Below are 46,659 nucleotides of genomic sequence, written 5' to 3'. Positions count from 1 at the left end.
AAAAAGATCTCACTATAAAAGTGAGGTCTATTTTTTTAGAGTTCAGGGAGCAGTTTGCCATCTTGGCAGCTGCTCCTTTTGTCGTTCCGTTTACGGGCAGTAATGTTTAATAAAAAGAAATCCTTTTGCATTGTTTTAAAAAGTTGTCTATAAGATTTAAGTAACTCATTTGGTTGTAAATAATTTCAAAAAAGTGATAAAATACAAACGATATATCCAGATTTTAAAAAATCTATGAGATTGAAAAGGTAATCTTTTGTTTATGAATCAAGTACTAAAAGAATGTCAACTGTAATGTTATCGTCGAACACTACTAAGGGGATATATGAATGCTTCTGTCAAAAGGACAAAAAATAGATGTTACAAAGGGTAAAAACCTATCGAATATAAGCTTGCAATTCGGGTGGCTTTCAGATTCCAGATTGAGCATAGACGCCTCCTGTTTTATATTATCGAATAATAACCGATGCGAAAAGGATGAAGACTTTATTTTTTATGCGAATCCGAACGCGTTAGGTGGTGCAATAACTCATATTCAAGTAGGCGGGGTAGACAAAGAGGCAATAAAAATATGTCTATCAAAACTTCCAGATAGTGCTACAAAAATTGCGTTCTCTCTAACTATTCACGAAGGTGAGAAGTACGGATATAGCATGAAGGATGTCTCAAATATGTATGTAAAACTAATAGATGCCGAGCGTAACGAAGAACTATTTTGTTATGAATATGGATCAGATTTGTTGAAAGAAACAGCAATAGTCGTTGGGGAGTTATATAGGTATAATGGAGAATGGAAATTTAACGCGATAGGTAGCGGATTTTTTGGTGGATTAGAAGCGTTATGCACAAATTTCGGCCTTGTAGTCGAGAAGGAAGATTCGCAGGAAATTATTAAAATTGAGGAGAAACCAGTCTTTTCCTCAATTGATCTACGGAAGAAGATCGTTCAGATAACATTAGAAAAGAAAAAAATGAGTCATGTTGCAGCTAGAGTTGGCTTAGTGCTAGACATTTCGGGATCTATGCAACCATTATACAAGAACGGAACAGTTCAGGAGGTCGTCGAACGGATATTGGCAGTTGCATGTAAGTTTGATGATAATGCGACTTTGGATATTTGGATTTATGATAACGAATTCAGTCGACTGAATGCAGCAACTGAGAGAGATTTTGATCAATATGTGGTAAGAAATATTTTAAATAATAATAATATACATAAGTTTGGTCGTAATAACGAGCCACCTGTAATGGAAGACGTAATTCGTAAATATACGATTGAAAAGGATTCATCTATTCCGGCTTTCATTATCTTTATCAATGATGGAGGAGTTCTAAAGTCGATTAAAAAAGTAATAGTTGAAGCCTCTCTCAAGCCGTTGTTTTGGCAGTTTGTTGGAATCGGAGATTCTGACTTCGAGGTCCTCAAGAAACTAGATACGATGGAAGGCCGAATCGTAGACAATGCTAATTTTATTCATATCAAGGATATTGCTTCCGTTTCCGATGAGATTCTATATAATCAGCTACTAAATGAATTTCCATTATGGCTTAAAGCAGCGACGGATAAAGGAATTATTCGTAAATAAACGCTTGGCATTGTTTTTGGGAAAGTGTTCCTGCTATAGCTAAAAAACAAGAAAAGGCTGCCGATAGTAATCGAATCGGCAGCCTTTTCAATTTTGGTCGAACAATTGCATCAAGTTTATAAAAATAGCACACTATTACCTAAACTTCTTTATACCGATCCTGCTAAAAATAATCGAGGTCCGCCAAATTAGATGCAAAACGGAAAAAATGGTGGGTAATCGAGGGTTTGAAGATTGATATGTAGCTTTTGAATATTTATGTTATGATGCTCCTAAAAGAAGCAGATTTAATTGAATGAACTAGGAAACAAGAAATGAATCTTTGATTGGAAGGGCTGAACCAGCATTAAGAAGAAGTATCTTGTGTTATTAGGCATCATCGTATTCATTGGCATTTCATACTATAGCTTAACTCAACCATTTGATAGTAATGTTTCGCAAACGGACAGTGTTGCATTGACCATTGTTCTTCCAGCTGAGCGCTACCCTGAAACAGCAGCACACATCAAATCAGCAGAAGAGCATGGTAAGACGAATATCTGTACGATTGATCGAAAAGGCGCTGAAGAGAATCGTAAAAAGTCATTGAAAGGAATTCCCACAAAGAAAGGATTTGACCGCGATGAATTCCCTATGGCTATGTGTGCGGAAGGTGGAACAGGTGCGGATATCATGTATGTCACCCCCGAAGACAATAGGGGAGCAGGCTCATGGATCTCAAATCAATTAGAAAAATATCCAGATGGTACAAGGGTTAAAATATTTGCGAAGTAAAATGAAATGGAATTTTTGGAATGTACCCATCGTCCGGGATTTTCATATTGATGGGTTTCTCCTAAATTTTATTTATGAAATAACCGAATAAGCGTCGAGATTTCTACAATGGATTCTTTTTGCCCATTTTTAATCCACATCACCCAAATTTCAAAAACGCCTGCACTCATAAAGTCTATCCAGTAGTTTCGTTTAGCTCCCGTCCAGTCCGGAAAGGGAATAATCTCATCATAAAGCTGAGCAACGTGAGATTTGAAAATTTGATAAAACAGCCCGATATAATCGCCTTCGATCGCCATGTGAAAATCCTTGGAAAGGTCAAGAAAAAAGCTCGTTAGATCGGCTATTTTCTGTTCATGGCTTTTTTGAATGGCGATTTTATTAAATATATCCGCGAATTTAGGTTCGTAGTATTCCTTCAATACTTGTTCAAGGTTTTCAAAATTTCTATAGAATCCCATTCGACTGACGCCGGCTTTTTTGACGACTTCTGAAACGGTTAGTTTTGACAGTCGATTGGTCTTTAAAAGCTCGAGCAACGCAAAAGCAATCCATTCTTTAGTGTCTTTCTTTATGTTTTGGGCGTGTTCCGTCGCTGCCATTACACTTCCTCCATTTTGTCACAGATGTTTGTCTTCCACTTGTTTTAGAGAATATTCAGCTTTAAAATAGTGTACAACTGTTACAAGTGTAACGTCAATGAGAGGAGCATTCACGATGGCGGAGCGTAACAAGCCCTTAGTTCTTGTGACCGGCGGTTCAGGATTTATCGCGGTTCATATTATGTTGAAATTACTCGAGCAAGGTTATAGTGTTCGGGCATCGCTTCGTACCATGAGTAGACAAGATGAAGTAAGAGATATGCTAAGGTCAGGTGGAGTTACCTGTTTTGAAGGCCTGTCGTTTATTCAAGCGGATTTATCTAATGATCATAATTGGGGCGATGCTGTTAAAGGAGCGGAATATGTCATTCATGTTGCTTCCCCGACGCCCAATAAAGTGTATAAAGACGAGAATGAAATGATTCAACCCGCACGCGATGGCGTTTTGCGCGTGCTAAGAGCCGCGCGTGATGCGGGAGTCAAACGAGTTGTTTTAACCTCCGCTTTCGGAGCGATTGGCGTGGGCCACAAGAATCATAAAGGACCTTTCACCGAAAAAGATTGGTCGAATACGGACGTGAACATTCATCCCTATCAAAAATCCAAAACCATTGCCGAAAAGGCGGCCTGGGAATTTATTCGCCAAGAAGGAAACGGTTTAGAACTGGCAACGGTAAATCCAGTTGGCGTGATGGGACCGATCTTAGGCAATGATTATTCTCATTCAAACAGTAGCATTCGTCAGATGCTGGAAAGAAATCAAAAGTATGTCCCTAAAATTTATTCCGATTATGTAGATGTTCGTGATGTTGCCGATTTGCATCTTTTGGCCATGTTGCGTCCCGAAGCAAATGGAGAGCGTTTCATCGCCTCTAGCGCAGAGACGTTGTCGATGTTGGATATTGCGAATATTTTAAGAAAACATTTTGGCGAAGACGCTAAAAACGCGCCAAAAGGTGAACTTCCAAATATTATGGTTCGTGCGATCTCGATCTTCAAACCAAACTTAAGAATGATAGCAACACTCCTGGGACAAGATATGTCAACTAGCAATCAAAAGGCCAAACGTTTACTTGGATGGACACCGCGTTCGGCGGAAGAAGCCATAGCTGCAACAGGAAAGAGCATGATAAAGATCATTAAAGAGCACAAGAAGTCGTAAAAAATATAATGAATAAAACTTCTCGAAATTTATGAAGTAGTGATCATTTAAGAGGCGTTTATGAGTCACCAAAAGGCACCCGATCGGGCCACAATCGGGTGCCTTTTTACTATTCGCCGATATGAGGGTTAAGCAGAACTTTATCACATGTGACGTAGAAAAATTAGGTGTAAGAAATGGCCATCTGTCAAAGCTTATAGCTTCTGTCTAATGCCAGTAGCAGCCGCGAGCTTGATGGTTTCCAGCAGCCTATGCAAGCGGGCCGCGTCGTGGAAGCTGGGCGAAAGAAAAGTACCGCCAAGAATATCCGCGGCAAAACGCTCTTGCGCCTTCGAAACAAGAAACTTCATTGATTCTTCCTCTTCAGGAAATGCCGTGAAGTGCTTGTCGTCATGCGCTGCCGGGATGCCAGAAGCATACAATGTTTGGTACACCTGCAGGTTGCCAAACTGTACATGGCCGACAGAATGCTGCTGCTTCAATTGAAGCATACCTTTCTCTCCGTAAATATCCAATTGAAAACCGGGATAAGTTCCGCCCTGAATATGGACTGACGCGGAGGCACCGCTGCTTAACATCCCCTCAACCATGATTTGGTCGGCTGCGTCTTTGGCAACCTTTTCACCTGATTCCAACACCACCGCCTCATTGTAATTGCAGATCATAATAGCCGACAGCTCCTTAAAGTCCCCAAGCAGGCGGCAAAGCACGTCCAGCGAGTGTCCGCCATTGATGGCTAGAAGCGTTGCGCCGTTTTCCTCCTTTAACAGATAGGAACTGTCACGGCTCGTAACACTCCCCCTGGTGGTCGATAAGCGCATATTGCAGGACAAAACCCGGCCAAGCTCACCGTATTCGATCCGCTGCTTGATGTCTTGGATGACTGTGGATTGTCTGGCCTGAAGACCGACGGCATGATGAATGCCGGCTTGATCGGCAAGCACCGCCAATTCTTCGGCTTGAGTCGCAGTTACTGTCAGCGGCCATTCGCAGTAAATGTGTTTGCCTGCTCCAATAGCTGCTTTGACAGCCTCATAATGAAAAGGAACCTTGATGCTGACGACAACCAGGTCCACCTCTGGGCTTTCGCATAATTCGTTTAGGTTTGTAAAAGCTTGAACCCCACCCAAAGCAGCGGCACTTTCCAAAGCACTTTCCATTTTGGATGTGGCAACCGCCGTTATGCGGTGCTTGTTGCTCATCTGAAGTGCAGGAACGTGCGTTTGGCTTGCCCAGTGATTATTAAGCGACGCTCCGATAATTCCAGTCTTAATAATGGAACCGTTCATCTTGTATGCCTCCTGTTCGGATCTACTTAAAAGCGGCGAAGCAAACCGTCCGCATATCCATAATATAGTGTAGAAACCCCGTCATGAATAATGTATATTTGAGATAGAGATATCATTTTTTTTGATAGAGGGATGACTATGGATATTGAAAATATGATAGCATTTGTTACCGTTGCCGAGCTGAAAAGTGTTTCTGCAGCAGCTTCGAACATGAATCATTTGCAGTCCAACATGACGGCAAAAATAAAAAAGATCGAAAACCATTACCAGAAGCAACTGTTTTTTCGAAGCACTCGCGGAATGGAATTGACACCTGAGGGAGAAAAGCTGTATCGGCAGTATAAAAAACTGCTGCTGCTGTGGGAAGAGACCGAGCAGGAAATGAATCACCGGGAGTTAAAGCTGCGTTTAGGTATCATGCAATCCGTGATCAGCGAAAATATCACAAAAGCATTTTCCGATTTATACGAAAAATACCCCAACATGTCGGTTACGCTCATAACCGGTTCCACTGAAAAGATGGAGGAAGAGTTGATCGAAGGCAATATTGACCTGGCCTATACCTTTGGCAAATCGGACTTGCAGCAGCTCCATTACTGGCCAATCGGCAGTGAAGAACTGGTTCTGGTCGGCAAAAGAGTCAAGACTACAGCAAGTCTGGCCCAATGTTTGCAAAGCGAAAGAATGCTTATCCTGTCCAAAAATTGCTTGTACGCCTCAATTCTGCAGCGCATTTACTCGGCTCACGGCATTCATCTGGCTTCTAAATCAGAGGTCGGTGTATTGGAAACGCTGCTCCGACTTGCTAGCCTAGGCATGGGCATCGCTCTTATTTCCAAAACCAATGTCAGAGAGTTTGGAGTTACAGATTTCATGGAGCTTCCGCAGGAATATCGGTACATTGATAAGTTTTTAGTTACTCGAACAAATTACGAGTTGTCGCCTTTAGAACGGCAGTTTTTTAAAATTAGCCAGAACTTATAAGAGCCGTTACTCAGCCCGCACTTCACCGATCCATCGACAAGGAGACTGGTCGTAGAACCGATCTTTGAAACGGATTTTCAGGAAGCCTCGTTTGGTTTCAGGCCAATGCGAAGCGCAAAGCAGGCGCTTACCGTATCCGAAAGGCGTGCAACCGCAAAGGCAATTGGTTGGTTGACGTCGACATCCAAGCTTACTTCGATACCATCAATCAAGAGAAGCTGATGAAGTAAATGATTGTAGGGACTCTCTTGTCGCTAAGGGGGCTGTTTTCTTGTCGTTGTACTTCCTATCTCCTTATTTATAATTATTATCAAAAAGTATTGACTTTCATCTATATTTATTTATAATAATTATTATATGATATCTATTATCAGTGGACAAGCAGTGGAACGGATAGAAAGGGTGCAGCGCAATGTACGATGTCATTATTATTGGAGCAGGACCGGCAGGAGCTTCAGCTGCCATCTATACAGCTAGAGGAAACTTGAAGACGCTGGTGATTGATAAGGCGCCGAACACGGGAGCATTGGCCATCACGCACAAAATTGCCAATTACCCAGGGGTCATTGGGGCCTTGTCTGGCAAGGAACTGCTGGATACGATGCGGGAGCAGGCAAAAGGCTTCGGCGCTGAATTTATTCAAACGACAATTACGGCTGTAGATGTGGAAGATGAGACGAAAGTCGTGTTTACGGCGGACGGTATGTATGAAGGCAAATCGATTATCATTGCGACGGGGTCGAAAGGACGCAACCGTATGCTTCCTGGTGAGGAGAATCTGCTTGGGCGTGGCGTGAGTACTTGTGCAACGTGTGACGGAGCTTTTTTTGAGGGGAAAACGGTCGCAGTCATCGGTGATTCGGAAGAAGCGCTGGAAGAAGCTCAGGCACTGAGCAAATTTGCGGAAAAAATCCACTTCGTGGTGCCGCGCCCTGAATTGCAAGGCGTTCATCATACACCGGAAATACCGGGTACGGACATCCTCTACAAAGCCAAACCGCTTGAAGTGCTTGGCACCAATAAGGTAGAAGGGCTTCGCATTCGCACAGGTGTTGGTACGGAGGAAGTGCTTGAAGTGGACGGCGTTTTCGTCTTCTTATCCGGCAGCAAACCGGGGACAGACTTCCTGCAGGGCCAAGTGCCGCTGGATGAAGAGGGTTTTATGATTCTCGACAGCTCGATGCAATCATCGGTTCCAGGCGTTTTTGGCGCAGGCGAAGTTAGACGCACACCTGTTAAGCAAGCAGTCGTTGCAGCTGCGGATGGAGCGATTGCGGCCATGGCCGTTGATAAATTTATTAATAAACGGGCTCAATTGATCCCGCAATATAAATAATCTTACAACCTATTAGGAGATGAAATCATATGTCTAATGTCATTGTTTATTCCAGCACGAATTGCCCTTATTGCCAGCAGTTAAAAAAATACTTAACCGATCAGCAAGTGGCCTATGAAGAAAGAAATATTGATCTCAATGACCAATATGGCCAAGAGCTTCATGATATGGGCATGATGTCACTGCCGGTAACGGTGATTGGCGAACACAAAATTCTAGGTCTCAATGTGACCAAGCTCAAAAAGGCTTTGGCTGAAGTAACTGTTTAATCCACAATCCACATAAAATAGATAGATAAAGAGGAGAGAGAACCATGACACAATTAACCGCACAACCATCCCCATCTTTTGCTAAAATAGGACTGCCAGCACCAAGCTTTTCACTCTTGTCCACGAAAAACATGGAAACTTTAGAAGAAAAAATTTCTCTTGAGGACTACAGAGGCAAGTGGTTAGTATTCTTCTTCTGGCCTTTCGATTTCACTTACGTATGTCCAACGGAAATTACGGCTTTCAGCGACAACTATGAAGAGTTCCTTGACTTGGACTGTGAAATCGTAGGTGCATCCGTGGATAGCGTGTACACGCATAGAGCCTGGACACAAACGCCGCGCGATCAAAGCGGTATCGGTCCCGTGAAATTCCCGCTCGTCAGCGATTTCTCCAAAGAAACAGCACGCGCTTATGGCGTTCTGGACGATGAAACAGGTGCGGCTCACCGCGGGTTGTTCATTATCGACCCTGAAGGCGTGCTTCGCTACCAAGTCGTGACAGACATGAACGTTGGACGTTCGGTAGACGAGACGCTGCGTGTGCTTCAAGCGCTTCAAGCCGGAGGACTTTGCCCGGCGAACTGGAAACCCGGCGACAAAACGCTATAATTGTTAAGTTTAGCATGCCCCAATCCGTATATCATTCACGGATTGGGGCTTTTGTGTGCATTCGGGGCTGCATTTGCAGTATAATTAGGAAGGCAAATGAGGCAACGACAGAAAGGTTAGATCGATGATGCAGTCCATTTCGGACAAACTATTTATGGGTTCTTTGATTTTACTGATGATTTCCGTTGTGGTCAGCGGTATCGGGTTTCAATTCGTGAACTGGCGCACGCAAGTGACAGATGAGTTGGATGAGGAGACGAATTCCAGTTCCGCCCGCAAGAAGGCGGTCATGGAGCGTCAAGATAAGAGCTTAAAACGTGTGATTCGTTCCTATTTATTTTGGATCGCGATTGCAGGCATGCTCGTATCCGTCCTACTCTCTCGATTGTAGGCTCTTTTAATACAGAAAAAGGCATATAGCGGCTCTTGGAGCCATGCTATAGGCCTTTTTCTTTTTCTCATTTAACCGGAATCTCGCGCGATGAAACGGGACGAGAGGATGATTTTCTCTGCTTGCCTGCCCGGGTGTTTAAGCCGGTACAGGAGAGTTTCCACTGCCCGAATGCCAAGCGATTCTTTCGCAAGCTCAATGGTGCTAAGAGGCGGATGCGCATAGGCGGAGGCATCAATGTTATCAATCCCGATGACCTTAACCTGACCCGGAACATCGATGCCATGGCGCTTAAGAAGGGGAATCAGCTCCAGCGCGATTTGATCGTTAGCACAAATCATGCCTTCGGGCAGGCTTTCAGGTGAAAGTGCCGACACTTTGCGCTCCAGGTATTGGAGAACCTGACGACTCTGGTAGGGAATACTCCATTTCTTTAACGAGTAGTCCTCGTCCGGTTTGCTCAAATCTTCCATGGCCATTCGGCAGCCCCAGAAGCGCTCCTTGAAGCTGATGGCAAATTGATCATCGCCGACAAAAACAAGCCGTTTCAAGCCGGTGGCGAGAAGGCGTTGACAGGCCATTTTACCCGAGTCCAAATTATTGTTGAGAACGCAATCCACATCCACCAGAGGTTCGGAATGGTCAATTAATACGAGCGGAATCCCGGTTTGTTGGAGTGAGATGACCGAAAGGGTAGGAAAAGTTCCTGCCAGAAGATGGCCCGCGCAGTGATCAGGATTCACATACGAAGGAATCTGCAGCTGTTCGTTATGATGAGCCGGAACAGGGATGATCAGATGCTCGAAGCCCAGATCTTTGCTGGCTGCCCCGATCCCCGCGAGAACTTTTCCCCAGAAGGGATTATCCTGCTGATAAATGGCCTGAATCCAAACCAGAATGTAAGGCGTTTGCCCGTTCGCGCTCATCGGTTCATTATTCAGGCTTCCAGGGGTCTGCGCTGCTGATTGGATGAGGTATCCCATGGCTTTCGCCATTTCTTGAATACGCAGCCGGTTCTCCTCGCTTACACCTGATTTTCCGGATAACGCTTGGGACACGGTATATTTAGACAGTCCTAGCCGATCTGCTATTTGCTGCATGGAAACTTTTTTGCTCAATGAATGCACCTACTTAATTAAAATCATAATTCACATAACAAAACTAACAAAACCTATTGTCGGCTAAGAAAGATATATTGTCAATCTACAAGGAAGTTTATGTATAAAAATGAATTGACGTTAAGAGTGAAAATGATTACAGTAGGGGTGTCGAATTAGATGTTAGCCTAACAAAAATAACGAATAATGAAATACGAAACACAACGGGAGGTTTTAAAATGGGTAACTGTATAATTTTTTATGATGCAGCGTTTCCTTATGAAGGCACACGGCCGGACAGCCGCAGTCTAGATGCATTGGCACAATTGGGTCGCATTGTTGGCGCTGAGGAGTTACCGGAAGTTTTGCTGCAAGGGACGGCTGACAATTTCCTTCATCTTCATGGGCGGTATTTTCCAAAAGCAGCTTGGGAAGCGGTGATGTCTCATGTTCGCAGAGGGAAAGGGCTGCTTCATATCGGGAGCGCGCCATTTCGAGTACCGGTTTATCCAAGCAGCGAGGGATGGACGGCGGAAGCAGAGCAAACCGGCTACCACCAGCTTTTGCAGATTCACGAGGTGCTTCCTGTCGATCCTGCGCCGATTGCCCGTTATGCGGCTCATGCGGATCTGCCTTTGCTAGCCGGCAAAGAAGCGCTGTTTCAAGTGCAGCCAACGGTTGGTCTTGCGCTTCACGTAACTCGCGCGGATGATCATCCGGGTCAGATTGGCTCGAGCGGGCCGATGGACGCCCATTTTTTGCCGCTGCTGAAAGGAATTTCTTCGGAGGGCCGTGAAGTTGCGGCGCCAATCGTGCTGCTGGAGAACACGAAGGGTGATTTTGCAGGCGGACGCTGGATTTTCGCAAACTTGGTAACGGATGATGCCTTCTGGACACAAGGGGGAGCGGAAGTGCTGAGGGACTTGGCTGCCTTTACGGCGCGGGGGGGAACCGAAATTTGGTTCAAGCCGAACTACGCCTGTTACGATCCTGGTGACCGAGCGGCATTGACCATTCAATTGCAAACGCTTGCCAATCGCGAAGCAGCTGCCTCGGCTAATACGTCGTGGACATTCGATGTTCAAGTGAAGAAAGACGGCGTTTCGGAGCCGTTATGGTCAACTTCTGTTCAAATGGATGCATCCCGCGAGCTGACTTATAAAAAAATGAATGTGCAGGTCGATCTGGAGCCTGGTTATTATTCGGCGGTATGTACAGCCGTTGCCAATACAGGAGAGACGCGCATCTACCAGCAGGGTTTCTGGGGATATGATGCGGAATTGCTGCGCGAAGGAACACCGCTTTCCTGCGATCGCGACTATTTCATCAAAGATGGACGTCCGCTGCCGATCGTTGGCATGACCTATATGACGAGCGATGTGGCGCGGAAATTTCTTTTTCTGCCTAACGTATCGGTTTGGGACAAGGATATCGCACAAATGGTCAAAGCAGGGATTAACCTGCTGCGCACAGGGATTTGGTCCGCATGGCGCCAAGTTATGTTCGTTGATGGCCATCCCTACGAGGAAGTGCTGCGTGCTATTGATGCTTTCATTTTGACTTGTAAAAAGCACAACATTGATGTCACGTTTAATTTCTTCGCCTTTACACCGGAGATGTGGGAGGGTGTCAATCCGTATCTGGATCCGCGCAGCGTGGAAGCTCAGAAGCGATTTATTTCGGCCGTCGTGTCGCGCCATAAAGAAACAACGAATGTCCATTGGGATCTGATCAATGAGCCGTCCATGTTTAACCCGAATAAGCCATTTTCCGGGCCGCAATCCGCTCAGGACAAATTTGAGAAAGCAGCGTTCACAGCATGGCTGGAGAACCGTCACGGCGATATTCGCAAGCTGCAGGAGCGTTGGAATATGACGCCAATGGAACTGCCCGATTTTCAGAGCGCAAAACTCCCCGATGTTTCGGAAATGAACATGAAGACGACTGAAATGCTGGAGAAAAAAGGCGGACCATGGCTGGATTATACGTATTTTACGATGGATATGCATAATCGCTGGGCTCAGGAGTTAATTGCGACCATTCGCAGCATCAATCCTGCTCATTTGGCAACGGTCGGTCAGGATGAGGGACTTGGTGCACTGCGTCCATCACCATTTTTCTATGCGGAAGCAGTGGACTATACGACGGTTCATACGTGGTGGTTAATGGATCAGTTAGTGTGGGACGGTATTTTCTCCAAAGCGCCGGATAAGCCGAGCCTGATTCAGGAAACCGGCATTATGTATATAGAAACAGCTGATGGACGGGCAAAACGTTCAGAATATGAGCTGCGGAATATTCTGGAGCGCAAGTATGCCTATGCCTTTTCGACCGGTGGGGCGGGCGCTGTGCAGTGGATTTGGAATATTAACTTTTATATGAACAATATTAATGAATCGCACATCGGTGCGCTGCGTGCAGATGGCACGGAGAAACCGGAAGCGGATGTTTCGTATGATTTTGGCGCTTTTATGGGCGGTATTCGAGATTTGTTCGTAGACCGTCAGTTGGAGGAAGTTGTGGCTATTTTCCCTTACTCCAATGATTTTTCAACCCGAAGATTAGCTGGCGAAGCCACTTCCAAGCTTACTCGTACGTTGGCGTATTCAATGAATGTGCCTTTCCGTGGCATGGGTGAGTATCAATTGGATGCTTTGGAACAAAATCCTCCCAAGCTGATTATTGTACCTAGTGCTCATAATTTCAGCGATGAAGCGTTGGAAAAGCTCACTCAGCATGTGCGCACGCATGGCGGAACGCTTTTATTCACAGGGCCGCTTGGACTGAATGAATACTGGACACCGGTATCGCGTCTGACGGACGTGGTGGGCGAGACGTTGCTGAGCAACATTTTGCGGGAAGAAATGATGGTCTTGAACGGCAGCCAGTACCCAGTCTCCTTCGGCGGTGCCCGGATTTCGCAAGTGAACAAAGAGATCGCGCTCTCTGAAGGTGATGATGAGCATAGCGGATGGAGCTCTGGGCACGGAACCACCCGCCGTTATGCGATTGGCAAAGGACAGCTCATCTGGTGTCCGCTGCCGGTTGAATTAAATGAACGCGGTGAAAGTATAGAAGCGTTGTACAGCTATGCTTTGGCGGAAGCCGGCGTATCAGAGGAAATGACGTGGGTGAAAGGCGGGCAACTGCCGGGGGTTTACGGGCGCAAGCTGAGCTTTGCCCAAGGTTCATTGTATATTTTCGTGTCGGAATACAGCGTAGATACATTGATCGAAGTAAAAGATCCACGCACTGGCCGAAGCTATGTCTTTGAGCTTGAGTCGGAGCGTACCGTCATGTTCGCGACAGATCGGGAAGGCGTATTGTTAGCTGTTTACCGCCCGAATCAAGTGGTCGTCAACGTGAAATAAATAAAAAAGCCTCTGCACCGCAGCAGCTGACGACAGTCAGCCAGCGGACAGAGGCTTTTATTAATTGATTTCTTCAACGCAGGAGCTACAAACCATTTTCCCTTTGAAATAGGTCATATCCTCGAAATTACCGCAGAATACACATGCGGGCATATACTTTTTCAAGGTGATACGTTCCGGATCGACATAGACTTCAATGGCGTCACCAATATCAATGTGCAGCGTTCTCCGAAGTTCAATCGGCAAAACGATGCGCCCTAACTCGTCAACTTTCCTTACAATCCCCGTTGATCTCATGTTAAACAGCCTCCTGGACAATTTGAGTTTAATCGTTTCATTACATGGATAACTACCTTATTCCACATTTGAACTTGAATTCCTTTTATTTACTCGAAGGTATTATGTTAAACTTTGCATAAGTATTGGAGGATGCCTATAATGGTGATCAATATCGGGCAAATTTAAAATAATTCGTGCATCTCTCTTATATAAAGCCTAATCCACTATTGGTACTATAAATGTAAGCAAAACATCACTGACAAAGTAGGGGGATTACAAACGATGATTAAATGGAAGCGTTCTCTAGGCGTTGTGTTAGCGACCGCGTTGGCCGGATCTCTAGTAGCCTGTGCAAACGGCGGCAATACAAATAGCAAGGCAGATACACAAGGCACAGCGACAGCAACAACCGCGGCGGCTTCGAATGAGCCGGTGAAATTACGCATTATGTGGTGGGGGGCTACGGTTCGCCATGAAGCGACACTCGCTGCATTGAAATTGTATACGGAAAAGCATCCTAACGTTACTTTTGAGCCTGAGTATTCCGGTATTGACGGGTACTTGGACAAGCTGTCTACGCAAGCGGCTGCGAATAATGCGCCGGATATTATGCAGCTTGATCCAGGTTGGATTTCCGATTGGGCGGGACGCAATCAATTGGCTCCGCTGACAGGTGTTGATGTGAGCAAAATCGATACGAAAGTATTGTCTGGTGGACAAGCTGGAGGCAAGCAGTATGCGATGCCTTTAGGTTCAGTGGCCTACGGGATGATCTACGATAAAGCTGCTATGGACAAGCTTGGTTTGAAAGCTCCGGAAAACGGCTGGTCATGGGATAATTTCTTTGCGCTTGCGAAAGAAGCAAAAACGAAGCTTCCGGAAGGTCAATACTTCACGAAGGATTATGCCGGTGATTATTTCGCTTACTCCGCCTTCCAATATGCAAAAGGCAAAGGCATGGTCGTATCGGAAACGGGGAAATTCAATGTGGATCAGGCTACTTTCTTAGAGTGGACGCGTAATTTTGATGAGATGCGTAAAAATGGCATCGTACCTCCTGCGGATGTGAACTCCTCGGACAAAGAGTTTGATCCGAAAATGGATTTGATGGTTAACGGTAAAATTTTGTTCCGCATGGGCTTTTCCAGCAACTATGGCTCTTGGGATAGCTTGAAAAAGGGCGCTTATGCCCTTGTTACCATGCCTCGTACGGTTGAAGCGGGCGGTTGGTTGAAACCATCCTTGTACTTGGGTGTTTCCGCAACATCGAAAAAAGCGGAAGAGGCGAAGAAATTCGTGGATTGGTTCGTCAACGATCCGGAAGCTGCCAAAATTTTGACAACCGTACGCGGTTTGCCGGTTAACAAAGACATTGCCGCATCCTTGGAGTCCAGCATGAGCGATGTTGATAAAATCGGATCTGCGCTCCTGCACGCAACCGAGAAAGACGGCCAAACCTGGAATCCAGGCGTGAAAGGCTGGACGAACTATATCGATAAGGATTGGCCGCTTGTTCGCGATCAACTGAGCTTCGGAAAATCGACGCCGGAGCAAGCTTTCCAACAACTGAAAGTGGCGGCACAAGCCTACGAAAAATAAGGCGAAAACGAGTCCGGGACATGCCTGTCCCGGCTCTTGTTTGTTTACTGTATAACTCGGGAGAGAAAGGGACTGATGGTTATGGCGATTCGCGTTCAAGATGTCCTGAATCAGTTAATCGAGCCGGTTGGACGGCTGGAGGTAACGGTGGATACGCTGAAGTCGGGTGACCCCTCGATGGAAGTAAAGGGTATTGCTGCGACGTTCATGGCAACCCATGATGTTATTCAAAAGGCCATTGAAAAAGGTGTGAATTTGCTCATTACGCATGAAGGCAACTTTTATCATCATCATGACCAGATTGGGCATCTCGTAGATGATCCGGTTTATCAAGCGAAACGAAAGCTGATCGAGGATTCCGGGATTGCGATTTTCCGGTTCCACGATTATTGGCATCGATATCGGCCGGATGGTATCATGACGGGCTTAATTCAGAGCTTAGAATGGGCGCCGTTTGTAACGGAAAATAGACCTGCGGCTTCGCTGCTGACGGTTCCGCCAATGACGGTACAGGAGCTTGCTCTTTATGTGAAAAATAAGCTGGGTATCTCCTTTGTGCGAGTTGTCGGTGACGGGTCAATGATTTGTACGCGCATCGGACTGCTTGCGGGATATAGAGGCGGGGGAGGCATGGCCATTCCTCTCTTTCAGGAAGAGGTGGATGTGATCATCGCCGGGGAAGGTCCCGAATGGGAAACGCCGGAATATGTGCGTGACGCTGTGCACCAAGGCAGGAAGAAAGCTTTCATTGCACTCGGACATGCGGAAAGCGAAGAGCCAGGTATGAAATATTTGGCGGAGATGTTGGCGGCGTTATATCCGAGTCTGCCCGTACATTTCATTGCGGAAGAGCAGGTTTTTCAAGTGATGTAATCACTAAATACTAGAATAATCATGACAGGGAGAGGAAGATTTTTCTCATGAGCGATACAACAACACAACAAACCGGCTACCAGGCTTGGCTTGAATACCACCCAATTGCGCTGAACCAGGTTGAACAGTATGCCGGATACAGCGGAATTGTTTGTACGGAAAAGGAAGAAGCGATTCAAACAGCTGTCCAAGAACTGTCCCGCGGTATCAGCAAGATGCTGGGCAAGGAGCTTGCTGTCTCTGGAAATGGCGAAGACAAAGTTGTGTTTGCGCTGGGTACATTCGGCGGCGGTAATGCGCTGGTAGATCGCACTTTTGACGAAGGGACTCGATCAGCTATTAAAGCTGAAGGGTTTGCGATCAAAACGGATCAAGCGAGCGGAAGTCTGGTTATCGGTGCTTCGTCGGCCTCCGGGGTTTTGTATGGGGTCTTTCATCTGCTTCGACTTATTAGCACTCATCAATCCGTGAACAAGTTAGATATAATTGAAAATCCAGTGAACATGCTGCGCATGATAAATCAATGGGATAATATCGATGGTAGTATTGAACGGGGCTACGCAGGGAAGTCGATATTTTTTGAAAATAACCGCATCACAACGGATCTGACACGCGTTCGCGATTATGCAAGATTGCTGGCTTCTTCGGGGCTCAATGCGATTTCAATCAACAATGTCAACGTTCATCACTGGGAAACGAAGTTCTTGACCGAAGAGTACCTGCCGGATGTTGCTAGGGTAGCTGGCGTGTTCCGTTCGTACGGCATCAAGCTGTTCTTGAGCGTCAACTATGCCAGCCCGCTTGAAATTGGCGGCCTATCGACGGCCGATCCGCTTGATCCTGCTGTACGCGAATGGTGGCGTGTTAAAGCAGCTGAAGTGTACGCCGCGATTCCGGATTTCGGCGGCTTCCTGGTGAAGGCGGATTCGGAGAATCGCCCAGGGCCGTTTACGTATGACCGCGATCATGCGGACGGCTCGAATATGCTGGCGGAGGCGCTTAAGCCTTACGGCGGCATTGTGATTTGGCGCTGCTTCGTCTATAACTGCAAGCAGGATTGGCGTGACCGGGCGACCGATCGGGCGCGGGCGGCGTATGATCATTTTAAACCGCTGGATGGTAGATTCATGGATAATGTCATTCTGCAGGTGAAAAATGGCCCGATGGATTTCCAAGTGCGGGAGCCTGTTTCTCCGCTGATTGGCGCCATGGAGGCGACAAATCAAATGATCGAATTCCAGATTACACAGGAATATACCGGTCAGCAGCGCCATTTGTGCTACCTCGTGCCACAATGGAAAGAAGTCCTTGATTTCGAGACTTACGCCAAAGGTGACGGCTCCAGTATTAAACGTATTGTCGATGGTTCTCTCTATGGCAATCGATTTAGCGGTTTTGCCGCCGTCTCCAATATCGGAAACGATACTAATTGGACAGGCCATTTGTTGGCGCAAGCGAACCTGTATGGCTACGGCCGTTTGGCGTGGAATCCGGAGCTGTCCGCGGAAGAGATCGCGGAGGAGTGGATTCGCATGGCGCTTGGCGGGGACGAGAAGCTGGTGAGCGTTGTTATGGGGATGCTCATGGACTCATGGAGCATTTATGAAGCGTATACGTCGCCGCTCGGCGTGGGCTGGATGGTGAATCCAGACCATCATTACGGCCCGAACGTAGACGGCTATGAGTATTCGAAGTGGGGGACGTACCACTTTGCGGATTGTCATGGCATCGGCGTCGACCGGACGAAGGCGGCAGGGACGGGGTATGCTGCGCAGTACAAGGGCAAGAACTACGAGACCTATGAGTCGGTTGAAAACTGTCCGGATGAGCTGCTGCTGTTTTTCCATCACGTGCCGTATACGCATGTGCTGCACTCGGGCCAAACCGTGATTCAGCATATTTATAACACGCATTTTGAAGGCGTGGAGCGGGCTGAGCAGCTGGTGGCTAAGTGGGCTAGCCTGGAAGGAAGCGTTGGCGAGCTGGTGCATAAGCAAGTAGCGGATCGCCTCGCGGAGCAGGCGACGCATGCACAAGAATGGCGCGATATGATCAACACGTATTTCTACCGGAAAAGCGGTATTGCGGATGCGCTGGGAAGAAAGATTTATTGAGATTAGTTAAGGAGCAGCGTATTTGGCTGCTTCTTTTTTTATGCGCAGACTGGTTCTGGAATAAGCAAAGCTTACCCCCAATTTCTTTGTGCTGAGCACTCCACCCCATGAAATTTGCTGCTATCGCTTGGACGGTGGTTCCCTGGAGGGAACTACAAGGCGCTATTTCATCGAAATAGGCTCTTTTTCGCTCGGAGCGGAACTGTGGGTCGCTATTTGTCCGTTTTCTTAAAGAAAACGGGATGAGGCGCTCAAATAAAGCCCTGTAGTTCCGCTTGAACGCGGAAACGGTTTGAATTGTCTAGAATAGCGGCCTGTAGTTCCTCAAGGGTGGTATCGTCGACCAACTTAACTCAGAATGTGGTTACTGGGGCTTAACAGCAAGGTGGGAATTAGCAGGAGTTATCGGCGTTATTTCAGGGAGATACGACGCCATCCCCCCTCTTTTCGGGATATTTTAAAAGAATTCGAGGATTCCTCTCATTTAGTACCTGGAGATAAGCCTTTATACTTGAGATATACAAGTAATCAGACTAATGCAGAGGTGAACTTACATGAATCGTTCCACAGCCGTTGCCGTGAAAGCCGCTGCGAGCACGAAGAAACGCCGTTCTTTCCTAAGTCGCTGGGACGCGCCAATTGCGGGATATTTATTTATTTTACCGTGGCTGCTCGGATTCTTCGGGCTTACCGCGTATCCCATGTTTTTATCGTTGTACTACTCCTTCACTGACTACACGCTGATGGAACCTATTAGTTGGGTCGGACTTCATAACTATGAGAGAATCTTCACGGCAGACGCGAAGTTTCTGCAATCCGTCAAAATCACATTCTTCTACGTGCTGGCCTCCGTACCACTGAAGCTGGCTGCGGCTCTATTAGTCGCTTTACTGCTGAACAAAGCCATGAGAGGAATCTCGGCTTACCGTACGGCGATTTATTTCCCATCCCTGATTGGGGGCAGTATCGCGGTATCCTTGCTTTGGCGGAATATTTTCGGCGTCGATGGTATTTTCAATGAAATCCTCGCGAAGTTCGGCATTCAAGGCATTGGCTGGATTACTAATCCTAGCACGGCCTTGTGGACGCTTATTTTATTAACCGTATGGCAATTCGGATCCTCGATGGTTATTTTCTTAGCGGGACTAAAACAAATTCCAAGTGATCTGTATGAAGCTTCAGGCGTGGACGGAGCGAACCGATTTGTGCAGTTTTTCAAAATTACACTGCCGATGCTTTCCCCAACTTTATATTTCAACTTGATTATGGGTGTTATTAACGCATTTCAAATGTTCACCTCGGCTTATGTCATCACAAACGGCGGTCCAATGAACTCGACTTACGTCTATGCCATGTACTTATACGAGAGGGCCTTCAGCCGATACCAATTGGGGTATTCTTCTGCACTGGCCTGGATCATGCTCATTATGATTGTTATCGTAGCGGCTATTATTGCGGGCACCTCCAAATACTGGGTATTCTACGAAACCGATGCAGGAGGTAAAAAGAGCAAATGACGATCAAATGGAGTCAAGCTGTCCGTCACTTATTCATGATTGCCTTCAGTTTATTGATGGCTTATCCGGTCCTTTGGTGGATCGGCGCATCCCTTAAATCCAATAGTGAATTAAGTTCGCCGAACTTATTTCCGGCCTCGCCGCAATGGAGCAATTTTGTAAAAGGTTGGAATTCGGTTCCGGGACATTCGTTCACTGATTTTTATCTCAACACGTTCGGATTAGAAATTGCCGTTCTTGCCGTAACTTTGCTTTCCAGCACGCTTGTCGCGTTCGGTTTCGGCCGTCTGAATTTCCCGCTCAAAACCTTCTGGTTCTCGCTGCTTATGGTCACGTTGATGCTTCCGGGACAAGTGCTCATTATTCCGCAGTATGCGATGTTCCATCAGTTGGGTTGGGTGAACACGTACCTGCCGTTTATTGTGCCTCATTTGCTCGCCAGTGGCGCTGGTGGAACATTCTTCGTCTTCCTGCTCATCCAATTCGTACGCGGCATTCCGAAAGAACTGGATGAATCGGCGAAAATAGACGGCTGCTCCTGGTTCGGTATTTACTGGCGAATTGTTATGCCGCTTACGAAACCGGCAATTGTTACGGTCATGATTTTCTGCTTCCTTTGGAATTGGGACGATTTCTTAGGGCATCTGCTCTATATTAACTCGGTCGATAAATATACAGTCGGTTTGGCTCTTCGCATGATTAATGATTCCCAGTCCGGCCAAGAGTGGGGCCAGCTGCTGGCGATGTCGCTTGTTTCGATTATGCCTGCGACACTTGTCTTCATGTTCCTGCAGAAGTACTTTGTCGAAGGGATTGCAACGTCGGGCATTAAAGGATAAGATGAAAAACAAATAAGGAATCCATAGAACGGTAAAGCGGCGAAGCAGTTTCGTTGTTTTACCGTTTCTTTCGCCTAATCGGATACTTAATGGGAGCGAAGACCGCATGACGAATCCTTTTAAAAAGTTTAGAATCGATCACCTGTTTTTCCGCAGTTTTGCCGGATTTATTATTGTTGTATTGGCTTGCAGCGTATGGGCCAGTTATAGCATTTCGTCCAAAGAGCTTGCCCAAACGACGTTTCAATACCAACAGAAGCTGCTGGATGAGCTGAATAACGAAATCACGACAAGGCTTGTTACCATCGAGCAAATCTCTTTGTCTACATCGCGCGACAACGAGCTCATCACCTTCCTGGTTAATAAGCAAGATGAGTTCGATCGTTATCGTAGATCAATCGGGGTTGAGAAAGCGCTTGCGAACTTGACGTATTCCATTCCACTTATCCAAGGCATTGATTTGTATATGAACCGACCGTTAGAGGGCGACGCGAAGAGCTACATCCAGTTCCGGGACATGGCGGATTTGGATAAGCAGTCATGGTCAACGCTGTTGACAGGCAATGATTTTACATGGTCGATCGAGCATTTTATTCCCAGTTTTCAAGGCGATGTGCCGGTCCTGAGCTTTGCCAGAAAAATTATGTATGACGACAAATACTTAGGTGTGCTGGTCATCCACGTGAAAGCGGATCAGATTAGAAGTTTGCTGGCGGGTCATTCTTCGGAAGCGAACCGGATCATGATTGACTCGCGGGGAGAGCAGTTTCTAAAGATTGGTCAGATCCCTGATCATACCGAATTGTCCAAATGGATGGAAAGCGGTGTGAAACAGAAGCAGTCGGGTTACGTGCGCACCAAAGGCAGCAGCGAAGCGGGCGATTCCCTTTTGGTTTACTCAAAGTTACTCGATTCTAACTGGACGCTGGTTGAAATCACGCCTTGGCAGCAAATTACCGCAGGCAGTATCAGATTGGCCGAAGTCATCGGCATCATTGGTATTGCGGCTGTCCTGCTGACGCTGATTTTGACGCACTTCTTGAGCCGCCAGTTTACGAAGCCCATCAAGAAACTCGTGAACGCAATGGGCGTTTATTCGGTAGGCGGCAATAATGTGGAGCTCCCAGTCGATTATCAAAATGAGTTCGGCTACTTGTTCGCTGGATACCGCAAACAAAATGAGCGGATCGAGGAGTTGTATCTCTCCTTGCAGCGAAGATACGAGCAGCAGCGCAAGGCGGAAATTGAGGCGCTGCAGGCGAATATTAACCCGCACTTCCTCTACAATACGCTGGATCAGCTGAATTGGATGGCGATCGAAGCGGGGCAGGATGAGATTAGCCGTATTTTGGAGCTCATGGGACGTATGTTTCGGATTGGCCTCTCGAACGGGGACAGCTTTATTACGATCGGCGAGGAGCTTATGCACATCGAGTGTTATTTGGAAATTCAGCAGCTGAGGTGGCGAACGGGGCTTGAGTATGGCATCGAGGCGTCCCCGGACATCCGCAAGCTGTTCATCCCGAAACTGACATTGCAGCCTTTTGTGGAAAATGCGATTGTTCATGGCTTTAACTCACGCAGACAGGGTCATATTCAGATTCTATTGCAGGATACTCCGAATCATATTCAGATTATCATTGATGACGATGGCATCGGGCTCCAGCAAGTGGCGGAAAAGAAGCACAAACGCCATACAGGCGGTTATGGTATTCGGAACGTCAGAGAACGAATTGCGGGATATTTTGGCGGTGAATATGGCATTACGCTGCAGGAACGGCCAGAAGGAGGAACCCGTGTCGTCATCGTGCTGCCCCGTCTGGTTCAGCCGCCCGTGAAGGATCAGATAGAGAAAGCGGAGTAGTTCGTTGTATTTTAAAATAAATCGTTCAATCCTCTCATTTCAAAGATGGGCTTGTATTGATAGTATAAAGATAAGTGATCAAATAGGAATAATGAAGCCTGGAACAAAAGCTTGTTCCGGGCCGATGTTATATGACATAGCAATTATCATCGAATAAAGGTTGAAGGTAAGGAGGCAGGCGTTGTGTGGAAGATTGCGATCATTGACGATGAACGCCAGGTTCTTCAAGGGATGAAACGAGCGATCCCTTGGGATGAGCTTGACGCTGATTGGGTTGGCGAAGCGCTCAACGGGCAGGACGGACTGGAGCTCATTCGAACGGCTGCCCCGGATATTGTCATTACGGATATCTATATGCCGGTCATGAATGGCCTTGATATGATTGAGCAGCTAAGAAAAGAAGGTTATGGCGGGAAATTTATTATTTTGAGCGGATACTCGGATTTTGAGCATGCGAGGCAGGCGCTTCGGTGCAATGTAAGTGATTATTTATCCAAGCCGATTAGTGTCCCAACGTTAAAAACGATTCTTGGCAAAGCCATCGGAGAGCTGATGGAAGAAGAAGAGAAGCGGATTAAGCAGGACGAGCTTCAACAGAAATTAATGCTGTACGAGCCTTTTATTGAAAAAGAGTGGGTCAAGTCTGCGGTTGCCGGAACTCTGGACAGCTCCTATCGGAATGAGGATCGGCTGCCGAAGCCTTACCGATTCTGGTGTGAGAGCAAGCATGTGGTCATCGGCATTGACCTGATTCGAGATGTTCGAACATCGGACCTGTCGCTGCCGGATTGGAGCTTGTTCCGTTTCGCGATTAGCAATATCGTCTGCGAGGTGGCGCGCGAAACGTTTCCGGCCATTGAATATGTAGAGCTTCATGGAACGAGGGCTGTGCTTATCCTTCATCCCCAAGCGGACAGTTCGCAGCAAGAGCTGGAGCAGAAGCTCAGCAAGCTGGGGATCACGCTCATCGATTGCATCAAAAGCTATTTGAAGCTGGTCATTCGCGTCGGCATCGGAGGCACCAAAGAAGCTTGGACGGAAATGCCGGATTCGACGGAGGAAGCGTTTCGAGCGATCGATTTGCGGAACCGTCGTGTGGATTCGGCTTATGATTTGTTCGTGTATAGCGAGGAAATGCGAAAAGATCAGGGGACGCTGGTGATGCGGCCGGCCAAGTTTTATTTTGAATTAGCCGGTGCAATGAAGGCTTCACAGGAATCGCAGGCACAGCAGCTTGTGGCGCAGTATATCGATCAGTTAAAAGAACAAAAAGGGATAACACCGGACTATGTACAAATGCTGGCGGGCGAGCTATGGGGGATTTTTGCCTATTGCCTCTATGAGGTCGGCATGGTGCTTGATGATATTTTTCCGAACGATCAGATTGTGAAAGAAATGGTCGGATTGACGTTACCGGGGCAATTAAGGGAATGGCTTACGGCCAAAATATCGGTTATTTTCAACAGCAGACAGTGGAAAGGGAACAGCAAACACAGACAAGCCGTCGATTTTATGACACAATATATTCATGAGCATTACGCGGATGACATGACGCTTGCCGACTTGTCGGATAAGGTGTATATCTCGCGGAATCATCTGTCAATTATTTTCAAAAACATGACCGGAGAAACGTTCAATACCTACTTAACGCGTGTGCGTATTGAAAAAGCCAGAGAACTGCTGCTGGAAAGAAACATGCTCGTTTATGAAGTGGCGGAGCGCGTGGGCTACAAAAACGTGCCTTATTTCAGCACGCTTTTCAAGAAATTTACCGGCATGAACCCGACAGAACTCATTAAATGATGCCAAAGGGAGAGAGAAGAAATGAATGGACAACTACCTGCAAAAATGAAAGCGGCTGTCATGACGAAGCCGGGAACAATTGTGATGGAGGAGCGCCCAGTCCCGCAAGTTGACGCCAATGAAGTCTTGATCAAGGTGATGGCTGTCGGGGTATGCGGTTCGGACGTTCATTATTTTGAAAATGGCCGAATTGGCCGCTACGTGGTCGAGAAGCCGATTATTCTCGGGCACGAATGCGCGGGCATCATTGTCGCTGCAGGCGCTTCGGTGACTAACGTGAGCCTTGGCGACCGTGTTGCCATCGAACCGGGCGTCACTTGCGGACACTGTCAGGCCTGCAAAGAAGGCCGCTATAATCTGTGCCCGGATGTGCAGTTCCTGGCTACGCCGCCGGTGGACGGTGCTTTCGTTCAATACATGAAAATCCGCGCAGACATGGTATTTGCGATTCCGGAGCATCTATCCTTCGAGGCTGCGGCGCTCAACGAGCCCTTCTCCGTCGGCATTCACGCGGCTAAGCGCTGCAACTTGCAGCCGGGTTCGACGGTTGCCATCATGGGCATGGGCCCGGTCGGCTTAATGGCCGTTGCGGCAGCAAAATCATTCGGTGCAAGCAGGATTATTGTCACCGATCTGGAACAAGTCCGCTTGGAGGCCGCCAAACGGTTGGGTGCTACAGACATCATCAACGTCAAAGATGAGGATGCGGTTCAGCGCATCAAAGAGCTGACGGATGGGATTGGCGCGGATGCCGCTTGGGAAACGGCCGGCAATCCGAGAGCTTTGCAATCAGCGCTGTATTCCTTGCGCCGCGGCGGTAAGCTTGTCATCGTGGGCTTGCCTGCACAGGATGAAATCCCTCTCAATGTCCCTTTCATCGCTGACAATGAGATTGATATTTATGGTGTTTTCCGGTATGCCAATACATATCCGACAGGCATTAAATTCCTTGCCGGTGGCGGCATAGACACACAAGCGCTCATTACAGACCGTTATCCGCTTGAACAGACGCAAGACGCGTTGGAACGGGCGATTCATAATAAAAGCGGCAGTTTAAAAGTCATGGTATATCCGAACGAAATCCTGTAAACGCGGAATGGGGAGGCAGTTATGATGAAACCAGTGAAATTCAGCTTGATCGGCGGTGCGGGTTTTCGCGCGCAATATTTCCTGCGCATTGCGCAGGCGTTGCCTGAGCGGTTTGAAATTAGCGGAATGGTTGTCAGAAGCGAAGACAAAGGCAAGGAAATGGAAGCGAAATGGGGAACAGCTACATACCGGACGCTTGAACAGCTGTTGGAAAACGAGCATCCGGATTTTGTCGTCGTTTCCGTTTCACCTTCACAAAGTCTGGACTACCTTCTGGCATTGGCGGAGCGGGGAATTCCCGTTTTGTTGGAAACGCCGCCTGCTCCTGATTTAAGCGGACTTCAGCTATTGTATGAGCGATTAACTCTTACAGGTGCGCGTATTCAGGTAGCGGAGCAGTACCATCTACATCCCGTTCAACAAGCGCGTTTGGAACTTATTCGTACGGGTCAGTTGGGTAAAATTACAGAAACAACGGTTTCCATCTCACAAACCTATCATGCCGTTAGCTTAATTCGGAAAATGTTAGGGGTTAATTTCGAAGATGTTCGCATTAGGGCGATGCGTTTCGAGTCCTCGTGGGTTCAGGGGCCAAACCGCAGCGGTCCGCCAACAGAAGATAAACTCATTCCTTTGCAGAGAGATCTGGCTTGGTTGGACTTTGGCGATCGTCTGGGCATTTATGATTTTACGAAAGACCAGCACCGCTCATGGACACGCTCCAATCATTTATCCGTTAGAGGGCAGCGTGGGGAAATTTTCGATAACCGGGTTCTGATTCAGCAGGAATCATGCACAGAGCTTCAAATGGAGCTGAAGCGCATGAACAGAGGCGAGTTGGAAAATGCGGAAGGGTATTACCTGAAAGGAATTCTCTGCGGTGACAAATGGGTCTACGAGAATCCATTTGCTCCTGCCAGATTATACGATGATGAAATTGCCATTGCCGCATGCCTGCAGAAAATGGCTGAATATACCTTTGGTGGACCAAGCTTTTATAGCTTGGAAGAGGCTTCGCAGGACCATTATCTCGGGATGATGATCGAGAAAGCTATTACAACCGGAGAAACAATCACGACAGAGCCGCAGTGTTGGGTGCCCAAATCATAAGTGAGGAGCAAGCGGGATGCCTATTCCTCACTTTTTCAAGAGGGGCCTACTCAATCAGTTTGACATCGACAATGACTTCAAGATCTTGCCCGCCGGCTCCGCGATAGACCCCTTTGACAGGGACGATATCGTTATAGTCGCGACCATGGCCTAACTTGATATAACGCCAGTTGACCTCGCAGTCGTTGGTAGGGTCATACCCGAACCAGCCGCTGCCTGGGATCAGGCACTCCACCCAAGCATGGGAAGCTTGCGTGAATTCAGCGCTGCCTCCTTGCAAATCGCCGACAAAATGATAGCCGCTCACGTATCTGGCAGGTATCCCCTTATCCCGGCAAACGGCGATCATCAGATGGGAATAGTCCTGACACACGCCTCGCCTAAGCTTCAACATTTCACCTACTGTGGTCTGTACGGACGTAGCAGAGGGATCATAGGTAAAATCGCGATGGATCGTTGTATTGATCGTGCCCAGCAAGTCATACAAGGAAATATGTTGGTCGTTAATGGCATCTGAATAGGCCTTAATTTCGCTTGTGAGTCCTGTATAGCTTGTAGGCAGCAAGTATTCCGCGTATTCATTTTGAAAATCATCGCTGAGCCGCAGCGCCTTCTCCTCATAAGGGGAGAGAGCTGCGCTCGGGATGTTATCGTTATCGTGTGTCACAACGGTAGACTTCATTTTGATCGTGAGCTCTCGGTGGATTTTATTCACGGTGAAGGCATGCACCCGATTATGAAAGTAATCCGAATACGTAAAGAAAGCAGATACAGGTTCGGTGATCAAACTGTGATGATAGCAGGATTGACGATTGTCGGTCAGCGGTGTTAACCGGACTTCATTGACACTGTCCTGCACCGTATCTGCGTAGGAATAACGTGTGATATGCGTAATCTCCAGCTTCTTCATGCAATGACCTCCTCCCTGGAGGGAAAAAAGACTTTGGACATCCGAGTGCCCATCAGGTTGCAAGATTCACGGAGAGCCTGCAGGGCCATTTCCAATTTGCCGGATAAAATATCTTCCTCATCCATGCAGGCCAGGTTAGCTTTCACTTTCCCAGCCAGCTTGGCTAGTTTGTGTACCGTTATGTTTAAATCGGGGTCTTCAAGCTGGATGCTCTTTAGGGAACGTTCCATCGCTTGAAAAGAGTAGCTGATCGATCTCGGAAAGGCCTCATGCAGCATCAGGAATTTAATAATGTTGGTCAGGTTCACCGTGTCCGCATACTCTCTGCGGAATGATTCATAACCGCTGACTGATTTGAGAACAGAGAGCATAAGCGGGTAGGAGGACATTTCCTCTTTGGCGTAGTCCTGGCATAAGGATTGCAGCAAGCGAAGCAAATTCTCCGCACGCTCCAAATACCGTCCTGCTTCTATGAAATGCCATTCATTTTGGCGCGGCATGACAGAGGTGGCCGCTCCGTGAAACATCGATAAATGGTCGCGGACGTATCGGTAAAATAAATGCGGTGAATCGCTTGTGATATCGCGGACGTCTTTTTCTTTTAGCCACAAATAGAGGCCATTCATAATATCCCATAGCTCAGCCGGCATCTTCTCGCGTATATTGCGCAGATTGGTTCGCGCATGATTGGTGCAGGCGAGCAATGAGTTCACATTATTTTTATCCAGTGTAATGTATTGAAGGACGTGCTGCTCCGTGCAGCTGCTATATTGCTCGTTAAAAGCAGCTCTGTCGCCGATCGTGTCGATTAACCGGCTCCACATTTGACCGCTGCCGTTCTCGCGTTCCTCGCGGATATGATAATAAACATCAATTAATCTCGCGTGATTCTCCGTTCTTTCCGTGTACCTTCCGATCCAGAATAAAGCTTCCGCTGTTCGTCCCATCATCACCATGTTTCGCTGCCTCCCGTCTAAATGTGGATTTCTACGAATTCGTCACCCATGTATCTTTGCAGCCCCCGCCTTGGGAGGAATTCACGACAAGTGAACCTTCTTTGAGCGCTACCCGTGTGAGTCCGCCAGGAATAACCTCAATCGTTTCTCCTGCGATGACGAAGGCGCGAAGATCAATATGCCGTGCAGCCATTTGTCCATCCATCATGACAGGCGCTCTCGACAGCTGAATGGTGGGCTGGGCGATATATCGATCAGGGTTCGCTATGATTTTCTGCCTGAAATCCGCCAGCTCACTCTCCGAAGCCGTTGGTCCTATGAGCATACCGTATCCGCCGGAGAGGGACGTTTCTTTGACGACCATTGTGCTCAAATGTTGGAGGACATGTTCGCGTTCATCCGGTCTCGATAGAATGTACGTAGGTACGTTATTGAGAATAGGTTCTTCATTCAAATAGTAGCGAATCATATCGGGAACGTAGGCGTAAATGGCTTTATCGTCCGCTACCCCTGTGCCTGGGGCGTTCACGATGTTGATGTTGCCGGCGCGATAGGCATTCATGATGCCTGCGACACCTAGCAGCGAATTAGGGTCAAATGCAAGCGGATCAAGGAAATCGTCGTCAATTCTGCGATACAGCACGTCAATTTGGCGAAGACCTTTGATACTGCGAATGTACACCTTGTGATCGATGACGACGAGATCATTCCCTTCTACAAGCTCGATTCCCATTTGCTGAGCAAGGAAGGTGTGCTCGAAGTAAGCTGAGTTATAGCAACCTGGAGTCAGCAGGCCAATAACGGGATCTTTTTTTCCGGCGGGACTGAGTCTACGCAAAGCGGACAGAAACACGTTCAAACTTTGTTCGATATCTTGGATGGAGTGGCTGAACACGAGCTCGGGGAATAAGTGCGTCATGATGGAACGGCTCTTATATAAGTAGGAAAATCCTGACGGCGATCGGAGGTTGTCTTCGAGAACAAAGTATTCGCCGTGTTCATCGCGGATTAAGTCAATGCCTGAAACGGTCACGTACACATCATTGGGAATGGATAAACGCATCATTTCCGGCCGGAAGTAGCAGTTCGAGAGAACCATTTTTCTTGGAATGATGCCATCCTTGAGGATACATTGGTCATGGTAGATATCCTTGAGAAATAAATTCAGCGCCTTCACGCGCTGCCTAAGCCCTTTTTCAAGCTTCAGCCATTCATCCCTCGGAATGATGCGTGGAATGGGATCGAAAGGAATCGTGCGTTCGAGCGCCTCCGTCTGATCAGGACTGTACAGCGTGAAGGTGATGCCTTCTTCCATCATCCGTTTCATGGTGGCTGTTTGGCGCTTGTTTAAATTGCCGGACTTCATGGTCATGAACTGACGAAACACCGTTTGATAATGCGAACGAACCGAATAGGCGTTCATAAACATTTCATCGTAAAAAGGGTGGGGATTATAAGGCGTGGTGACCAGATTCTCAGGTTTTGACATCGCAGCTTCCTGGTTTCTTAATTATGCATTCGGAAGCTACATGGAGATGAGGGCCCGAAGCAGAAACCAGGCCTCCTTTCTGATCTTCATTCTTAAAATGTGTTAGAAAATATAACGTAAAATGATGGCGATGCCTATATTTTCTTATATTGTAGATTTTTCAGAAAATTATGTCAATATAACTGACGTAAAATTAATATGACGAAATACGGTATAGTTCAAAAGTATTAAAAAATTTTCGAAAATTCCTAATTTTGTATTGCGTTACGACAGAAAGACCTATAGAATGTCGAATAAGGTAAATGTTAAATAAATTCACACACTTATGTGAATATAGGGGGACGGGGTATGTTTGATTGGCTAGGTTTTCGGAAAGGCTTGCCGCTTTGGTGGTCATATCGGTTGAATCGTCACCTGAAGGAAGATGTGGAACATATTTTTGAAGGAATAGCCCATACACGGACAGAATTATTGCGCAGCTGGGTGGAAACGTATTGGTCACATCTGGACAGGCTGCATGCGATGTTATCCGAGTCGGCTTCAACTGCTTCACAGAATTCTCAGGATTCAGCAGTTATACAGAAAATGCTCACTGCTGCGCTGAAGAGTGGGGCGGATTTTTCGGAAATTTTTATATTGAATGAAAAAGCAGGTGTGAGTTACTCGACATACCCTGCTCATGTTGGCAAGACGTATGTAGTTGGAAGCGGTCTTATGAAAGGGTTGGAGGAGACGCGAAAAGGGGAGAAATGTCTGTTTGGTCCTTTTTCCGACCCGCTAACCTTGCAGATCGGTCCAAGCACCTCGCCGTTTCATGATGCGATGACGATGGCTTTTATTTTGCCTTTGGTAAAGAACGGGGAGTGGCAAGGGGCTATCTGCGGCCGCGTGCCGAACGATGTGCTCGGGGATTTGATTCAGCGGGAATCCGGACATGTCTATCCAGATTCAGGCGATAACTATTTATTCATGGCGAAGCCCGTGTTGAATAAACAGATTGCGCCAGGAACGGCGTTGTCCCGAAGCCGGTTTGAGGATTTGACTTTCACGCATGGCGATAATTTAAAAGACGGCGTACGTACGGATTTCGGTACTGTTGGCGTTAAGGAACATACGGAGTTGGAGCTGATCTTCACAGATCCGGCAACAGGGCAGCTGCACCCGGGTGTTGCAGGAACGATTGCCAAAGGAAGCAACCTGTTCGTGGAATTTCCAGGGTATTCGGATTACCGGCACATCTCGGTTATTGGGAAGGGAGTCACGTTCCAACTGCCGCATTGCCCGGATATTTGGGGGATGATGTGTGAAGGGGATCTCGAAGAGGTATACCGGATTCGCAGCATCGATTGGAAAATGTTCAGCCTGCAACTTAAATTTATTGTAGGTTTTATATTACTCTCAGGCGGTGGCTTTTGGCTGTTAAACGGTCATGTCTCAAGCGGATTGGGCGCCGCAATTACAGCTGCCGCCGGTGCGATATACGGTTGGATCGGCTCCGGTATCCTCAGACGCAAAGGCAGTAAGCCGGTTGTTAAGCAGCTGGCCCAAATCAATAAGTTCATCCGCTTAAACGCGGAAGGCAGCGGGGATTTGACACAACGGTTGCGCGTGCAGGAGTTTGCAGGGGACGAAACCCGGGAGTTGGCGAAATGGATCAACAATATGATCGATTCCCTAGAGGGCATTATGCTGCAGGTGAAACAAGCAGCGGCTGAGGTTCAGCTGAGTCAAGATCGGCTGAATGAATCGACCGGATCAACAGAGCAATCGACTGGTCGTATGAGCACCCAGATCCATAATATGATCCGTTCCTTGCGCGGCCAGCTGAGGGACATTGACGTCGCCAAGGATGTGACGCAAAATATGAGCGGCACGCTGCGAGAGCTTGAAGAGAAAGCTTCCGATCAAATTGCGGTGGCTCAGGATGAAGTTGGCCGCATTGGCGATAAGATGAATCAGATTTCAGCCAAGGTAGCTGAAACGAATCAGACCATTCAGACGTTCCTGCTTACAACGCAAGAAATCCCGCAGCTGTTGAAAGTCATTGAGGAGATTTCGGCGCAGACGAATCTACTCTCATTGAATGCTTCGATCGAGGCTGCCCGAGTTGGCGAGCACGGCAAAGGTTTCGCCGTCGTCGCCGGCGAGATTCGTAAACTGGCCGATCTGACGAAGAAGTCGACGACGGAGATTAACGAGACGATTGAACAGATCGAGCGCCATGCGAATGAGGCCTTCCTCTCGATGGAGGAGGGTACGAAGGTCGTATTGGAGGGGACGCAAATTGTGGCGGCTGCCTCCGAGATTCTCAGCAGCGCGAGCGCCCATGACACCATGAAAACGCAAGTGGTGGAGGAAGTGGTAGCGCTGATGGAGAAAGTGGCGGGCGTGAGCAAGGAGAACCGCCAAATCTCCGCCGAGGTTGAGCAAACGGTGCATGAGCTGCTGCAGGACATGCTGCACGTGCGCCAAACGACGGGAGATGTCGGGGCGATTACGCAATCGCTGCTCCAGCTCATGAATCAGTTCCAATTAACCGAAAGCCGTATTCGATAAATGTTCTAATCGTTCTTTATTCCTTCGCATGAGAGCTGACCCTACCTGCATAGAATGATAATGCAGAAGAGGTCAGCCTTTTTTGCGTCTGCTCACGCACGAAGATTCGAAGGAGAACCCAAAGGAGGATGTAGAATGAACGACCGTTTGAGCATTCAAACGAATACGGAGTATATCGTGGATCCGAGTTATTTTCCCGTACTCGTAGAACGTCTGAAGGAGGAACATTTACAGATGCGCGGGCAGCTTGCCGAAATCCGCACGATGGCTGCTTCCTTGTACTCCCTCGAGGATTGCTCAATAGGCATGTGTAAGCTGATTGAACTCCAAGATCTGATTCTATCTCTGGTGGAAGAGCTGGAGCAGCATTCGGAATGGGAGGAAAGTGAGCTGTTTCCACTTCTGCAATCCTTCTTGCCTCCGACGACTGCACTGTCGGTTTCCCGTTCTGTGACGGTTCTGGAACAGGATCATGACTTGGCTAAAAGGGTTGTGCAAACTTTCGTTGACGGTGTGAATGCGATGAAAGTGCCGATAGATGAAGAGTTCCTGCATGTGATGGCATCGGAATTGATGACGGCCTGCTTAATCCTGCTTAGGCATTTCACCTTGGAAGAGGAACTTGTGTATCCGCTTGCCGACCGCATCGTAGAACAATTATCTTAAGTACATAGGAAAAGGGTCTTTCTCAAGTTGCCGAACTTGTAGAGGGGCCCTTTTTTTATATAATTTGGATGTCTAACTCTATTTAGAATAAATAGAAAAAATATTGTAATAGACGAAGTCTGTCGAAATATTTAGAATATTAATGAAGGGATTGTAAAAGTTTGTAAAGAGATGAGAGCTAACTATGGTGGGGGAGTGCAGATTGAAAATTACCAAAAAGTTGGGTTCCAAAAAATATTTAGCCCGGATCTACTTATGGTTTGCTTCATTAATCTTATTGGTTACAGCTATTTTATCGAGTGTCGTCTATTACAACGTACAAGAAAAAGTCTTTGATAACGAATACAAAAATAGCCGTAAACTTCTTGCCCAAACCAAATACAATATGGAATATTTGGATAACATGGTTCGAAATTTAATTTTGTCAACGTATAACAATAATGATGTGCGGGCGTTAATGTATTTGAATGACAATGAGACGTTTGATTATATGAATGTTATTAATAAGCTGAAAAGTGCGGTCGTTTGGAGCAATTCCTTTGTTCAATCGGTCTACATTTATAATAACAACAAACAGAACTACTACTCTACCTACGGACAATTCATACATAAAGACATAGAGTTGGAGAAGCTGCTGCAGGCGCATGGCGGATCGATCCAGCCGTTAAAGCCGATTGTTCGTAATATGGATGTAAGCCTCGATGCTTCACATGTTCAAATGGAGAAAGTTCTGACCTATGTGATGTATGAGCTGACCGATGAGCAGGGCCGCATGGATGGCGCCGTCATCCTGAACATTAAACTGGAGTGGCTGTTCAATAATATTAAAGCGATTAACAACGTTGAAATGGAGCAGCTCAGTAAAATGTTCATCCTAAGTGATGATCAGCAATTCATGGAAGTAAATGAGGCATTGTCGGAGGAAGGAACGAAGCTGGCGGCTTTATTACAAGAGAAGTACCCGACACTTCGAGCTACTGAGAATTATTTCAGTATAAAATTGGACGGCAACAAATATTTGGCAGCTTACATTACCGTCGATCATACGGGATGGATATTGTTTAAGACGGTGCCGTATGACGAAGCCTACGTGTATTTAAATAAGCTTAGGACAAGCATTATCATTATCACCGTCATTGTATTGCTAGCGACATTATTAGTTCTCTATCAAGTGTCGAGAGGGATCTACAGACCTGTGGAACAACTCGTTGCGCAGCTGCGTTCGAGTCATTTCCTGGGCGAGGAAGCCGCAGTGTCCAAGGATGAATTTATTTTTTTACAGGACGTTTATAAGAATTCGGCTGCTCAACTGGGGCAGTTTCATCAAGAGAAGATCTCCGGCCAACAACGTATGAAGAACCGCTTTTTAAGCAAGTGGATATTAAACAGCTTATCGGTCTCCATAGCCGATTTTGAAGCATCTTGCCTTGAGCATAAACTGCCGTTCCGGCAAGAGCATAATTTTATGATCTGTGTGCTGAAGTTCGATAACTATAAACATGTGACCGAAAAAAGCTTCGAGGAGAAAGAACTCCTCGTATTCGCGGTCATGAACATTGCTTCGGAATTTCTAAGTCAAGCCTGCCACGCAGAAGCGGTTGATTTACGCAATGATCACGTAGCTGTGATTTTACAATCGGAGACGTCGCTGGATCATCTTGAACCGTTAATCTTGCAGCTGCTTAAGGAGTGCCAGACCTATTTGTTCCAATGCTATAACTTGTCGATTACCGCTGCTTTAAGTGCCAGTGTCGGAGACCATACGTATGCAACAACGGCTTATCAGCAAGCCCTAAATGTATCTATGTATCGCTTCATCGCCGGTAAAATGTCCGTGTTAACGCAAGGTTTCATTAAGCAATTAGGTCAGATTCCATCGATGGATCGGGTATTGGAGCTGGAGAATCAACTGCTTGAGCAGGTGAGGAATGGAAATTACCGAGGTTCGGCGGATAAGCTTGCTGCACTTTTAGATGAAGTGAAAAAGCTTGAATATAGCGACATGACGCTGTCCTTGCTGCACGCTGTGAATCAGTTTAAGTACCTCGTTTACGATCTCAATAAATCGCGCAAAGAACCCGTTAAAGTAAATACGATTCTGATGAGTAAAGAACTGTTGCAGATAGAAACGATAGGCGAATTCCAAGCCAAATGGATGGAGGTCATTGAGGAAATTACGAGTGATACTGAGGTTGAAAGAGAACGAATCTCTGAAGATGTCGTCATTGCACTGCGTATCCAAGAAATGATCGACGAGCGTTATGCAGATTTAAATCTGGGGGCTTCCGAGATCGCAACGGTGATAGGCATATCCCCGGCCAAGGTCGGAAAGATTTTCAAGGCGCACAAACAAATGTCCATTCCTGATTACATGAATCGAGTTCGGCTTGAGAGGGCTGTGGAGTGGATGGAGAACTCGCAATTGAACATTCAAGATATTATGCGTAAAGTCGGTTTTGAAAATGAAAGCTATTTTTACAAAGTTTTTAAAGCGAAATTTGGGACAACTCCCCGTGAATTTATGGCCAAGCGAATAAAGGAACGCATGTGAGGATAAAGACCGTTAACGTTGACTTAGGCCGTTCAAGCCTTGCTGCGTAACGGTTTTTTCTTGTATCAACAAAAAAGTACAGTCCTTGAGAGGAAACAAAATACAAAAAGTACGGTCGCAGCTTTAGGCAGAAATAAAATGAGCAGTATACGGGTTCTTGCTGTACGTTTTACAGTTAGGGTGTCGATCAAGGTTAGACATACATTTACTCAAAGGAGTGGGGCTGTGATTCTACTAAAAAAAGAATTAACGTATTTGAGAAAAAACAAAAGTTTGTTTCTTATCTCTCTTCCGGCTCTGTTGTTTGTTTTTGCCTTCTCCTATTTGCCGATGTTCGGCACGGTGCTGGCCTTCAAGGATTTTAATTATGCCAAAGGGATTTGGGGAAGTGATTGGGCAGGGTTGGATAACTTTAAGTTTTTCTTCACTTCCCAGGATGCGCTCAGGGTGACGCGTAATACGCTGCTGCTGAATGCTCTGTTCATTATTATCGGGCTTGCGGCTTCCATCGTATGTGGAATTCTGCTGGCCGAGTTGGGAAGAAAGGCAGTGAGGGTGTTTCAAACCGTTCTCTTTTTTCCTTACTTTTTATCCTGGGTAGTCGTCGGCTATCTTACGTATATCCTTCTCAATCCTACTTACGGTGCCGTCAATAAGCTGCTGGAATGGCTGAATATTACGCCGGTCGACTGGTACTCGGACCCCGAATACTGGCCTGTCATTCTGGTCATCACCTATCTATGGAAAAATGTCGGTTATACCGCAATCATTTTCTACACAGGATTGATGTCCATTGATCCAAGTTATTATGAAGCCGCCGCCATTGATGGGGCCTCTCGGTTTCAACAGATCTTGCGTATTTCCTATCCGCTAATTGTGCCTCTGGTACTGCTGCTTTTCATGTTGAATGTGGGGAAAATCTTTTTTTCGGATTTCGGTTTGTTTTACTTCGTGCCTCGCAATGCAGGAGCCTTATATTCGGCTACCGACGTTATCGACACCTACGTGTATCGTTCATTACGAGTTGTCGGCGATATCGGTATGGCATCGGCAGCTGGCCTATACCAATCGTTCGTAGGACTTGTGCTTGTCCTTATCACCAATCGGATTGTCAAAAAAATAGACAGCGAGAGCGCGTTGTTCTAGCCCAAAAGGAGAGAAAGCTATGCCGATTCGAAGTCGGGCTCAGCAATGGTTCCAAGGTGTAAATATCACATTTTTCCTCTTCATTTCATTGATTACGGTTATTCCGCTGATCTACGTGCTCTCCGTATCCTTAACCTCCGATTCCGATATTGTTCATTACGGGTACAATCTCATTCCAGAACATCTAACAGGCAAAGCGTATTCGTATTTACTGCAAACGCCGAAGCAATTGCTGAATGCCTATTTCATTACGATTACCGTCACTGTTTTGGGCACGGTGTTAAGCCTCATTTTGACCACATCTGTTGCTTATGTTATGACGCGCAGAGATTACAGATATCACCGGGTCACATCGTTTTATGTGTTCTTTACGATGATTTTTAATGGAGGATTGGTGCCCACCTATATGGTTGTAACCAAGATTCTGCATCTGCAGGACACAATATTTGCCTTATTCCTGCCTTATGGCGTAAGCGCTTGGTTCGCCATGCTTATGCGTGGATTTCTGATGAGTATGCCCTTTGAAGTTATAGAGTCTGCCAAGATTGACGGAGCAAGCGAGATACGCATATTCGCCGGCATCATTGTGCCTTTGTCGAAGCCTGCGCTGGCGACTGTCGGGTTATTTTACGCGCTGGGTTATTGGAACGATTGGTGGCTGGCGATGTTGTATATTTCGGATAGTAATCTCGTTCCCCTGCAATATTTGCTGCAGAGTATCATGTCGAATTTGGAGCATTTAACCAGTCATATGCAAGCGGGACTCCAAATCAATCTGGAGCAAATTCCAGGAGAATCCGTTCGCATGGCCATGGCTGTACTGGCGATAGGTCCTATGATGTTCGTTTTTCCATTCTTCCAGAAATATATCGTCAAAGGTCTCACGTTAGGAGCAGTGAAAGGTTAGATAGTTATTGATTGTTACATTCATTTGAGTGTTCAATAATAGATCATTAGGGAGGTTCTACTATGAAAACTAGAAAAATGAAATCGCTACCGCTCGCATTAACCACGATTCTGTTAGGCTCCATGATGTTTGCAGGCTGCAGCAAAACGGAGGTCAATCCTTCAACAGCTACACCCGCTGCAGCAGAGGACAAAGAGACGGCAGCCCCGAGCGCCGTAGCCAAGAAGCTTGATCCGGTAACGCTCAAATGGTATCTCCCACAAGGTACTTTCTCCGATGCGAAAGCGGTATTCGCCGAGATGAACAAAATCACCAAAGAAAAAATTAATGCGGAGATTAATATCGAGTTTGTAGATTGGGGAAATTACGATCAAAAAATGCAAGCTGTCCTGGCTTCGGGCGAAAATGTCGATCTAATGTTCACATCGAACTGGACGAATGATTATGTATCCGCAGTGAATAAAGGGGCTTATTTGGATATCACGGATCAGCTCAAGAAGTATGGTCCAAACATTTTGAAACAGGTACCTGAAAAAGCATGGGAAGCCCCGAAAATTAACGGCAAATTGTATGGCATTATTAATACGCAGGTTCTTGCAAGAACACCGGGCATGCTGATCAATAAAACGTACGCGGACAAATACGGTTTCGACCCGTCAAAAGCCAAAAAGCTTGAAGATTTGACGCCTTTCTTGGAAAAAGTGGCTGCTGGCGAGAAAGATAAATATGCGTTTCGCGTGAAAGGTAACGATGACCAGTTAGGTTATATTGGGTCTGCGCTAGGCATTGAGTATTTCGCCGATACGAACCCAGGAGTACTCCTTATCAATGACAATGAGACGAAGGTCGTCAATCTCTTTGAGACAAAAGAGTACGTGAACTTCCTTAAGCTGATGCGTGAGTGGTACCAAAAAGGCATTATTCGTAAAGATGCGCCTACCATTACAGATCTTGATGCGGACGAGAAGGCTGGGAAATATATTACAAGAACAGCTGTTATGAACCCCGACGTACCTGCTAACCAAGCGGATCGTTACGGCAATGGCAAACCGGAAAACGTATTAACTGTCCAATTTGCTCCTCCCTATATGAGTACGGGTTCTATTATCGGAACTTTGACAGCGATTCCTCGTACATCGAAGAATCCGGAACGTGCCATGATGTTTTATGATTTGATGTATTCGGATGCCAAGCTGTTTAATCTTATGAACTATGGGATTGAGGGCAAGCATTACAAGAAAACAGGCGAGGATCTAATCGAAACGATCCCTAACAGCGGCTACAACGTTGCTTCGGGCTGGGAGTACGGCAATATGTTTAACTCCTATCGCACAAGTCCATTACAACCGAAATGGTTCCCGGCAGGCCCGGATATGAACAAATCGGCTATTTCGTCCAAAGTGCTTGGCTTCAGCTTCGACCCTTCTAAAGTGAAAAGTGAGCTGGCCCAATGCGCGTCCGCGATTAGTGAATTTAAAGCAGGCCTGATTACCGGATCGCTTGATCCTGATACAACATTGCCGAAATTAAATGAGAAGTTGAAAAAAGCAGGCATGGACAAGCTGCTGGCTGAAATGCAAACACAAATTGATGCTTGGAAGGCAGCGAATAAAAAGTAAGCGAGGCCTCTTCAAATGCCGAATCCCCTCGGCACAATAAAAAACCTAGCGGAGATCGGCGATCTACCGCTAGGTTCTTCATATTTGAATTTATGCTTCTAACGAGCTAAGCGTCTTCTCTTCACATTCCTTGGAGCAGAAGCTGTTATGCTCTTCTTCGCAAGCTTCACAGCATACATGCTTCAGATGGCACAAATCGTTCGCACAGTTGATGTAGCGATCCTCTGGTTTGCCACAGTGGTAGCATTTGCCTACAATGATATCCTCGTCCGTACGGTTGATAGGAACCGAGATCCGCTCATCAAACACGTAACATTTACCGTCAAAAAGGCGTCCCTTCACGTCTTCATCTTTCCCGTAAGTGACAATGCCGCCATCGAGCTGGTAAACCTCTTTGAAGCCTTCTTGAATCAGGAAGCCGGACAGCTTCTCACAACGAATACCGCCTGTGCAGTAAGTGAGAATCGGCTTGTCCTTAAATTCTTGAAGATTGTTGCGAATCCATTCCGGAAATTCGCGTGTTGTTTCCACTTCGGGGCGAATCGCACCGCGGAAGTGCCCGATTTCGTACTCGTAATGGTTGCGCCCGTCAAGGACGATAACATCCTCTTGTTGAAGCTTTTCATAGAAGTCTTTGGGCTTCAAATGCGTGCCCGTCAGCTCATTCGGATTCACATCTTCTTCGAGACGGAAGGTGACGAGCTCTTTTTTAGGACGAACGAACAACTTCTTGAAAGCATGTCCTTCGCTCTCATCAATTTTGTAGACCATATCTTTAAAAAGAGGCATTTGGTTCATCATGGCGATGTAAGCGTCGGTTTGTTCCACGGTTCCGGAGAGGGTGCCGTTGATGCCTTCCGGGGCGATCAGGATACGTCCTTTGACGCCAAGCTTTTTGCAATAAGCCAGATGCTCTCGAGCTAATGCTTCATGATCTATCACATTAACGAATTTATAATACAACAAAATGCGGTATGGAGCGCTTTGTTCTGTCATGTTCTTAAAACCACCTATACATATAAAATACATGCTCCTGTCAGCAGGAGCCCTATGCATATAGTGACATAAAACCGCACATTTTTCAATCAAGTAGCAATTTTTGGATGGTGTGAAAGACCTCTTCCAAAGCGATCGCCAGGGATTGCACCTGGTTTTGGATCAGGATGCTTTTGGATTCATCCAGAGGAGTGGACTGTTTCAGCGTCTCTTCGAGCGCCGTAGCCGCGGCGTACACGCGATTGGCGGACAGGTTGCTTGATGAACCGCGCAGCGTATGCAGGAGATGCAGGGCATCCTCGTACTTAATTTGTTGAATGGTTGTTGTTAGCTGCTCAATCAAATCTTGGGACTGTACATGAAATTTCCTCAGCATTTGATGATAAATTTCGGTTTTGCCAAGCAGCCGTTCCAGAGCTTCTTCCATATCCAGTCCGGGTGCCGCCATTTTTCCGCTCAAGCTTAAACAAGTGCTCACAGCGGCGAACAAACGATCAGGAATGATAGGTTTGGAGATGACTTCATTCATGCCCGCGCGAATACAAGCTAGACGCTTCTCCAAGGTAGAGTCGGCGGTGACGGCAATAATGGGAATGTGCCGCCATTTGGGCTGAAGCCGAATGCGCTTCGCAGTTTCAATCCCATCAAGATCAGGCATATGGATATCCATCAGGATTAATTGGTAATCCGAGGTTTCCAGATGCTGCAAAGCTTCGAAACCATTAGAAGCTACTTGAACGACACCATTCATACTTTCCAAAAGAGAGCGAGCCACGGTTTGATTGATGTCATTATCCTCGACAAGCAGAATTCGCGGAAAGGATGGCCAAGCTTCTTCACTTTCAAGTTTTCCGGCTTCAGAAGTCTGGTCGGCGGTATCCGTAGCATAACTGCCTGTGATCGTTTGCAGGGTTTGGTACAGAACGCTCCGAGAAACCGGCTTGACCAAAATCGCGTGCGGTGCGGCCTCCGCAGGCAGCTGCTCCAAGGCATCCCGACCCGGCAAGGTTGTATAAATAATCGTTTTCAAGTTGTTCCGATTACAGGTCTCCAGCATGTCTAACCACACTTCTTCCCCATACATGTCAAATGCCTCCATATCGAGCAGCACCAAATCCAGCGGAATAAGCTCGATAGCTTTTCTTGCTTCCTTCCAAGAGTAAACACCTGCCGCTTCCGAACACATGGATGCCAGCGTTTGCAGCAGCACGCGGTGCAGCTCGGGGTGATCTTCCACAAGAAAAGCGCGGAGCGGGAAGCGGGTATGTGACTTCGTCGTTTGCAAGGTTAAAGCAAAAGGAATGTTGACGCGGAACACACTGCCCACGCCAGGCTCGCTGGAGGCTTCAATGGAGCCGCCCATATTATCAATGATGCTCTTGGAAATGACAAGTCCAAGCCCTGTTCCTCCGAATTTGCGGCTCGTGACTTCATCGGCCTGAACGAAAGGCTGGAACAGCTTGGCGAGTTGTTCATCATTCATGCCAATCCCAGTATCGCTGATCGTGAAGCCAATAGACACTTGCTCTTCCTGAAGCTCCTGGGCATGGACGCGCAGTGTGACGGTTCCTTGTTCTGTGAATTTAATCGCGTTGCTGGTTAAGTTCAAGAGAACCTGATACAGGCGCAAGGAATCGCCGATGAGGCCAAGCGGAACTCGCTCATCAATATCACAAATAAAATCGACCGACTTATGGCCAAGCAGCACACTAAGCGTTTCGCACACACGGTCAATCGTATCATCCAGCAGGAAGGCATGATGTTCAATGGCCAGCTTGTCCACCTCCAGCTTGGAGAAGTCCAAGATGTCGCTGATGATTTGCGATAAAGAAAGCGAGGATTTGGTGATCTTGGCCATATAATCCTTCTGCAGTGGAGTCATCGCGGTTCGTTCCATCAAATAGGATAACCCGACGATGCCATTAAGCGGTGTTCGAATTTCATGGCTCATCCGCGCAAGGAAAATGCCTTTGGTCAGGTTGGCGTCGTCGGCCTCCTGTTTCGCCAGGATCAGCTCATCTTTGGCTAACATTTGGTCTGTAATATCCCGCGAAATGGCGGAGAAGTAGCGTTCTCCCTTTTCGGCAGGCGTATGGGGAACGACCGTCACGGAGATGAAAATCCGGCGCTGCTCTTTCGTTAACGCTTCCGCTTCGAATTCCCAGAACCCTTCGCTTATTGCGGTAAGAAGCCCCTCTTCGAGATCGACATCACTTCGGATATCAACGTATTCGCTGAAATGATATTTTGCCGTTTGTTCATACTCTAAGCCAATTAAATTTTTACCTGCTTGATTCATATAGAAAATGTAGCCTTGCTGATCAAACGAAAGGATGGCATCCCGCGCGCTTTCTACAATGGTAAGCAGCCGCATCTTCGTTTCATTGCTTTCTTTAATGTCGCTGATATCGCGGGCAATGATGACGTAACCTTTGAGATCGCCCCCCGGATGCGATATAGCGCTGACACTCAATTGGACAAAAAGGCGGGTTCCATCTTTATGATGCCATATCCATTCGCTATCTTCTTTCAGATGGCGAAGCGAGCGGATCACGAGTGCTGTGCAATCGGCAGGCACATATTCTCCGAGCTCAATCGTGTATTTGGCGGCTCTTTCAACGAGCTGATCGTGATTCAGCCATACCAGAGGGGTAGCTTTTTTATGTACATCCGTGAACGTATAGCCAAGAAGTTCGGTCGCCCGGCGGTTCAGGTGATTGATTGTAAAGTGTGGGTCCGTGACGATCATCGCATATTGATTATGCTGAATAAAAGCTTCAAACGGTTCGAAAAGTTCACGCAGATTTTCAATCATACCGTTTACGGAATGCGCAAGAGCGCCTAGCTCATCTTTGCTTTTGAACTGGAGCGGCTTGATATAAAAGTCGCCGGCAGCCACAGATTCTGTGACGCGAAGGATTTGTTGAATCCGTGAGATGATGAGCGAGTCCGCTGTTATGCAAATCAGCAAAAATAAGATCGCGGCGGTTCCAGCGATTAAGCCAACGGTCCACCAAAGCAATGAACTGGCTGATTGTTGGTAAACTGTCATCGGCATGGAATAACCGAGATGCCAATTTAAATTGGGCACACGGGCATAGAACCATTGCGCTCTTTTACCGTTATCCAAATATTGGTCCAAATAGCCTGCGTCTTGCTGGAAGGCTTCTTCCAGGACATAAGCCAATGAAGGGTTGTTGTTGAAAATATTCTGTTTTAAAATTTTGCTGGCATCCGTATGGTACAGAATGGTTCCTTCATGGTTCACGATGACGGTCTGGACCCCTTCAAGGGGCGTATGCAGGTGATCGCGAAAGGTAGCTTCCGCGTCTAGTGAAATATCGACGATGCTAGTTACTTTTTTGTTTTCATCGCAAACAGGAGCGGTAATGGTAATGATATATTGGCCTGAAATTTCGCCGATATAGGGATCCGAGATGTATGTCTTGCCGAGCAAAGCCTCATCGAATCTCCGCTGGCCTTTGATATTCAGCTTTTGACCCGTGGTAAGAATTAGATTCCCATCTGTATCGGCGACCCCCATCGCCAAAAAGCGATTGTTCCCCGTTTGCAGTTCTTGGGTCAGGTAGGCCAGCCGTTCCTGAACAGTTCCATACTTCATGACGCTAACACGGCTTAACATTTCAACCTCGGCTAGGCGAATGGACAGGAAGTCATATAAATTTTGCGCGGAATTGGCGACAGCAGTAATGGACTGGTCTTTGATTTGCCCAATTAATTTATCTTTTGAAAGCTTGTAATTCGTAAAACCTACAACCGTTAATGAAAAAGTAGTGATTAGAACAAGAAGTGCAACAAGCTTGAAACGTAAAGATAGTGACATCGGAAGCCTCCATAAATCGTCAGGATTCATCAAAATGTTAGGAAAACTTACAATTTCGATAACAGTATTACGTAATTCATTTAACGATTTCGTTTTATGATAATAGGTAACAGGATGATTTGAGTATACATCATTGTTGGGTCATTCATTCAATACTTGGAGGGATTTCAAACATGCGTTTTACTGTAAGATCGAAAATGATGATGGTATTTGCAATTATTTTTCTCATGGTCGCAGGGTTAAGTTTAACCGATATGACGCGGATGGGCGTGCTCAAAGACAACAGTGCGGAGATGGCTACGAATTGGATGGTAGGGGTGCAAATCATTGATGAGATTCATTTTAACTCGGAGCATATTTTAACCCTTTACTATCAGAAAAAGTTAGAACCGGATCCCAAAAAACATGAGCCTCTCGATGCAGGCATTGCTCAAGCGATGACAGGAATCGACAAATTGTTAGAAAACTATAAGGGAAGTCTCTCCGGGGACGAAGATACCACCAAGTTCAATGAGCTTAACAAAAGCTGGGAAGATTTCAAAGCAGCCTTCTTGATAAACAAGCAACTTTCCGCTGATCCGACGAAAACGAAGGAAGCTGCAGAAAGCCTTCAGACGCTGGCAACCACATTTGGCAAAGCGCAAAAAACGATGGCCGAGATGGTAACCTTTAACCAGGATGGCGGAAAGCTGGCGGATCAAGAAAATAAAAATCTGTACCAAAAAAGTGTCATGATCTCACTCATCGTATTGGGTGCATTGATCGTCTTCATGCTGGCTGCTTGTTACGCACTTGTTAGCAATATCTCCACACCTGTTCGCAAAACGTCACAGGCTTTAAACCGCATTGCGAACGGCGATCTTACCGTGGAGCCCATTATCGTGAAAAATAAAGATGAAATCGGCGACTTGGCCGGCTCTGTGAATCAAATGGTCGACCACCTGCGCGATTCAGTGCATCATATGCTGCAAGCCGCAGGTAGTGTGGCTGCATCCTCCCAGCAGCTATTTGCCAGTTCGGAGCAAAATACGTCCGCGTCCCAGCACGTGGCGGCAGCTGTGCAAGAATTCGCAACCGGTGCAGATATCCAAGCGCAAAGCTCGATGGAGTGCGGCAGAGCGATGGAGGAAATGTCGGTCGGCATTCAGCGGATCGCAGAGACGACCTCGGATGTATCAGAGCTGTCCATTTCCGCTACGCAAATGGCAGAGGAAGGCACACACGCTATGGAGCGGGTTGTTTATAAAATGCAAGCGGTCAGCCATTCGGTTGACTCGGCGAATCAGGTTATTCAAGAGTTGGAGAGACACTCCCAGAGCATCGGGCAAATTTCGACGCTGATTGGAAATATCGCTTCCCAAACGAATTTGCTCGCTTTGAATGCGGCGATTGAGGCTGCGCGTGCCGGAGAAAGCGGCAAAGGATTTGCGGTTGTTGCGGGAGAGGTTCGTAAGTTGGCCTCCCAAACAGATGAATCCGTGCGTGACATCTCTGAACTCATTTCCAATATTCAAAGGGATTCTGTTCGCGCTGCGGGGGTTATGAACACTGGACTTCTGGAAGTACAGGAAGGCTTGAAAGAAGTAGGCAGCGCCGAAATGGCCTTTGGTCAGATCGTAGCAGCTTCGCAGGAAGTAGCAAGCAAAATCCAGGAGACCGCAGCAGCTGCACAACAGATGGCTGCTTCCACCGAGGAGATTGCCGCAACAGTGGCCAATGTCGGTTCTGTCGCACAGCAAACATCAGGGACAGCGCAGTCTGTAGCTGCTGCTACGGAAGAGCAGCTGGCTTCCACGGAGGAGATTACCTCTTCCGCGAGAAACCTGTCGACGATTGCCCAGGATCTGCATCAAGTGGTGACGGCTTTCCGTGTTTAGACCTGGATTCATAAGCTAGTTTAATAGAACTTCTCTGAGGCTGTCTCAGGGAAGTTTTTTTCATAGTTTATCACAGAGTAGCCCTCTTAAAATATGTGTACATCTGAAATATTTACATTTTATCCCATTTTAAAATAGTTGATAGACTGATGGACAACCGCCGCTTCCGTTTTTGCAGCCAAAGGATAGAATGGTGTATTCCCTAATTGTGGAGGGCGAACAGGATGATTGATAAGTTTAAGAAAAAAGGGTGTAGAACAAAGAATCCTAAATTTAGCTCTTCTAGACATAAACCTCACCCTCACTCGCGCGCACCAAAGAAGCTTGCTAATGCATCAGCCTTGCTCTCTCCCCAGAACGCAAATTCGGTTACGACAGGTGGAGCGACTAATTCTTCAAGTACCGAGGGGACTACATCGGTTAATGAAACCACTACGAGCTTGAGCGGTGCGCACAGTACATCAGACACAGATAGCAACTCAACGGCAACAGAAACGTCAACGAGCAGCAGCGGGGCTAATAATGCTTCGGACACAGACAGCTCAGCCACACTTAACGAAACGCTCACAAGCACAAGCGGTTC

Annotated in this window: 35 protein-coding genes and 1 pseudogene; 26 read left to right on the top strand and 10 right to left on the bottom strand. The window is 46.9% G+C overall.

The features are described from left to right. Positions 1-329: 329 nt before the first annotated feature. The 3 genes and pseudogenes from PCH02S_RS36550 to PCH02S_RS30770 all read left to right on the top strand — a co-directional run. A pseudogene (locus PCH02S_RS36550) lies at positions 330-842 on the top strand (TerD family protein); the annotation flags it as partial. 129 nt (positions 843-971) lie between these two features. Next, positions 972-1,586 carry a vWA domain-containing protein gene (locus PCH02S_RS36545; protein ID WP_246069323.1) on the top strand — a complete coding sequence of 205 codons (615 nt, stop codon included), beginning with the start codon at positions 972-974 and terminating at the stop codon, positions 1,584-1,586. A 393-nt stretch (positions 1,587-1,979) separates the two neighbouring features. Next, positions 1,980-2,360 carry a NucA/NucB deoxyribonuclease domain-containing protein gene (locus PCH02S_RS30770; RefSeq protein WP_407670147.1) on the top strand — a complete coding sequence of 127 codons (381 nt, stop codon included), beginning with the start codon at positions 1,980-1,982 and terminating at the stop codon, positions 2,358-2,360. A 68-nt stretch (positions 2,361-2,428) separates the two neighbouring features. Here the strand turns inward: PCH02S_RS30770 and PCH02S_RS30765 are convergent, their stop codons facing one another. Beyond that, a complete protein-coding gene (locus PCH02S_RS30765; RefSeq protein WP_127457920.1) occupies positions 2,429-2,962 on the bottom strand; it encodes a TetR/AcrR family transcriptional regulator in 534 nt (177 codons plus the stop codon). Between the two features lie 115 nt (positions 2,963-3,077). Between PCH02S_RS30765 and PCH02S_RS30760 the strand changes: the two genes are divergently transcribed. After that, on the top strand, positions 3,078-4,124 hold the full coding sequence (locus PCH02S_RS30760; protein WP_127457919.1) for an SDR family oxidoreductase: 1,047 nt from the start codon (positions 3,078-3,080) through the stop codon (positions 4,122-4,124). Positions 4,125-4,318: 194 nt separating this feature from the next. Here the strand turns inward: PCH02S_RS30760 and PCH02S_RS30755 are convergent, their stop codons facing one another. Beyond that, positions 4,319-5,413 (bottom strand): Gfo/Idh/MocA family protein, encoded by a 1,095-nt coding sequence (locus PCH02S_RS30755; RefSeq protein WP_127457918.1) that lies wholly within the window; start codon positions 5,411-5,413, stop codon positions 4,319-4,321. Positions 5,414-5,551: 138 nt separating this feature from the next. Here PCH02S_RS30755 and PCH02S_RS30750 point away from each other — a divergent pair, with 138 nt between their 5' ends. The 5 genes from PCH02S_RS30750 to PCH02S_RS30725 all read left to right on the top strand — a co-directional run bounded on the left by PCH02S_RS30750 (position 5,552) and on the right by PCH02S_RS30725 (position 9,004). Continuing rightward, a complete protein-coding gene (locus PCH02S_RS30750; RefSeq protein ID WP_127457917.1) occupies positions 5,552-6,397 on the top strand; it encodes a LysR family transcriptional regulator in 846 nt (281 codons plus the stop codon). 412 nt (positions 6,398-6,809) lie between these two features. After that, positions 6,810-7,733, top strand: coding sequence for an NAD(P)/FAD-dependent oxidoreductase (locus tag PCH02S_RS30740; RefSeq protein WP_127457916.1), 924 nt, complete (start codon positions 6,810-6,812; stop codon positions 7,731-7,733). A gap of 29 nt (positions 7,734-7,762) precedes the next feature. Then, positions 7,763-8,002: a glutaredoxin family protein gene (locus PCH02S_RS30735; protein ID WP_127457915.1), complete on the top strand. Its 240-nt coding sequence runs from the start codon at positions 7,763-7,765 to the stop codon at positions 8,000-8,002. A 44-nt stretch (positions 8,003-8,046) separates the two neighbouring features. Then, positions 8,047-8,613: a peroxiredoxin gene (locus PCH02S_RS30730; RefSeq protein ID WP_127457914.1), complete on the top strand. Its 567-nt coding sequence runs from the start codon at positions 8,047-8,049 to the stop codon at positions 8,611-8,613. 124 nt (positions 8,614-8,737) lie between these two features. After that, entirely contained in the window at positions 8,738-9,004 is a 267-nt protein-coding gene (locus tag PCH02S_RS30725; RefSeq protein ID WP_127457913.1) for a hypothetical protein, read from the top strand. A gap of 71 nt (positions 9,005-9,075) precedes the next feature. On the opposite strand, the gene PCH02S_RS30720 is transcribed toward PCH02S_RS30725, so the two are convergent. Next, the gene (locus PCH02S_RS30720) at positions 9,076-10,131 is read right to left on the bottom strand and encodes a LacI family DNA-binding transcriptional regulator (protein WP_246069318.1); all 1,056 of its coding nucleotides are present in this window, start codon (positions 10,129-10,131) and stop codon (positions 9,076-9,078) included. Positions 10,132-10,340: 209 nt separating this feature from the next. Between PCH02S_RS30720 and PCH02S_RS30715 the strand changes: the two genes are divergently transcribed. Beyond that, a complete protein-coding gene (locus PCH02S_RS30715) occupies positions 10,341-13,472 on the top strand; it encodes an alpha-amylase family protein (RefSeq protein WP_127457911.1) in 3,132 nt (1,043 codons plus the stop codon). Positions 13,473-13,532: 60 nt separating this feature from the next. Here the strand turns inward: PCH02S_RS30715 and PCH02S_RS30710 are convergent, their stop codons facing one another. Beyond that, positions 13,533-13,769, bottom strand: coding sequence for an AbrB/MazE/SpoVT family DNA-binding domain-containing protein (locus tag PCH02S_RS30710; RefSeq protein ID WP_127457910.1), 237 nt, complete (start codon positions 13,767-13,769; stop codon positions 13,533-13,535). Positions 13,770-14,033: 264 nt separating this feature from the next. On the opposite strand from PCH02S_RS30710, the gene PCH02S_RS30705 reads away from it, so the two are divergent. From PCH02S_RS30705 to PCH02S_RS30665, 9 genes are all read left to right on the top strand, one after another. Further along, positions 14,034-15,350, top strand: a complete 1,317-nt coding sequence (locus PCH02S_RS30705) for an ABC transporter substrate-binding protein (RefSeq protein ID WP_127457909.1) — start codon at positions 14,034-14,036, stop codon at positions 15,348-15,350. A gap of 81 nt (positions 15,351-15,431) precedes the next feature. After that, positions 15,432-16,223: a Nif3-like dinuclear metal center hexameric protein gene (locus PCH02S_RS30700; protein ID WP_127457923.1), complete on the top strand. Its 792-nt coding sequence runs from the start codon at positions 15,432-15,434 to the stop codon at positions 16,221-16,223. 47 nt (positions 16,224-16,270) lie between these two features. Next, on the top strand, positions 16,271-18,337 hold the full coding sequence (locus tag PCH02S_RS30695; protein WP_127457908.1) for an alpha-glucuronidase family glycosyl hydrolase: 2,067 nt from the start codon (positions 16,271-16,273) through the stop codon (positions 18,335-18,337). Between the two features lie 554 nt (positions 18,338-18,891). Then, entirely contained in the window at positions 18,892-19,854 is a 963-nt protein-coding gene (locus PCH02S_RS30690) for a carbohydrate ABC transporter permease (RefSeq protein WP_127457907.1), read from the top strand. Continuing rightward, on the top strand, positions 19,851-20,693 hold the full coding sequence (locus PCH02S_RS30685) for a carbohydrate ABC transporter permease (protein WP_127457906.1): 843 nt from the start codon (positions 19,851-19,853) through the stop codon (positions 20,691-20,693). The genes PCH02S_RS30690 and PCH02S_RS30685 overlap by 4 nt, the downstream gene beginning before the upstream one ends. A 106-nt stretch (positions 20,694-20,799) precedes the next feature. Further along, positions 20,800-22,557, top strand: coding sequence for a cache domain-containing sensor histidine kinase (locus PCH02S_RS30680; RefSeq protein WP_127457905.1), 1,758 nt, complete (start codon positions 20,800-20,802; stop codon positions 22,555-22,557). Positions 22,558-22,740: 183 nt separating this feature from the next. Further along, complete coding sequence (locus PCH02S_RS30675; protein WP_127457904.1) at positions 22,741-24,360, top strand: response regulator transcription factor; 1,620 nt, start codon at positions 22,741-22,743, stop codon at positions 24,358-24,360. 21 nt (positions 24,361-24,381) lie between these two features. Further along, positions 24,382-25,449: an NAD(P)-dependent alcohol dehydrogenase gene (locus PCH02S_RS30670; protein WP_127457903.1), complete on the top strand. Its 1,068-nt coding sequence runs from the start codon at positions 24,382-24,384 to the stop codon at positions 25,447-25,449. A gap of 21 nt (positions 25,450-25,470) precedes the next feature. Further along, complete coding sequence (locus PCH02S_RS30665) at positions 25,471-26,559, top strand: Gfo/Idh/MocA family protein (RefSeq protein WP_127457902.1); 1,089 nt, start codon at positions 25,471-25,473, stop codon at positions 26,557-26,559. Between the two features lie 46 nt (positions 26,560-26,605). Here PCH02S_RS30665 and PCH02S_RS30660 read toward each other — a convergent pair whose 3' ends face one another. Genes PCH02S_RS30660 through PCH02S_RS30650 form a run of 3 tightly spaced genes read right to left on the bottom strand, consistent with a single transcriptional unit; the run spans position 26,606 to position 29,914 of the window. Then, positions 26,606-27,469 carry a transglutaminase family protein gene (locus tag PCH02S_RS30660; protein ID WP_127457901.1) on the bottom strand — a complete coding sequence of 288 codons (864 nt, stop codon included), beginning with the start codon at positions 27,467-27,469 and terminating at the stop codon, positions 26,606-26,608. Then, positions 27,466-28,425: an alpha-E domain-containing protein gene (locus PCH02S_RS30655; RefSeq protein WP_127457900.1), complete on the bottom strand. Its 960-nt coding sequence runs from the start codon at positions 28,423-28,425 to the stop codon at positions 27,466-27,468. The genes PCH02S_RS30660 and PCH02S_RS30655 overlap by 4 nt, the downstream gene beginning before the upstream one ends. A 31-nt stretch (positions 28,426-28,456) precedes the next feature. Next, positions 28,457-29,914 (bottom strand): circularly permuted type 2 ATP-grasp protein, encoded by a 1,458-nt coding sequence (locus PCH02S_RS30650; RefSeq protein ID WP_127457899.1) that lies wholly within the window; start codon positions 29,912-29,914, stop codon positions 28,457-28,459. A 348-nt stretch (positions 29,915-30,262) separates the two neighbouring features. On the opposite strand from PCH02S_RS30650, the gene PCH02S_RS30645 reads away from it, so the two are divergent. The 6 genes from PCH02S_RS30645 (at position 30,263) to PCH02S_RS30620 (ending at position 39,359) form a co-directional block, all read left to right on the top strand. Beyond that, entirely contained in the window at positions 30,263-32,470 is a 2,208-nt protein-coding gene (locus PCH02S_RS30645) for a methyl-accepting chemotaxis protein (protein WP_127457898.1), read from the top strand. A gap of 135 nt (positions 32,471-32,605) precedes the next feature. After that, positions 32,606-33,136, top strand: a complete 531-nt coding sequence (locus PCH02S_RS30640; protein ID WP_164819800.1) for a hemerythrin domain-containing protein — start codon at positions 32,606-32,608, stop codon at positions 33,134-33,136. Between the two features lie 202 nt (positions 33,137-33,338). Beyond that, positions 33,339-35,687, top strand: a complete 2,349-nt coding sequence (locus PCH02S_RS30635; protein WP_164819799.1) for an AraC family transcriptional regulator — start codon at positions 33,339-33,341, stop codon at positions 35,685-35,687. A gap of 225 nt (positions 35,688-35,912) precedes the next feature. After that, positions 35,913-36,833 (top strand): ABC transporter permease, encoded by a 921-nt coding sequence (locus tag PCH02S_RS30630; protein WP_246069316.1) that lies wholly within the window; start codon positions 35,913-35,915, stop codon positions 36,831-36,833. A gap of 19 nt (positions 36,834-36,852) precedes the next feature. Continuing rightward, complete coding sequence (locus PCH02S_RS30625) at positions 36,853-37,740, top strand: carbohydrate ABC transporter permease (RefSeq protein ID WP_127457894.1); 888 nt, start codon at positions 36,853-36,855, stop codon at positions 37,738-37,740. A 62-nt stretch (positions 37,741-37,802) separates the two neighbouring features. Continuing rightward, positions 37,803-39,359, top strand: a complete 1,557-nt coding sequence (locus PCH02S_RS30620; RefSeq protein WP_127457893.1) for an ABC transporter substrate-binding protein — start codon at positions 37,803-37,805, stop codon at positions 39,357-39,359. 90 nt (positions 39,360-39,449) lie between these two features. On the opposite strand, the gene trhO is transcribed toward PCH02S_RS30620, so the two are convergent. Continuing rightward, on the bottom strand, positions 39,450-40,355 hold the full coding sequence (gene trhO, locus PCH02S_RS30615) for an oxygen-dependent tRNA uridine(34) hydroxylase TrhO (protein WP_127457892.1): 906 nt from the start codon (positions 40,353-40,355) through the stop codon (positions 39,450-39,452). Between the two features lie 85 nt (positions 40,356-40,440). Next, a complete protein-coding gene (locus PCH02S_RS30610; RefSeq protein ID WP_164819798.1) occupies positions 40,441-44,199 on the bottom strand; it encodes a response regulator in 3,759 nt (1,252 codons plus the stop codon). A gap of 173 nt (positions 44,200-44,372) precedes the next feature. Here PCH02S_RS30610 and PCH02S_RS30605 point away from each other — a divergent pair, with 173 nt between their 5' ends. Continuing rightward, positions 44,373-46,076: a methyl-accepting chemotaxis protein gene (locus PCH02S_RS30605; RefSeq protein WP_127457890.1), complete on the top strand. Its 1,704-nt coding sequence runs from the start codon at positions 44,373-44,375 to the stop codon at positions 46,074-46,076. Between the two features lie 301 nt (positions 46,077-46,377). On the opposite strand, the gene PCH02S_RS35950 is transcribed toward PCH02S_RS30605, so the two are convergent. Then, positions 46,378-46,659 (bottom strand): hypothetical protein (locus PCH02S_RS35950; protein ID WP_164819797.1); only part of this gene is annotated, 282 nt, incomplete at its 5' end.

The organism is Paenibacillus chondroitinus NBRC 15376, assembly GCF_004000765.1.
Taxonomy (GTDB): Bacteria; Bacillota; Bacilli; order Paenibacillales; family NBRC-103111; genus Paenibacillus_E; species Paenibacillus_E chondroitinus.
Note: the sequence above shows the minus strand (reverse complement) of the source record. Positions and strands in the feature narration are given on the sequence as shown.

Excerpts from the sequence above, each read along its gene's own strand:
- PCH02S_RS36545 (WP_246069323.1), top strand. The coding sequence starts at position 972 with ATGAGTCATGTTGCAGCTAGAGTTGGCTTAGTGCTAGACATTTCGGGA.
- PCH02S_RS30765 (WP_127457920.1), bottom strand. The coding sequence starts at position 2,962 with ATGGCAGCGACGGAACACGCCCAAAACATAAAGAAAGACACTAAAGAA.
- PCH02S_RS30760 (WP_127457919.1), top strand. The coding sequence starts at position 3,078 with ATGGCGGAGCGTAACAAGCCCTTAGTTCTTGTGACCGGCGGTTCAGGA.
- PCH02S_RS30755 (WP_127457918.1), bottom strand. The coding sequence starts at position 5,413 with ATGAACGGTTCCATTATTAAGACTGGAATTATCGGAGCGTCGCTTAAT.
- PCH02S_RS30750 (WP_127457917.1), top strand. The coding sequence starts at position 5,552 with ATGGATATTGAAAATATGATAGCATTTGTTACCGTTGCCGAGCTGAAA.
- PCH02S_RS30740 (WP_127457916.1), top strand. The coding sequence starts at position 6,810 with ATGTACGATGTCATTATTATTGGAGCAGGACCGGCAGGAGCTTCAGCT.
- PCH02S_RS30735 (WP_127457915.1), top strand. The coding sequence starts at position 7,763 with ATGTCTAATGTCATTGTTTATTCCAGCACGAATTGCCCTTATTGCCAG.
- PCH02S_RS30730 (WP_127457914.1), top strand. The coding sequence starts at position 8,047 with ATGACACAATTAACCGCACAACCATCCCCATCTTTTGCTAAAATAGGA.
- PCH02S_RS30725 (WP_127457913.1), top strand. The coding sequence starts at position 8,738 with ATGATGCAGTCCATTTCGGACAAACTATTTATGGGTTCTTTGATTTTA.
- PCH02S_RS30715 (WP_127457911.1), top strand. The coding sequence starts at position 10,341 with ATGGGTAACTGTATAATTTTTTATGATGCAGCGTTTCCTTATGAAGGC.
- PCH02S_RS30710 (WP_127457910.1), bottom strand. The coding sequence starts at position 13,769 with ATGAGATCAACGGGGATTGTAAGGAAAGTTGACGAGTTAGGGCGCATC.
- PCH02S_RS30705 (WP_127457909.1), top strand. The coding sequence starts at position 14,034 with ATGATTAAATGGAAGCGTTCTCTAGGCGTTGTGTTAGCGACCGCGTTG.
- PCH02S_RS30700 (WP_127457923.1), top strand. The coding sequence starts at position 15,432 with ATGGCGATTCGCGTTCAAGATGTCCTGAATCAGTTAATCGAGCCGGTT.
- PCH02S_RS30695 (WP_127457908.1), top strand. The coding sequence starts at position 16,271 with ATGAGCGATACAACAACACAACAAACCGGCTACCAGGCTTGGCTTGAA.
- PCH02S_RS30690 (WP_127457907.1), top strand. The coding sequence starts at position 18,892 with ATGAATCGTTCCACAGCCGTTGCCGTGAAAGCCGCTGCGAGCACGAAG.
- PCH02S_RS30685 (WP_127457906.1), top strand. The coding sequence starts at position 19,851 with ATGACGATCAAATGGAGTCAAGCTGTCCGTCACTTATTCATGATTGCC.
- PCH02S_RS30680 (WP_127457905.1), top strand. The coding sequence starts at position 20,800 with ATGACGAATCCTTTTAAAAAGTTTAGAATCGATCACCTGTTTTTCCGC.
- PCH02S_RS30670 (WP_127457903.1), top strand. The coding sequence starts at position 24,382 with ATGAATGGACAACTACCTGCAAAAATGAAAGCGGCTGTCATGACGAAG.
- PCH02S_RS30665 (WP_127457902.1), top strand. The coding sequence starts at position 25,471 with ATGATGAAACCAGTGAAATTCAGCTTGATCGGCGGTGCGGGTTTTCGC.
- PCH02S_RS30660 (WP_127457901.1), bottom strand. The coding sequence starts at position 27,469 with ATGAAGAAGCTGGAGATTACGCATATCACACGTTATTCCTACGCAGAT.
- PCH02S_RS30655 (WP_127457900.1), bottom strand. The coding sequence starts at position 28,425 with ATGGTGATGATGGGACGAACAGCGGAAGCTTTATTCTGGATCGGAAGG.
- PCH02S_RS30650 (WP_127457899.1), bottom strand. The coding sequence starts at position 29,914 with ATGTCAAAACCTGAGAATCTGGTCACCACGCCTTATAATCCCCACCCT.
- PCH02S_RS30645 (WP_127457898.1), top strand. The coding sequence starts at position 30,263 with ATGTTTGATTGGCTAGGTTTTCGGAAAGGCTTGCCGCTTTGGTGGTCA.
- PCH02S_RS30640 (WP_164819800.1), top strand. The coding sequence starts at position 32,606 with ATGAACGACCGTTTGAGCATTCAAACGAATACGGAGTATATCGTGGAT.
- PCH02S_RS30625 (WP_127457894.1), top strand. The coding sequence starts at position 36,853 with ATGCCGATTCGAAGTCGGGCTCAGCAATGGTTCCAAGGTGTAAATATC.
- PCH02S_RS30620 (WP_127457893.1), top strand. The coding sequence starts at position 37,803 with ATGAAAACTAGAAAAATGAAATCGCTACCGCTCGCATTAACCACGATT.
- trhO (WP_127457892.1), bottom strand. The coding sequence starts at position 40,355 with ATGACAGAACAAAGCGCTCCATACCGCATTTTGTTGTATTATAAATTC.
- PCH02S_RS30610 (WP_164819798.1), bottom strand. The coding sequence starts at position 44,199 with ATGTCACTATCTTTACGTTTCAAGCTTGTTGCACTTCTTGTTCTAATC.
- PCH02S_RS30605 (WP_127457890.1), top strand. The coding sequence starts at position 44,373 with ATGCGTTTTACTGTAAGATCGAAAATGATGATGGTATTTGCAATTATT.